Origin of the sequence: Cohnella lubricantis (assembly GCF_014212015.1) — a bacterium.
Taxonomy (GTDB): Bacteria; Bacillota; Bacilli; order Paenibacillales; family Paenibacillaceae; genus Cohnella; species Cohnella lubricantis.
This window is the reverse complement of the sequence record NZ_JACJVN010000077.1, coordinates 1-54,606: the sequence shown is the minus strand read 5'-3', so window position 1 is coordinate 54,606 and position 54,606 is coordinate 1. Positions and strand designations below refer to the sequence as shown.

General features: G+C 56.2%; 72 protein-coding genes and 1 other annotated feature (1 of these 73 only partly in view). Of the genes, 68 read left to right on the top strand and 4 right to left on the bottom strand.

Features of this window, described 5'->3' with window-relative positions; all coding sequences use genetic code 11:
* A protein-coding gene (locus H4Q31_RS18405; protein WP_185180526.1) for a nucleoside triphosphate pyrophosphohydrolase family protein crosses the window boundary here: on the bottom strand, positions 1–142 show its 5' end (the start). Its footprint begins 254 nt before the window's first position; the window shows 142 of its 396 coding nt (coding positions 1–142); its start codon is at positions 140–142; the stop codon falls past the left edge of the window.
* Between the two features lie 202 nt (positions 143–344).
* Between H4Q31_RS18405 and H4Q31_RS18400 the strand changes: the two genes are divergently transcribed.
* The 27 genes from H4Q31_RS18400 (at position 345) to tuf (ending at position 28,235) form a co-directional block, all read left to right on the top strand.
* Entirely contained in the window at positions 345–1,451 is a 1,107-nt protein-coding gene (locus H4Q31_RS18400) for a PIN/TRAM domain-containing protein (RefSeq protein ID WP_185180525.1), read from the top strand.
* Between the two features lie 91 nt (positions 1,452–1,542).
* Positions 1,543–2,268: a 2-C-methyl-D-erythritol 4-phosphate cytidylyltransferase gene (gene ispD / locus H4Q31_RS18395; protein ID WP_185180524.1), complete on the top strand. Its 726-nt coding sequence runs from the start codon at positions 1,543–1,545 to the stop codon at positions 2,266–2,268.
* Position 2,269: 1 nt separating this feature from the next.
* Positions 2,270–2,752, top strand: a complete 483-nt coding sequence (gene ispF, locus H4Q31_RS18390; protein ID WP_185180523.1) for a 2-C-methyl-D-erythritol 2,4-cyclodiphosphate synthase — start codon at positions 2,270–2,272, stop codon at positions 2,750–2,752.
* A 58-nt stretch (positions 2,753–2,810) separates the two neighbouring features.
* Positions 2,811–4,283 (top strand): glutamate--tRNA ligase, encoded by a 1,473-nt coding sequence (gene gltX / locus H4Q31_RS18385; RefSeq protein WP_185180522.1) that lies wholly within the window; start codon positions 2,811–2,813, stop codon positions 4,281–4,283.
* 558 nt (positions 4,284–4,841) lie between these two features.
* A complete protein-coding gene (gene cysE / locus H4Q31_RS18380) occupies positions 4,842–5,546 on the top strand; it encodes a serine O-acetyltransferase (protein ID WP_185180521.1) in 705 nt (234 codons plus the stop codon).
* A gap of 72 nt (positions 5,547–5,618) precedes the next feature.
* Positions 5,619–7,028 (top strand): cysteine--tRNA ligase, encoded by a 1,410-nt coding sequence (cysS, locus tag H4Q31_RS18375; RefSeq protein WP_185180520.1) that lies wholly within the window; start codon positions 5,619–5,621, stop codon positions 7,026–7,028.
* Positions 7,025–7,465 carry a Mini-ribonuclease 3 gene (locus tag H4Q31_RS18370; protein ID WP_185180519.1) on the top strand — a complete coding sequence of 147 codons (441 nt, stop codon included), beginning with the start codon at positions 7,025–7,027 and terminating at the stop codon, positions 7,463–7,465. The genes cysS and H4Q31_RS18370 overlap by 4 nt, the downstream gene beginning before the upstream one ends.
* Positions 7,466–7,759: 294 nt before the next feature.
* Positions 7,760–8,518, top strand: a complete 759-nt coding sequence (gene rlmB, locus H4Q31_RS18365) for a 23S rRNA (guanosine(2251)-2'-O)-methyltransferase RlmB (protein WP_185180543.1) — start codon at positions 7,760–7,762, stop codon at positions 8,516–8,518.
* Positions 8,505–9,047 (top strand): NYN domain-containing protein, encoded by a 543-nt coding sequence (locus H4Q31_RS18360; RefSeq protein ID WP_185180518.1) that lies wholly within the window; start codon positions 8,505–8,507, stop codon positions 9,045–9,047. Before rlmB ends, H4Q31_RS18360 begins: the two co-directional genes overlap by 14 nt.
* Positions 9,048–9,195: 148 nt before the next feature.
* Entirely contained in the window at positions 9,196–9,846 is a 651-nt protein-coding gene (gene sigH, locus H4Q31_RS18355; protein ID WP_185180517.1) for an RNA polymerase sporulation sigma factor SigH, read from the top strand.
* 341 nt (positions 9,847–10,187) lie between these two features.
* The gene (gene rpmG, locus H4Q31_RS18350; protein WP_126961523.1) at positions 10,188–10,337 is read left to right on the top strand and encodes a 50S ribosomal protein L33; all 150 of its coding nucleotides are present in this window, start codon (positions 10,188–10,190) and stop codon (positions 10,335–10,337) included.
* Between the two features lie 18 nt (positions 10,338–10,355).
* Positions 10,356–10,565: a preprotein translocase subunit SecE gene (gene secE / locus H4Q31_RS18345; RefSeq protein ID WP_185180516.1), complete on the top strand. Its 210-nt coding sequence runs from the start codon at positions 10,356–10,358 to the stop codon at positions 10,563–10,565.
* A 25-nt stretch (positions 10,566–10,590) separates the two neighbouring features.
* Positions 10,591–11,124, top strand: coding sequence for a transcription termination/antitermination protein NusG (gene nusG / locus H4Q31_RS18340; RefSeq protein ID WP_185180515.1), 534 nt, complete (start codon positions 10,591–10,593; stop codon positions 11,122–11,124).
* 74 nt (positions 11,125–11,198) lie between these two features.
* Positions 11,199–11,624 (top strand): 50S ribosomal protein L11, encoded by a 426-nt coding sequence (gene rplK, locus H4Q31_RS18335; RefSeq protein ID WP_185180514.1) that lies wholly within the window; start codon positions 11,199–11,201, stop codon positions 11,622–11,624.
* A gap of 133 nt (positions 11,625–11,757) precedes the next feature.
* The gene (gene rplA, locus H4Q31_RS18330) at positions 11,758–12,453 is read left to right on the top strand and encodes a 50S ribosomal protein L1 (protein WP_185180513.1); all 696 of its coding nucleotides are present in this window, start codon (positions 11,758–11,760) and stop codon (positions 12,451–12,453) included.
* Positions 12,454–12,505: 52 nt separating this feature from the next.
* Positions 12,506–12,663: a sequence feature (ribosomal protein L10 leader region), on the top strand.
* Between the two features lie 52 nt (positions 12,664–12,715).
* Positions 12,716–13,219: a 50S ribosomal protein L10 gene (gene rplJ / locus H4Q31_RS18325; RefSeq protein WP_185180512.1), complete on the top strand. Its 504-nt coding sequence runs from the start codon at positions 12,716–12,718 to the stop codon at positions 13,217–13,219.
* 78 nt (positions 13,220–13,297) lie between these two features.
* Positions 13,298–13,660, top strand: coding sequence for a 50S ribosomal protein L7/L12 (gene rplL / locus H4Q31_RS18320; RefSeq protein ID WP_185180511.1), 363 nt, complete (start codon positions 13,298–13,300; stop codon positions 13,658–13,660).
* A gap of 85 nt (positions 13,661–13,745) precedes the next feature.
* The gene (locus H4Q31_RS18315) at positions 13,746–14,351 is read left to right on the top strand and encodes a class I SAM-dependent methyltransferase (RefSeq protein ID WP_185180510.1); all 606 of its coding nucleotides are present in this window, start codon (positions 13,746–13,748) and stop codon (positions 14,349–14,351) included.
* A gap of 346 nt (positions 14,352–14,697) precedes the next feature.
* A complete protein-coding gene (rpoB, locus tag H4Q31_RS18310; RefSeq protein ID WP_185180509.1) occupies positions 14,698–18,243 on the top strand; it encodes a DNA-directed RNA polymerase subunit beta in 3,546 nt (1,181 codons plus the stop codon).
* Between the two features lie 125 nt (positions 18,244–18,368).
* Positions 18,369–21,986, top strand: coding sequence for a DNA-directed RNA polymerase subunit beta' (rpoC, locus tag H4Q31_RS18305; protein WP_185180508.1), 3,618 nt, complete (start codon positions 18,369–18,371; stop codon positions 21,984–21,986).
* Between the two features lie 586 nt (positions 21,987–22,572).
* The gene (locus tag H4Q31_RS18300) at positions 22,573–23,184 is read left to right on the top strand and encodes an ABC transporter ATP-binding protein (RefSeq protein ID WP_185180507.1); all 612 of its coding nucleotides are present in this window, start codon (positions 22,573–22,575) and stop codon (positions 23,182–23,184) included.
* 41 nt (positions 23,185–23,225) lie between these two features.
* Entirely contained in the window at positions 23,226–23,375 is a 150-nt protein-coding gene (locus H4Q31_RS18295; protein WP_185180506.1) for a hypothetical protein, read from the top strand.
* Positions 23,376–23,468: 93 nt separating this feature from the next.
* Positions 23,469–23,717: a L7Ae/L30e/S12e/Gadd45 family ribosomal protein gene (locus H4Q31_RS18290; protein WP_209703620.1), complete on the top strand. Its 249-nt coding sequence runs from the start codon at positions 23,469–23,471 to the stop codon at positions 23,715–23,717.
* Between the two features lie 156 nt (positions 23,718–23,873).
* Entirely contained in the window at positions 23,874–24,293 is a 420-nt protein-coding gene (gene rpsL / locus H4Q31_RS18285; protein ID WP_185180505.1) for a 30S ribosomal protein S12, read from the top strand.
* Positions 24,294–24,355: 62 nt separating this feature from the next.
* Positions 24,356–24,826, top strand: a complete 471-nt coding sequence (gene rpsG / locus H4Q31_RS18280; RefSeq protein WP_185180504.1) for a 30S ribosomal protein S7 — start codon at positions 24,356–24,358, stop codon at positions 24,824–24,826.
* A gap of 45 nt (positions 24,827–24,871) precedes the next feature.
* A complete protein-coding gene (fusA, locus tag H4Q31_RS18275) occupies positions 24,872–26,947 on the top strand; it encodes an elongation factor G (protein ID WP_185180503.1) in 2,076 nt (691 codons plus the stop codon).
* Positions 26,948–27,044: 97 nt separating this feature from the next.
* Positions 27,045–28,235, top strand: a complete 1,191-nt coding sequence (gene tuf / locus H4Q31_RS18270) for an elongation factor Tu (RefSeq protein ID WP_185180502.1) — start codon at positions 27,045–27,047, stop codon at positions 28,233–28,235.
* Positions 28,236–28,389: 154 nt separating this feature from the next.
* Here tuf and H4Q31_RS18265 read toward each other — a convergent pair whose 3' ends face one another.
* The gene (locus H4Q31_RS18265) at positions 28,390–29,112 is read right to left on the bottom strand and encodes a peptidylprolyl isomerase (RefSeq protein ID WP_185180501.1); all 723 of its coding nucleotides are present in this window, start codon (positions 29,110–29,112) and stop codon (positions 28,390–28,392) included.
* A gap of 369 nt (positions 29,113–29,481) precedes the next feature.
* On the opposite strand from H4Q31_RS18265, the gene rpsJ reads away from it, so the two are divergent.
* The 38 genes from rpsJ to salA all read left to right on the top strand — a co-directional run bounded on the left by rpsJ (position 29,482) and on the right by salA (position 50,862).
* The gene (rpsJ, locus tag H4Q31_RS18260) at positions 29,482–29,790 is read left to right on the top strand and encodes a 30S ribosomal protein S10 (RefSeq protein WP_027092000.1); all 309 of its coding nucleotides are present in this window, start codon (positions 29,482–29,484) and stop codon (positions 29,788–29,790) included.
* A gap of 57 nt (positions 29,791–29,847) precedes the next feature.
* Complete coding sequence (gene rplC / locus H4Q31_RS18255; RefSeq protein ID WP_185180500.1) at positions 29,848–30,462, top strand: 50S ribosomal protein L3; 615 nt, start codon at positions 29,848–29,850, stop codon at positions 30,460–30,462.
* Between the two features lie 29 nt (positions 30,463–30,491).
* Positions 30,492–31,115, top strand: a complete 624-nt coding sequence (gene rplD / locus H4Q31_RS18250; protein WP_185180499.1) for a 50S ribosomal protein L4 — start codon at positions 30,492–30,494, stop codon at positions 31,113–31,115.
* The gene (rplW, locus tag H4Q31_RS18245; protein WP_185180498.1) at positions 31,115–31,408 is read left to right on the top strand and encodes a 50S ribosomal protein L23; all 294 of its coding nucleotides are present in this window, start codon (positions 31,115–31,117) and stop codon (positions 31,406–31,408) included. Before rplD ends, rplW begins: the two co-directional genes overlap by 1 nt.
* Positions 31,409–31,437: 29 nt before the next feature.
* On the top strand, positions 31,438–32,265 hold the full coding sequence (gene rplB, locus H4Q31_RS18240) for a 50S ribosomal protein L2 (RefSeq protein ID WP_185180497.1): 828 nt from the start codon (positions 31,438–31,440) through the stop codon (positions 32,263–32,265).
* Between the two features lie 69 nt (positions 32,266–32,334).
* A complete protein-coding gene (rpsS, locus tag H4Q31_RS18235) occupies positions 32,335–32,616 on the top strand; it encodes a 30S ribosomal protein S19 (protein ID WP_185180496.1) in 282 nt (93 codons plus the stop codon).
* 51 nt (positions 32,617–32,667) lie between these two features.
* Positions 32,668–33,006, top strand: coding sequence for a 50S ribosomal protein L22 (gene rplV / locus H4Q31_RS18230; RefSeq protein WP_185180495.1), 339 nt, complete (start codon positions 32,668–32,670; stop codon positions 33,004–33,006).
* 13 nt (positions 33,007–33,019) lie between these two features.
* Positions 33,020–33,685 (top strand): 30S ribosomal protein S3, encoded by a 666-nt coding sequence (gene rpsC / locus H4Q31_RS18225; RefSeq protein ID WP_185180494.1) that lies wholly within the window; start codon positions 33,020–33,022, stop codon positions 33,683–33,685.
* Between the two features lie 3 nt (positions 33,686–33,688).
* Positions 33,689–34,126 (top strand): 50S ribosomal protein L16, encoded by a 438-nt coding sequence (gene rplP / locus H4Q31_RS18220; protein WP_185180493.1) that lies wholly within the window; start codon positions 33,689–33,691, stop codon positions 34,124–34,126.
* On the top strand, positions 34,113–34,310 hold the full coding sequence (rpmC, locus tag H4Q31_RS18215) for a 50S ribosomal protein L29 (protein WP_185180492.1): 198 nt from the start codon (positions 34,113–34,115) through the stop codon (positions 34,308–34,310). The genes rplP and rpmC overlap by 14 nt, the downstream gene beginning before the upstream one ends.
* Positions 34,311–34,356: 46 nt before the next feature.
* Positions 34,357–34,620: a 30S ribosomal protein S17 gene (gene rpsQ / locus H4Q31_RS18210; RefSeq protein WP_185180491.1), complete on the top strand. Its 264-nt coding sequence runs from the start codon at positions 34,357–34,359 to the stop codon at positions 34,618–34,620.
* A 36-nt stretch (positions 34,621–34,656) separates the two neighbouring features.
* Positions 34,657–35,025, top strand: coding sequence for a 50S ribosomal protein L14 (gene rplN, locus H4Q31_RS18205; protein ID WP_185180490.1), 369 nt, complete (start codon positions 34,657–34,659; stop codon positions 35,023–35,025).
* Positions 35,026–35,070: 45 nt separating this feature from the next.
* On the top strand, positions 35,071–35,424 hold the full coding sequence (gene rplX / locus H4Q31_RS18200; RefSeq protein WP_209703618.1) for a 50S ribosomal protein L24: 354 nt from the start codon (positions 35,071–35,073) through the stop codon (positions 35,422–35,424).
* Positions 35,425–35,459: 35 nt separating this feature from the next.
* Positions 35,460–36,002, top strand: coding sequence for a 50S ribosomal protein L5 (gene rplE / locus H4Q31_RS18195; protein WP_185180489.1), 543 nt, complete (start codon positions 35,460–35,462; stop codon positions 36,000–36,002).
* 54 nt (positions 36,003–36,056) lie between these two features.
* On the top strand, positions 36,057–36,242 hold the full coding sequence (locus H4Q31_RS18190) for a type Z 30S ribosomal protein S14 (protein WP_185180488.1): 186 nt from the start codon (positions 36,057–36,059) through the stop codon (positions 36,240–36,242).
* Between the two features lie 30 nt (positions 36,243–36,272).
* Positions 36,273–36,671 (top strand): 30S ribosomal protein S8, encoded by a 399-nt coding sequence (gene rpsH, locus H4Q31_RS18185; protein WP_185180487.1) that lies wholly within the window; start codon positions 36,273–36,275, stop codon positions 36,669–36,671.
* Positions 36,672–36,701: 30 nt separating this feature from the next.
* Positions 36,702–37,244, top strand: coding sequence for a 50S ribosomal protein L6 (gene rplF / locus H4Q31_RS18180; protein WP_185180486.1), 543 nt, complete (start codon positions 36,702–36,704; stop codon positions 37,242–37,244).
* A gap of 63 nt (positions 37,245–37,307) precedes the next feature.
* Entirely contained in the window at positions 37,308–37,676 is a 369-nt protein-coding gene (rplR, locus tag H4Q31_RS18175; protein WP_185180485.1) for a 50S ribosomal protein L18, read from the top strand.
* 33 nt (positions 37,677–37,709) lie between these two features.
* A complete protein-coding gene (rpsE, locus tag H4Q31_RS18170; protein ID WP_185180484.1) occupies positions 37,710–38,207 on the top strand; it encodes a 30S ribosomal protein S5 in 498 nt (165 codons plus the stop codon).
* A 13-nt stretch (positions 38,208–38,220) separates the two neighbouring features.
* Positions 38,221–38,400, top strand: a complete 180-nt coding sequence (rpmD, locus tag H4Q31_RS18165; protein ID WP_185180483.1) for a 50S ribosomal protein L30 — start codon at positions 38,221–38,223, stop codon at positions 38,398–38,400.
* 44 nt (positions 38,401–38,444) lie between these two features.
* Positions 38,445–38,888, top strand: coding sequence for a 50S ribosomal protein L15 (rplO, locus tag H4Q31_RS18160; RefSeq protein ID WP_185180482.1), 444 nt, complete (start codon positions 38,445–38,447; stop codon positions 38,886–38,888).
* Positions 38,888–40,192: a preprotein translocase subunit SecY gene (gene secY, locus H4Q31_RS18155; RefSeq protein ID WP_185180481.1), complete on the top strand. Its 1,305-nt coding sequence runs from the start codon at positions 38,888–38,890 to the stop codon at positions 40,190–40,192. Before rplO ends, secY begins: the two co-directional genes overlap by 1 nt.
* A 24-nt stretch (positions 40,193–40,216) precedes the next feature.
* On the top strand, positions 40,217–40,861 hold the full coding sequence (locus H4Q31_RS18150) for an adenylate kinase (protein WP_185180480.1): 645 nt from the start codon (positions 40,217–40,219) through the stop codon (positions 40,859–40,861).
* 6 nt (positions 40,862–40,867) lie between these two features.
* Positions 40,868–41,620: a type I methionyl aminopeptidase gene (gene map / locus H4Q31_RS18145; protein WP_185180479.1), complete on the top strand. Its 753-nt coding sequence runs from the start codon at positions 40,868–40,870 to the stop codon at positions 41,618–41,620.
* 10 nt (positions 41,621–41,630) lie between these two features.
* The gene (locus H4Q31_RS18140; RefSeq protein WP_185180478.1) at positions 41,631–41,939 is read left to right on the top strand and encodes a KOW domain-containing RNA-binding protein; all 309 of its coding nucleotides are present in this window, start codon (positions 41,631–41,633) and stop codon (positions 41,937–41,939) included.
* A gap of 2 nt (positions 41,940–41,941) precedes the next feature.
* On the top strand, positions 41,942–42,157 hold the full coding sequence (gene infA / locus H4Q31_RS18135; protein ID WP_015253312.1) for a translation initiation factor IF-1: 216 nt from the start codon (positions 41,942–41,944) through the stop codon (positions 42,155–42,157).
* A gap of 88 nt (positions 42,158–42,245) precedes the next feature.
* Positions 42,246–42,359, top strand: coding sequence for a 50S ribosomal protein L36 (gene rpmJ, locus H4Q31_RS18130; RefSeq protein ID WP_003333770.1), 114 nt, complete (start codon positions 42,246–42,248; stop codon positions 42,357–42,359).
* An 18-nt stretch (positions 42,360–42,377) separates the two neighbouring features.
* Complete coding sequence (gene rpsM / locus H4Q31_RS18125) at positions 42,378–42,746, top strand: 30S ribosomal protein S13 (protein ID WP_185180477.1); 369 nt, start codon at positions 42,378–42,380, stop codon at positions 42,744–42,746.
* 18 nt (positions 42,747–42,764) lie between these two features.
* A complete protein-coding gene (gene rpsK / locus H4Q31_RS18120; protein ID WP_185180476.1) occupies positions 42,765–43,163 on the top strand; it encodes a 30S ribosomal protein S11 in 399 nt (132 codons plus the stop codon).
* Positions 43,164–43,307: 144 nt separating this feature from the next.
* Entirely contained in the window at positions 43,308–44,252 is a 945-nt protein-coding gene (locus H4Q31_RS18115) for a DNA-directed RNA polymerase subunit alpha (protein WP_185132629.1), read from the top strand.
* A 33-nt stretch (positions 44,253–44,285) separates the two neighbouring features.
* Positions 44,286–44,651 (top strand): 50S ribosomal protein L17, encoded by a 366-nt coding sequence (gene rplQ, locus H4Q31_RS18110; RefSeq protein ID WP_185180475.1) that lies wholly within the window; start codon positions 44,286–44,288, stop codon positions 44,649–44,651.
* Positions 44,652–44,760: 109 nt separating this feature from the next.
* Positions 44,761–45,573 (top strand): tRNA pseudouridine(38-40) synthase TruA, encoded by an 813-nt coding sequence (gene truA, locus H4Q31_RS18105; protein WP_185180474.1) that lies wholly within the window; start codon positions 44,761–44,763, stop codon positions 45,571–45,573.
* Positions 45,574–45,834: 261 nt separating this feature from the next.
* On the top strand, positions 45,835–46,272 hold the full coding sequence (gene rplM, locus H4Q31_RS18100; RefSeq protein WP_185180473.1) for a 50S ribosomal protein L13: 438 nt from the start codon (positions 45,835–45,837) through the stop codon (positions 46,270–46,272).
* Between the two features lie 20 nt (positions 46,273–46,292).
* The gene (gene rpsI, locus H4Q31_RS18095; RefSeq protein WP_185180472.1) at positions 46,293–46,685 is read left to right on the top strand and encodes a 30S ribosomal protein S9; all 393 of its coding nucleotides are present in this window, start codon (positions 46,293–46,295) and stop codon (positions 46,683–46,685) included.
* A gap of 204 nt (positions 46,686–46,889) precedes the next feature.
* Positions 46,890–47,582 carry a phosphoadenylyl-sulfate reductase gene (locus H4Q31_RS18090; RefSeq protein ID WP_185180471.1) on the top strand — a complete coding sequence of 231 codons (693 nt, stop codon included), beginning with the start codon at positions 46,890–46,892 and terminating at the stop codon, positions 47,580–47,582.
* A gap of 29 nt (positions 47,583–47,611) precedes the next feature.
* Positions 47,612–48,781, top strand: a complete 1,170-nt coding sequence (gene sat, locus H4Q31_RS18085; protein ID WP_185180470.1) for a sulfate adenylyltransferase — start codon at positions 47,612–47,614, stop codon at positions 48,779–48,781.
* A gap of 153 nt (positions 48,782–48,934) precedes the next feature.
* Complete coding sequence (gene cwlD, locus H4Q31_RS18080; protein ID WP_311771760.1) at positions 48,935–49,675, top strand: N-acetylmuramoyl-L-alanine amidase CwlD; 741 nt, start codon at positions 48,935–48,937, stop codon at positions 49,673–49,675.
* A 56-nt stretch (positions 49,676–49,731) separates the two neighbouring features.
* A complete protein-coding gene (salA, locus tag H4Q31_RS18075) occupies positions 49,732–50,862 on the top strand; it encodes an iron-sulfur carrier protein/transcriptional regulator SalA (RefSeq protein WP_185180469.1) in 1,131 nt (376 codons plus the stop codon).
* 48 nt (positions 50,863–50,910) lie between these two features.
* On the opposite strand, the gene gerD is transcribed toward salA, so the two are convergent.
* Positions 50,911–51,609 (bottom strand): spore germination lipoprotein GerD, encoded by a 699-nt coding sequence (gerD, locus tag H4Q31_RS18070; RefSeq protein WP_185180468.1) that lies wholly within the window; start codon positions 51,607–51,609, stop codon positions 50,911–50,913.
* Positions 51,610–51,743: 134 nt separating this feature from the next.
* On the opposite strand from gerD, the gene H4Q31_RS18065 reads away from it, so the two are divergent.
* On the top strand, positions 51,744–52,370 hold the full coding sequence (locus tag H4Q31_RS18065; RefSeq protein ID WP_185180467.1) for a KinB-signaling pathway activation protein: 627 nt from the start codon (positions 51,744–51,746) through the stop codon (positions 52,368–52,370).
* Positions 52,371–52,381: 11 nt separating this feature from the next.
* Here the strand turns inward: H4Q31_RS18065 and pdaB are convergent, their stop codons facing one another.
* Complete coding sequence (gene pdaB / locus H4Q31_RS18060; RefSeq protein ID WP_185180466.1) at positions 52,382–53,167, bottom strand: polysaccharide deacetylase family sporulation protein PdaB; 786 nt, start codon at positions 53,165–53,167, stop codon at positions 52,382–52,384.
* Positions 53,168–53,287: 120 nt separating this feature from the next.
* Between pdaB and H4Q31_RS18055 the strand changes: the two genes are divergently transcribed.
* Together H4Q31_RS18055 and H4Q31_RS18050 are read left to right on the top strand one after the other, a co-directional pair.
* Entirely contained in the window at positions 53,288–53,899 is a 612-nt protein-coding gene (locus tag H4Q31_RS18055; RefSeq protein ID WP_185180465.1) for a stage II sporulation protein M, read from the top strand.
* A gap of 143 nt (positions 53,900–54,042) precedes the next feature.
* Positions 54,043–54,264: a hypothetical protein gene (locus tag H4Q31_RS18050; protein ID WP_185180539.1), complete on the top strand. Its 222-nt coding sequence runs from the start codon at positions 54,043–54,045 to the stop codon at positions 54,262–54,264.
* Positions 54,265–54,606 lie beyond the last annotated feature (342 nt).

The window sequence follows — 54,606 nt, the reverse complement described above, 5'->3', positions numbered from 1 at the left end:
ATTCCGTTATCGCCTTGGATACGGCCCGATTCACGGAGGCGTTCGACTGACTGTATTTGGTCATGACGTCGAGCAGGCTGCGGTGACGGAGCAACAGCTCCGATACCTGCTGCTGAAATTCCTTCAGCGATGATGCGCTCATCCGTTCCACCCCGGTTACCGTAATTTTTTGACATTTCCACCTCTCATTATAGAGCATGGACTCCTTGATTTCAAAAGGATTAACCGGATTTGGCGAGCAATTTGGGCGCATCCGGGAAGTTTGCGCATCATGATCCAATTAGAGGTTAACAAGCGGGAAATTGGAACATACTAGCAGATAGGCAAATGAAGGAGTGATTATTATGATGATGAAACGCATGATCCAAATATCGGGATTGCTGATCGGGACGCTTATCGGACAAAGCGTGTCTTCTTGGCGGTCGGCCGGAGGAGTATCGTGGACGAATCCGCTTCTGACCGCCCAAGGGAGCGGAGGTGCAAGCTCCGGCAGCTATATGGGCATGGCCATCGGAGCGATGCTCGGCTTCCTGATCGCGACGTCGTTCGCCGGCGCGCTCTCCCAAGGGCTGCAGCGCGGCATCGACCGGCTGTCCGCGCTGCCTATCTCGGCTCTGGCCTGCGGGCTGGCCGGCGGCTTGTCGGGACTTGCCGTAGCGGCCTTCGCGTATCCGTACCTGTCCGATATTCCTCGCGTAGGCGCGTTGATCGGCGCGCTGGCGGCATTGTTCCTCGGGTATGCGGGATTGCGCATCGGCATCGGCAAACAGAACGAGGCGGCGGCCGCTTGGATCCACTCGCGCCGTCCGGCGGAGCCTATCCTCGAGGAAGAACCGAAGTACGAGCACCACAAGATTCTGGATACGAGCGTCATTATCGACGGCCGAATCGCCGATATTTGCAAGACCGGATTCATCGAGGGCACGCTCGTCATCCCCGAATTCGTTCTGGAAGAGCTGCAGCACATCGCGGATTCCTCGGATCTGCTCAAGCGCAACCGCGGCCGCCGCGGGCTCGATATTCTGAACAAGATTCAGAAGGAGCTCGACGTGAAGGTGCTCATCTACGAAGATGCTGCCGAGGAAGCGGGAGAAGTGGACAGCAGGCTGGTCAAGCTGGCGAAGGCAATGCGCGGCAAGGTCGTGACGAACGACTTCAATCTGAACAAGGTGTGTGAGCTGCAGGGCGTATCGGTGCTGAACATCAACGATCTGGCCAATGCGGTCAAGCCTGTGGTGCTGCCCGGCGAAGAGATTGTCGTTCAAGTGATCAAGGATGGCAAGGAGCACGGCCAAGGCGTCGCCTATTTGGACGACGGCACGATGATCGTCGTCGAAGGCGGCCGGGACTTCATCGGCACGACGATGGAAGTGCTGGTGACGAGCGTTCTGCAGACATCTGCGGGACGAATGATCTTCGCGAAGCCGAAACTATTGGAAAAAGCGCTCTGAAGCGGTATGATTATAAGAATATGGGCGGGACGCGCTCTTAGTGTCCCGCTTTTTGTGCTGTATAGTCGCGGTTGCGAGAGGGGTCTGAAGCATGAAGTGGGGAGCTGTTGTCGTCGCAGCCGGCCGCGGGACGCGGATGGGCGCTTCCGATAATAAGCCTTACTTGACGCTCGCCGGGCGGCCGGTTCTGGCCTATGCGCTGGAGGCGTTCGGGAGCAGCCCGTCGGTGGAGAGCATCGTTCTCGTCGTCGCCCCGGGAGAGGAAGCGAAGGCTAAGGCGGTTGTGCAGGAGCTGGAGCCGGCGCTGCGCAAAGTGAAGACGATTGTTCCTGGAGGAGCCGAGCGGCAGGACAGCGTATATGCGGGACTGGCCGCGTTGGATACGGAAGGCGTGCTTGTGCATGATGCCGCCCGCCCGCTCGTGACGCCGGAGCAGATCGAGGCTTGCTGCCGCGAGGCGGAGCGCCATGGGGCGTCCGCGCTGGCCGTGCCCGTGAAGGACACGATCAAGGTGGAGGGCGAGCGAGGGTTCATGACCGCGACGCCCGACCGCAGTACGCTATGGGCCGTGCAGACGCCGCAGGCCTTCGCCCGGGAGGAGCTGCTGAACGCTCACCGCGCGGCGAAGCTAGAGGGGGCTGCCGCAACGGACGACACGATGCTGCTCGAGCGAATGGGGCGCAAGGTGGCGATCGTTCGCGGCGATTATTTAAATTTGAAGATCACGACGCCGGAGGATCTGCCGGTAGCGGAGCTGCTGCTGGAGAAGCGCAGCCGAGCAAGCCTTGACGCGCGTCGTTTGGAGGAAGCGGACTAATATGATCAGAGTGGGACAAGGATTCGATGTGCATCAACTGACGGAAGGCCGCGACTGCATCATCGGCGGCGTGAAGATACCGTACGAGAAGGGGCTGCTCGGCCATTCCGATGCCGACGTGCTGCTGCACGCGATCAGCGATGCCGTGCTGGGCGCGCTGGCGCTGGGCGACATTGGCAAGCACTTCCCCGACACCGATCCGGCGTTCAAGGGCGCGGACAGCGTCAAGCTGCTTGAGCATGTATGGGCGCTGGCGAAGGAGCGAGGGTACAAGCTGGGCAACGCCGATGCGACGATCATCGCGCAGGCGCCGAAGATGGCGCCGTACATACCGGCGATGGCTGAAGTAATTGCGCGCGCGCTCGAAGCGGACGTGTCGCAGGTGAACGTCAAGGCGACGACGTCCGAGCGGCTCGGCTTCACCGGCCGAGGAGAAGGGATCGCCGCTCAGGCGGTCGTATGCCTCGTCCAAGGCGGGAATTGATTGGCCGGGAACGATCCCCTATTATGAATCATAACAACGCAAAATGGAGGAACCATCGATGAGTGATATCGTTCGTCTCCGTTACGCGCCGAGCCCAACGGGACATCTTCATATCGGCGGCGCGCGGACGGCGCTTTTTACTTACTTGTACGCAAGACAGCGCGGAGGACAATTCATTCTGCGCATTGAGGATACCGACTTGGACCGCAACGTATCCGGCGCGGCGGAGGAGTTCTATAACGGCCTTCGCTGGCTCGGCCTCGATTGGGATGAGGGCGAGGACGTCGGTGGTCCATACGGGCCTTACCGCTGCACAGACCGGATGGACATCTACCAAGCGCACATCGATCAACTGCTGCGCGAGGATAAGGCCTATTATTGCTATTGCACGGAGGAAGACCTGACGCGCGAGCGAGAAGCGCAGGTCGCGGCAGGCGAGACGCCGAAGTACGCCGGGCACTGCCGCCATCTGACGGCCGAGCAGCGGGCGGCGTACGAAGCGGAAGGCCGCAGCCGGACCGTTCGCCTGCGCGCTTCGGAAGGCGAGAAGCTGGCGTTCCGCGATATGGTTCGCGGCGATATCTCCTTCGATTCCGACGGCAACGACTTCGTCATCGTGAAGTCCAGCGGCATGCCCACATACAATCTGGCCGTCGTCATCGACGATCATCTGATGCACATTACGCACGTCACGCGCGGCGAAGAGCACATCTCGAACACGCCTCGCCAGCTTCAAATCTACCGCGCCTTCGGCTGGGAAGAGCCGGTGTTCGCGCACTTCAATCTTATCCTGAACGAGACCGGCAAGAAGCTCTCGAAGCGGGACGAGTCGATTCTGCAATTCATCTCGCAGTATCGCGATCTGGGCTACTTGCCGGAGGCCATTCTGAACTTCCTGGCGCTGCTCGGCTGGTCGCCGGAGACGGAAGAAGAGGTCTTCACCAAAGAGGAGCTGATCGAACGCTTCTCGTTCGAGCGCGTGAACAAGTCCGGCTCGATCTTCGACCAGCAGAAGCTCGCTTGGATGAACAACACTTACTTCAAGAAGGCTGAGCTTGACGTCGTCACTGACCTCTGCACCCGGCAGCTGCAGAAGGCCGGACGCCTGCCGAAGCAGTTGGACGAATCGCAGCAGGCGTGGGCTGAGACGCTGTCCGCCTTGTATCAGGACAAGCTGAGCAGCGCTTCGGAGATCGTGGAGCAGACGGAATTGTTCTTCCGAGACAACGTTGTGCTGGAGGAAGAAGGCCGGGGCATTCTCGCGGACGAGCAGGTGCCGGCGGTGCTCGCCGCCTTCGCCCGCCATGTCGAAGAGATGGGCGAAGCGGGCTTCACGGTCGATGCGATCAAAGCCGCTGTCAAGGCGGTGCAGGGCGAGACCGGCGCCAAGGGCAAAGGCCTGTTCATGCCGATCCGCGTGGCGCTGACGGGGCAGGTGCACGGTCCGGACCTGAACGCGACGATCTGGCTGCTCGGCCGCGATAAGGTGCTGCAGCGTCTGCGGGCGGGCGCCGAAGGCAAGCTGGCCTGAACGGGATGGGCGGAGGCCCGCAGTGCTTCGGCATCGCAAGCCAAGCTTTGAGCGCGAGGCTCTTGACGCCGTCCCTCATTGGGCGGCTGGCCAGCAAACGCGAAACGCCTTGTCACTGAAGTATGGTTGGGATATACTTGCGATAATGATGTTCATAGGAGCAATAGCGACGAACAGGAGAGTAGGTTCCGTATCCGGAGCGCCAGAGAGAGCTGCCAAGGCTGGAAGCAGCTTCTTCGGACGGAATTCGAAATGCGCCTGGGAGCCGTGCCGCCGAGCGTAAGGCAACAGGCTGCGCCATTCCGTACTGCGCTCGTCCAGCATCCATGAGATGTTGGGCGACCCGGCGGGTGGCTGCAGCCGGCCTGCGGGTAGGCGGCGCCGGGTGGCGCCCGTTACGAGCCTGACGAGTCGAGTCCCCGAGCGGCGTGTCCGCGCATGCGTTACTTGAGGGCTCAAGCAGAGTGGGACCGCGTACATCGACGCCTCTGCAGCGATAAGCTGCTGAGGCTTTTTTGGCATATTAGAGACCGGCAGGAGAAGGGGGAGTTGGGGAAAATGGGATTGTGGAGCACGATCCGTTCGGACATCGAGGCCGTATTCGAGAACGATCCGGCTGCGCGCAGCCGATTCGAAGTCATCTTCACTTATTCCGGCCTGCATGCCATCTGGGCGCACCGGGTGGCGCATGCTATGTATCGCAGGCGCCTGTTCACGCTGGCGCGGGTCATCTCGCAGGTCAGCCGGTTCATGACCGGCATCGAGATTCACCCCGGCGCCAAGATCGGACGGAAGCTGTTCATCGACCACGGCATGGGCGTCGTCATCGGCGAGACGTGCGAGATCGGCGATGAAGTCGTCATCTATCAAGGCGTGACGCTCGGCGGAACCGGCAAGGAGAAGGGCAAGCGCCACCCGACGATCGGCAACCGCGTCGTTATCGCTTCTGGAGCGAAGGTGCTAGGCTCATTCACGGTCGGGGACAATTCCAACATCGGCGCCAACTCCGTCGTGCTTCGTCCGGTCCCCCCGGACAGCACCGTCGTCGGCATCCCGGGGCGCATCGTGAAGCGCAACGGCCAGCGGGTCGGCGACCGGCTCGACCATACGAATCTGCCGGACCCGCTCATTGAGACGTTCCGCGTCATGCAGAAGGAGATCGACGATCTCAAGGCCGAGGTCCAACGTCTTAAGTGCATGGCGAGCGAGGAAGCGCAAGCTCCCGTGAGAGAGAAGGTAGGCGCCGGCTGCGAAGACGGCTGAAGCAGAACAGCATTTTCGACCCTTCCCATTAAGAGGATAGGCCAATAAGGCCGTGCAAAGGAGAATAGGCAAGTGACTATATCGATCTACAACAGCCTGACCCGCGAGAAAGAAAAGTTCGTGCCGCTCACGCAGGGCAAAGTGAACATGTACGTCTGCGGTCCGACCGTATATGACTACATTCATATCGGGAACGCGAGGCCAGTCATCTTCTTCGACGTCGTGCGCCGTTACTTCGAATCCGTCGGGTATGAAGTGAATTATGTCGTCAACTTCACAGACGTCGACGACAAGATGATCCGCCGCGCGGCCGAGAACGGCGTGACGGTGCCGGAGTTGGCCGAACGCTTCATCTCCGGCTTCAACGAAGACCGCGAAGGGCTCGGCGTCCGTGCGGCGACTAGGAATCCCCGCGTGACCGAGACGATCCCGCAGATTGTGGCGTTTATCGAGACGCTCGTGGGCAAAGGCTATGCTTACGAGAGCGGCGGCGACGTGTACTTCCGCACCTCCGCGTTCCCGGAATACGGCAAGCTGTCGCATAAGAACCTTGACGAGCTCCAGTACGGCATCCGCGTCGAAGTCGACGAGCGCAAGGAGAATCCGCAGGACTTCGTCCTGTGGAAGGCGGCGAAGCCGGGCGAGATCTTCTGGCCGAGTCCCTGGGGCAATGGGCGTCCGGGCTGGCACATCGAATGCTCCGCGATGGCGCTTGAATACGCGGGCGAGACGCTGGACATTCACGGCGGCGGCCACGATCTGCAGTTCCCGCACCACGAGTGCGAGATCGCGCAGTCCGAGGCGCTTACGGGCAAGCCGCTGGCTCGCTATTGGATGCACAACGGCTTCGTGAACATTAACAATGAGAAGATGTCCAAGTCCATCGGCAACGTGGTTAATCCCCATGAATTGCTGAAGCGCACGAGCGCGCAGGCGATTCGCTACATGATGCTGACGACGCACTATCGCAGCCCGTTGAACTTCAGCGACGAGGTGCTGAAGCAGGCGGAGAATAGCGTCGCCCGGTTGACGACCAGCCGCGACAACGTCAAGCACCGCCAGGCGAGCGTCGACGCCGGATCGGCGGCTGGGGCGGATGCGGAGCTGCTGGCGAAGCTCGAGGCGCTTCGCGCGGAGTTCCGCGCGAAGATGAACGACGACTTCAATACGGCGGATGCCATTACCGTCTGGTTCCAGCTGGTCAGCGAGACGAACGCTTACCTGCAGCGGGAGACGGTGGAGGCGGCGAGCCTGCAGTCCCTGTTGGGGCTGATCGGCGAGTTCGACGCGGTGCTGGGCTTGCTGCTGCCGGAAGCGGGAGCGGAGCTGCTGGACGCGGAGATCGAAGGGCTGATCGCGGAGCGGGCGGAAGCCCGCAAGAGCCGCAGCTTCGCGCGCGCGGACGAGATTCGCGACCTGCTGGCGGCGAAGGGCATTCTGCTCGAGGATACGCCGCAAGGCATCCGGTGGCGGCGCGCATGAGCGAAGCGGGAATGGGGCTAGCGCCCGTCATCGCGCCGATGCTGCCGGACGGGGTTCCGGTCAGCCAGCTGTCGCCGATCGTGCTCGCTTATATCGGCGACGCGGTGTTTGAAGTGTATGTTCGCCAGATGCTCATCGCGAAGGTCGTGCGCAAGCCGAACGATCTGCACCGGGCGGCTGTCCGCTATGTGTCAGCCGCGGCTCAAGCGAAGCTGCTGCGGCGCTGGGAGCCGCTGCTGACCGAGGAGGAGGCGGATATCGCCCGCCGGGGCCGCAACGCCAAGTCCGGCCAGCCGCCGAAGAACGCCGATCCGGGCGAATATCGCCATGCCACTGGGCTCGAGTGCCTGGTCGGCTATTTATATTACCGCGGGGAGCGGGACAGGCTGGAGACGCTTATCGGCCTTGCCTTCGCCGACCAACCAACGAACGCGTGAGAAAGGGAGATACCCATTATGAATAATCGACACCGCCCTCGCCCGTCGTCAAGCGGAACGCGCAGGCCGAATGCAGGAGGAGGGCGCGATGACGGCCGCAGGCAGGACGCGGGAGCCAAGCCTCCGCGCGGTTCAGCCGAGCCGCGCCGCACGGATCAGCCCCGTCAATGGGGGGCTGACCGCCAGTCGGAGTCCTCTCGCCGCTCAGACGCCGCCGCTCGCCGGCTCGAGCCGACGGTTCAGCCGCCGCATCTCGAGCGGAACGAAGACGAAGCCGCTGCCGGCGAGCAGTATTTGGCCGGCAAGCATCCTGTGCTTGAAGCGCTTCGCGCCGGCCGGGCGCTGAACAAGATCTGGCTGTCCAATCAAGCGCAGCGCAGCCTTGTGCAGCCCATTCTCGAGGAAGCGAAGGATCGCGGCGTCGTCGTGCAGTTCGCCGACAAGAAGAAGCTGGATCAACTGGCGCCGGACATGCAGCATCAAGGCGTCGTCGCGCAGGCGGCGGCTGTCTCTTACGCGGAAGTGGACGATCTGCTCGCCCGCGCTCGCGAGCTAGGGGAAGCGCCGCTGCTCGTGCTGCTCGACGAGGTGGAGGATCCGCATAACCTCGGCTCAATACTGCGGACGGCGGACTGCACCGGCGTGCACGGCGTGATCGTGCCCAAGCGCCGCAGCGCGAGCCTGACTGCGGTCGTGGCCAAGACTTCGGCCGGCGCGGTCGAATACGTGCCTGTCGCGAGGGTAGCGAACTTGGCCCAGACGATCGACAAGCTGAAGGAGGAGGGCGTATGGATTGCCGGCGCGGACGTCTCTGCGGCCGACGATGTGTACAAGGCTAATCTGACGGGGCCGCTGGCGATCATTATCGGGAGCGAAGGCAAAGGAATCTCCCGCTTGGTGAAGGAGAAGTGCGACTTCCTGATCAAGCTGCCGATGGCCGGGAAGATTAACTCGCTGAACGCCTCCGTGGCGGCAGGCGTCATCCTTTACGAGAGCGTGCGGCAGCGCCGGTCGGCGCGCTCCGGCCAAGGAGAAGGACATGCTTCGCCGTGAAGATGTTCTGATCGTGGACGGCTACAACATGATCGGCGCTTGGCCCGAGCTCGAGAAGCTGAAGCTGACCAAGCTGGAAGACGCCCGGGATCGGCTGCTGGATCTGCTCGCCAATTACCAGAGCTATGCCGGCGTATCCATCTCGGTCGTCTTCGACGCGTTCCGGGTGCCCGGGCTAGGCGCCGAATACAAACAGCATCGGGTGAACGTAGTATTCACGCGCGAGAAGGAGACGGCGGACGAATGCATCGAGCGCCTCGTCGGCGAGACGACGTCGGTGAAGCGCAACGTATACGTGGCCACTTCGGATCAGACGGAGCAGAGGGTGACCTTCGGGAAGGGCGCCCTGCGCCTCTCGGCGAGAGAGCTTCGGATTGCGATAGACGAGGGTCAGAGAGAGATTGAACGCACGATCCGCAAGGAGCCGCCGCCCAAGCGGAATCCGCTCGGAAGCGCGATCAGCCCGGATATTCAGCTCCGATTGGAGCGAATGCGGAGGGGACAGATCGGCGAGAATGGGGAACCATGACATATTTTCCACAGTCCAAAAGCCTGCAATCCGCGTCAAATCAAGGCGAATCAGTTGACGCTATAGGTTTCTTAAAGTATATTGGTAGTAGTTTGGTAGTCTCGTGAGCTGGAATTCCAATATGCTTGAAGGTCGGGAGGGATGATTCGTGAGCGTTGACGTGAATGAGTTGGCAGCACACGAATATGACTTTCAGACCGATGAGGACATCGTCGAGGCTGTTCGGTCAGGAGATTCAGATGCGCTGGAATACTTGATTAACAAGTATCGGAATTTCGTCCGGGCGAAGGCCCGATCCTACTTTCTGATCGGCGCGGAGCGGGAAGACATCGTCCAGGAAGGCATGATCGGCTTGTACAAGTCGATTCGCGACTTCAAAGGGGACAAGCTGGCATCCTTTAAGGCGTTCGCCGAGCTGTGCGTCACTCGTCAGATCATTACCGCCATCAAGACCGCTACCCGTCAGAAGCACATTCCCCTCAACTCATACGTGTCGTTAGACAAGCCTATCTACGATGAAGATTCGGATCGGACGCTGCTGGACGTGATCTGCGGCTCCCGCGTATGCGATCCGGAAGAGATGATTATTAACCAAGAGGAATTCTTCGGTCTCGAGGACAAGATGTCCGAGATTCTGAGCGATTTGGAACGCAAGGTTCTGATGCATTATCTGGACGGACGATCCTATCAGGAGATCGCCGTCGACCTCGATCGCCACGTCAAGTCGATCGACAACGCTTTGCAGCGCGTCAAGCGTAAGCTGGAGCGCTATCTGGAAGGCAGGGATATCGGGTTCTGAGCGAACCGGCTAGAAGATTTGGCATAAGGAATAGAAGATGACGAGCAGCCGGCGGGCTGCTTTTTTCGATTGCGATAATAGGGTTAGATCGGGGCAAATAGAGCAACAATAATGATAGGCTCTGAGGCAGGAAGCCCCGTTCCGCAACCTTCCAAATGGAATTTCGTTGACATTGCATGGGCCCTGTGATAAATTATTTTAGTAACCTTAAGGTGGAGTTGTATGCACAGGCCCTGAATCTCGGGCGAAACGCCAGGTTTCGTTGTCGTGAACGACGAAGCGGCCGCATTCGCTTGGATTCAATATGTTTATGAAGTTGGCAAGCCCGGGAGGTGGAACACATGCGGGTTATCATTACGCTTGCTTGCACGCAATGCAAGCAACGGAATTACACGACGAGCAAGAACAAACGGACTCACTCCGATCGCATTGAGCTGAAGAAGTTCTGCAAGTTCTGCAACGCGCATCTTCCTCATCGCGAAACGCGGTAAGTCGTAGGAGGTTTGGACGTGACTTTCCTAGCCAAAATGAAACAGAGCTTTGGGTCCTTTTTTTCGTTCTTCAGCGACAGCTGGGCGGAATTAAAGAAAGTCCGTTGGCCTAAGCGTAAGGAGCTGCTCAGCTACACGATCGTTGTGGTAGTGACTGTTTTGCTGATCACGATTTACTTCTGGGTGCTGGACGTTATTATTTCGCGGCTCGTCGATCTCGTCATTTGACGTGGGAACCAAAGGTGGCATTTCCATGGAGAAAAGATGGTATGTAGTGCACACGTACTCCGGGTATGAGAACAAGGTGAAAACCAACCTGGAGAAGCGTGTGGAGTCAATGGGCATGCAGGACAAGATTTTCCGAGTGCTCGTGCCGATGGAAGAAGAGGTCGTCAACAAGGATGGCAAGAAGAAGACGGTGATGCGCAAAGTGTATCCCGGCTACGTCCTTGTCGAGATGATCCAGACGGACGACTCTTGGTACGTGGTTCGCAACACGCCCGGCGTTACCGGGTTCGTGGGCTCCACAGGATCCGGATCGAAGCCGACGCCGCTCCTCCCTGAGGAAGCGGAGCAAATTCTGCGCCATATGGGCATGGAAGAGCCGAAGCCGGTTATCGATTTCGAATTGAAGGAGAGCGTCCGCGTCAAAGTCGGGCCTTTCGCCAATTTTGTCGGGTCGGTCGAAGAGATCTTGCACGACAAGAGCAAGCTGAAAGTGCACGTCAACATGTTTGGTCGGGAAACCCCGCTTGAGTTGGAATACACCCAGGTGGAGAAGATATAATATCCGGTTTCTAGCAAGAGCGGGAGGAGCTTACGCTCCGTCAGACCGCATTATGGGGCAAGGAGGTGTGCATCATGGCCAAAAAAGTCATCAAACTCGTTAAGCTTCAAGTTCCTGCCGGCAAAGCCAACCCGGCTCCGCCTATCGGTCCTGCACTGGGTCAAGCGGGTGTCAACATCATGGCTTTCTGCAAGGAATTCAACGCGCGTACGGCTGACCAGAACGGATTGATCATTCCGGTTGTCATCACCGTATTCGAAGACCGTTCCTTCACGTTCGAGACGAAGACGCCGCCGGCTGCTGTATTGCTGCGCGTTGCTGCTGGTATCCAGAAGGGTTCCGGCGAGCCGAACAAGAAGAAGGTCGCTACCGTTAAACGTGCGAAAGTTCGCGAGATCGCCGAGCAGAAGCTTGTCGACCTGAACGCGGCTTCCGTCGAAGCGGCTATGCGCATGATCGAAGGTACCGCTCGCAGCATGGGCGTTGTCATCGAAGACTAATCCGATCGCGAATTATCGCTGAATCGGGTGTGCCGGAATGCTTGATTCCGGCGCATGTGGGAGGAGATCCGTGTCGCTCCCCGCTCGGGAGCATGGATTGAGACCGTTAAAACCACACAAGGAGGAGAACAACATGGCCAAGCATGGCAAGAAATACAATGAAGCCGCTAAGCTGATCGACCGCGACGCTTCCTACGAATCCGCGGAAGCGATTGACCTCGTGAAGAAAGCGGCCACGGCTAAGTTCGACGAGTCTGTCGAAGTTGCCGTCCGTCTCGGCGTCGATCCGAGAAAGCAAGACCAGAACGTTCGCGGTGTCGTTGTCCTGCCGCATGGCACAGGCAAAACGCAACGCGTACTCGTTTTCGCTAAGGGCGACAAGCTCAAAGAAGCGGAAGCAGCAGGCGCCGATTATGTCGGCGATACGGACCTCATCAACAAGATCCAGCAAGGATGGTTCGAGTTCGACGTCTGCGTCGCGACTCCGGACATGATGAGCGAAGTTGGTAAACTCGGTCGTATTCTCGGCGGTAAAGGCCTCATGCCTAACCCGAAAGCCGGCACGGTAACGAATGACGTTGCCAAAGCCGTGCAAGAGATCAAAGCCGGTAAGATTGAATACCGCCTGGACAAAGCCGGACAAATTCACGCTCCGATCGGCAAGGTATCGTTCGACGCTGCGAAGCTCGACGACAACCTGAAGGCTCTGATCGATGCGCTGAACCGTGCGAAGCCGGCGGCTGCCAAAGGCGTATACCTGAAGAACATCTCGATCTCTTCGACGATGGGCCCGGGCGTTCGTCTGAACGTAGCATCTTTCCGTCAATAGTCGCAGGAATAACCTGTACATTGACAGGCTTTGAACGATCGTGGTAAGCTTTCAAAGTCGAATATGGATACCGTAGACCGTAGGTGCCGAGAGGCTTAATTCCCTACCGAGGTGTGTGCATAGAATCACGAGGGTTGCTTAGACGGCCTTCGGCTGGATCGAACACGTCATGCCTCCGCGGAATCTTGCGGAGGCATTTCTAATGTCTGACCGATTCTGCGCGAACCGATACGGTTGAATCAAGATCCAGGAGGTGTACGAAATGGCAAATGCAAAAATTATCGCTGCGAAGCAAGCGGAGGTTGACGCAATCGCAACGAAGCTGCGCGAGAGCGCGAGCTCCGTCGTGGCTGACTACCGCGGTCTGAACGTAGCTCAAGTAACTGAGCTGCGCAAAGCGCTTCGCGAAGCCGGCATCGAATTCCAGGTTCTCAAGAACTCTCTGGTCAGCCGCGCTGCGGCTAGCATCGAGCTGTCCGAGCTGGACTCCGTTCTGAGCGGTCCTACCGCCGTGGCATTCAGCAAGGACGATGCGGTTGCTGCTGCGAAGATTCTGAGCGATTTCGCGAAGAAGAACGATGCGCTCAAGCTGAAAGGCGGCGTCGTAGAAGGCCGCTTCGTCGACAGCGCGCAAGTTAAGGCGCTGGCCGATCTGCCGTCCCGCGAAGGCTTGCTGTCCATGCTGCTTAGCGTCCTGCAAGCGCCGGTCCGCAACTTTGCTCTCGCCGTCAAGGCAGTCGCAGAGAAGAACGAAGCAAGCGCGTAACGAAAGTTGCGCATAACGCACGACACGATCCGGCCGTAGCCGGAAAACTAAAAACATTTTATTGGAGGGTACAATTCCATGAGCAAAGAGCAAATCTTGGAAGCCATCAAAGGCATGAGCGTTCTGGAACTGAACGATCTCGTTAAAGCAATCGAAGAAGAATTCGGCGTAACGGCTGCAGCTCCGGTTGCAGTAGTTGCAGGCGGCGGCGCTGCTGAAGTTGCTGAGCAAAGCGAATTCGACGTTATCCTCGTCGACGCCGGCGCTTCCAAAATCAACGTTATCAAAGTCGTTCGCGAAATTACGGGTCTCGGCCTGAAAGAAGCGAAGGACGTTGTTGACAACGCTCCGAAGGCACTTAAAGAGAAAGTCGCTAAGGAAGAAGCCGAAGCGGTTAAAGCTAAGCTTGAAGAAGCTGGCGCTAAAGTCGAAGTTAAGTAATTTCGACCGCATACATGGCAAACCCCTTGAAGAAACTCTTCTTCGAGGGGTTTGTTCATGCTAATGAAGGCAAGGAGGTGCGCCAATGAGCGAACACTACTATACGAAGAAACCTCAGACCGCCAGCGATCGGCGAGCAATCGAAGTTACGCTCAGAGGACATCGGCTGCGCCTTGCTTCCGACGCGGGCGTGTTCTCGCGGGACGGGGTGGACTACGGCAGCCGCACGCTGATCGACATGATGGAGTTCAGAGACGATGCCGATGTGCTCGATGTCGGATGCGGATATGGTCCGATCGGACTAGCCGCCGCCCGCCTTGCGCCGCGAGGACATGTCACCATGCTCGACATTAACGAACGGGCAGTAGCGCTTGCGAACGAGAATGCAGCTGCCAACGGAATCGTGAATGCCGCAGCGATGCAGAGCGACCTATATGAAGCTGTCGCGGAGCGGCGGTTCGACGTCATTCTATCGAACCCGCCGATTCGCGCTGGCAAAGCGGTTGTGCATCGCATTCTAACCGATGCTAGAGATCACCTCCGCGAGGGAGGGGCGCTGTGGATCGTCATTCAGAACAAACAAGGCGCTCCGTCGGCCAAGGCCAAGCTCCAAGAGGTGTTCGGAGAAGAGGCGGTCGAAGAGATTGGCAAAGACAAAGGCTATCGGATTTATCGCGCAAAAATGGTTTGACTTGGCTGCTGGCATATGGTATTATTGAAAAATGTCAGTATTAAGATGGGCTATTTGTCTTTAGCAGACAAAAAGTCAAGACCCAATTTTCGCGCAATGCGAATAAGTTTTCTCCGAATGGCGTATAATGGGTTTGTTTTGGGCAATTGACTGGATAACGGTGCCATTGTGCCGCCTATCAACCGGCGCATAAGGGCTTTTCTTTATTTACGCTGTCCGGTCCTTTGACTTGCTATTCGGCATGTTTATTAAGCGCGTACGCCCGCGGAACGGCTGCCTCTGCTACTGCTGGAGAGAGGATCTCGTTCTCGCTTGTGTTGAAGTAGACTGAAGGGGTGAGGTTAAGTTGGCAGGACATCTTGTTCAGTATGGTCGCCGTCAGCGGCGCAGCTACGCCCGCATCAACGAAGTGCTGGAAGTACCGAATTTGATCGAGATCCAACAGCAGTCGTATGAGAAGTTTTTGGAGGATGGACTGCGCGAGATTTTTCAAGATATCTCGCCGATCTCCGACTTCACGGGCAATCTGGTTCTGGAGTTTATCGACTACAGCCTGGGAGAGCCGAAGTATTCTGTCGACGAATCGAAGGAACGCGACGTCACGTATGCGGCTCCCCTTCGCGTCAAGGTGAGACTGCTCAATAAGGAAACCGGCGAAGTGAAAGAGCAGGAAGTGTTCATGGGCGATTTCCCGCTCATGACCGAGACCGGCACTTTCATTATTAACGGCGCAGAACGGGTAATCGTCAGCCAGTTGGTTCGTTCGCCGAGCGTGTATTACAGCACGAAGGTAGACAAGAACGGCAAGAAGACGTTCACCGCGACGGTTATTCCGAACCGCGGCGCATGGCTGGAGCTCGAGACGGATGCGAAGGACATCGTCTACGTACGGATTGACCGTACGCGGAAGATTCCGGTTACCGTCTTGCTTCGCGCGCTCGGATTCGGCACTGACGCCGAGATTCTAGACTTGCTCGGCCATGATGAATTCATTCGCAATACCCTGGAGAAGGACAACACCGACTCCACGGAGAAAGCGCTGATCGAAATTTATGAGCGCCTGCGTCCGGGCGAACCGCCGACGTTGGAGAATGCGCGCAGCTTGCTGATCGCGCGATTCTTCGATCCGAAGCGCTACGATCTGGCGAATGTAGGCCGCTACAAGATAAACAAGAAGCTGCATATTAAGAATCGGCTGTTCAATCAGCGTCTTGCTGAGACGCTGGTGGATCCGTCCACGGGCGAGATTATCGCCGAAGCGGGCCAGATGATCGACCGCCGTCTGCTCGATCAGATTCTTCCCGCTCTGGAGAAGAACGTCGGGTTCAAGACGTATCGCGTCACCGGCGGCGTGAACGAGTCGGAGGATATCCCTCTTCAAAGCGTGAATGTCTATTCGTCGGAAGAGGACGGCAAAGTCGTCAAGGTCATCTCCAACGGCATCATCGACAAGTCGGTGAAGCATATCACGCCGGCGGATATTATCGCCGCTATCAACTATTTCATGAACCTGCTGCATAACATCGGCAGCACGGACGACATCGACCATCTGGGCAACCGTCGTCTGCGCTCAGTCGGCGAATTGCTGCAGAACCAATTCCGCATCGGTCTGTCTCGGATGGAGCGCGTCGTTCGCGAGCGGATGTCCATCCAGGATCAGAATGCGATCACGCCGCAAGCGCTGATCAACATTCGTCCGGTCATCGCCGCGATCAAAGAATTCTTCGGCTCCTCGCAGCTGTCCCAGTTCATGGACCAGACGAACCCGCTGGCCGAGCTGACGCACAAGCGACGTCTGTCTGCGCTCGGTCCCGGCGGTCTGACGCGGGAGCGCGCGGGCATGGAAGTCCGCGACGTGCACCCTTCCCACTATGGACGGATGTGCCCGATCGAGACGCCTGAAGGACCGAACATCGGTCTGATCAACTCCTTGTCGACGTTCGCGCGCATCAACGAGTACGGCTTCATCGAGGCTCCGTACCGCAAGGTCGATCATACGACCGGCCGCGTGACGAGCGAAGTCGTCTATATGACGGCTGATGAAGAGGATAACTACATTATCGCGCAGGCGAACGCCGTTCTGACTGAGGACAATAAGTTCGCCGACGAGACAGTTATCGTCCGTTACAACAAGCAAGCCGATAACATTCTGACGATGCCTTCCGATCGCGTTGACTTCATGGACGTATCGCCGAAGCAGGTCGTATCCGTCGCTACGGCGATGATTCCGTTCCTTGAGAACGACGACTCCAACCGTGCGCTCATGGGTTCGAACATGCAGCGTCAGGCGGTGCCGCTGCTTGTGCCGGACTCCCCGTATGTGGGCACTGGCATGGAGCACAAGGCTGCCAAGGACTCCGGCGTATGTATCGTCTCGAAGTACGATGGCGTCATCGAGCGCGTCACGGCCAACGAGATTTGGCTGCGCCGTACGGAGACGATCGACGGCAAGGAAGTCAAAGGCGACCTCGTCAAGTATAAGTTGCAGAAGTTTATGCGTTCCAACCAAGGAACTTGCATCAATCAGCGTCCGCTAGCCCGCCGCGGCGATATCGTCAAGAAGGGCGATATTCTCGCAGACGGACCGTCCACGGAGAACGGCGAATTGGCTCTCGGACGCAACGTCGTCGTGGCGTTCATGACGTGGGAAGGCTACAACTACGAGGACGCGATCCTGCTGTCCGAGAAGCTCGTCCGCGAAGACGTCTATACTTCGATTCACATCGAGGAATACGAGTCCGAAGCGCGCGACACGAAGCTCGGGCCGGAAGAGATCACCCGCGATATCCCGAACGTAGGGGAAGACGCGCTCCGCAACCTTGATGAGCGCGGCATTATCCGCGTTGGCGCCGAGATCGGCGCAGGCGACATTCTCGTCGGCAAGGTCACGCCGAAGGGCGTAACCGAGCTGACGGCGGAAGAGCGCCTGCTGCACGCAATCTTCGGCGAGAAGGCTCGCGAAGTGCGCGACACGAGCTTGCGCGTGCCTCACGGCACCGACGGCATCGTCGTCGACGTCAAAGTGTTCACTCGCGAGAACGGCGACGAATTGCCGCCGGGCGTTAACCAATTGGTTCGCGTCTACATCGCGCAGAAGCGGAAGATTTCCGAAGGCGACAAGATGGCCGGACGCCACGGTAACAAGGGTGTCGTCGCCCGCATCATGCCGGAGGAAGACATGCCGTTCCTGCCGGACGGCACGCCGGTTCAAGTCGTCTTGAACCCGCTGGGCGTTCCTTCGCGGATGAACATCGGTCAGGTGCTCGAGGTTCACTTGGGCATGGCTTGTAAATATCTCGGCATTCGCGCGGCGACGCCGGTCTTCGACGGCGCGCACGAGAATGACGTTTTCGACACGATGGAAGAAGCCGGCATGCAGCGTAACGGCAAGACGATCCTGTACGATGGCCGTACGGGCGAGCCGTTCGAGCGCGAGATTACGGTCGGTGTCATGTACATGATCAAGCTGGCGCACATGGTCGACGACAAGATCCACGCGCGCTCCACCGGTCCATACTCGCTCGTTACGCAGCAGCCGCTCGGCGGTAAGGCGCAATTCGGCGGCCAGCGCTTCGGCGAGATGGAAGTATGGGCGCTCGAGGCCTACGGCGCGGCATATACGCTGCAGGAGATTCTGACCGTCAAGTCGGACGATGTCGTCGGACGCGTCAAGACGTATGAGTCGATCGTCAAAGGCGAGAACGTGCCGGAGCCAGGCGTTCCGGAATCGTTCAAAGTCTTGATCAAAGAACTCCAAAGTCTCGGCATGGACGTCAAGATTCTTGCTGGCGACGAGCGGGAGATCGAAATGAAAGAGATGGACGACGAAGAAGACGCCGCCGGCGACAAGCTGAACCTCAACCTGGAAGGCTCCGAGATCGGCGCCGAGTAATCGTTCCCGGCCGACGGCGGCAGCTCCGCCGTCAGCCTCTGATATACGTCACACCTGTAACCAATAACGTTCGAGTCCCGTTAGTCGATCGAAATCCGCAGCAACGATGAAGGAGGGTTTGCTCCTTGTTAGACGTCAACAATTTCGAGTTTATGAAAATCGGTTTAGCTTCCCCGGACAAAATCCGTTCGTGGTCGCGAGGCGAAGTCAAGAAGCCTGAAACGATCAACTATCGGACGCTGAAGCCCGAGAAGGAAGGCCTGTTCTGCGAGAAGATCTTCGGACCGACCAAAGACTGGGAGTGCCATTGCGGCAAATACAAGCGCGTACGCTATAAAGGCGTCGTGTGCGATCGCTGCGGCGTTGAAGTTACCCGCGCGAAGGTTCGCCGCGAACGGATGGGCCATATCGAATTGGCCGCTCCTGTCTCGCACATCTGGTATTTCAAAGGGATCCCGAGCCGTATGGGTCTGGCGCTCGATATGTCGCCCCGTTCGCTCGAAGAGATCATCTACTTCGCTTCTTATGTCGTAACGGATCCGGGCGATACGCCTCTCGAGAAGAAGCAGCTTCTCTCTGAGAAGGAATACCGCAGCTACCGCGAGAAGTACGGCTACGCTTTCCAAGCCAGCATGGGCGCGGAAGCTGTCAAGAAGCTGCTTCAAGATATCGACCTCGACCGCGAGTTGGAGATGCTCAAGGAAGAGCTTCGCACGGCGCAAGGCCAGCGCCGCAACCGTGCGATCAAGCGGCTGGAAGTCATCGAGTCGTTCCGCAACTCCGGCAATATGCCGGATTGGATGATCCTCGACGTGCTGCCGGTTATTCCTCCGGAGCTGCGCCCGATGGTGCAGTTGGATGGCGGCCGCTTCGCAACGAGCGACTTGAACGACCTATACCGTCGCGTCATTAACCGGAACAACCGTCTCAAGCGGCTGCTTGATCTCGGCGCACCGGACATTATCGTCCAGAACGAGAAGCGGATGCTTCAAGAAGCCGTCGACGCTCTGATCGACAACGGCCGCCGCGGCCGCCCGGTTACGGGCCCAGGCAACCGTCCGCTCAAATCGCTGAGCCATATGCTCAAAGGTAAGCAAGGACGTTTCCGTCAGAACTTGCTGGGCAAACGCGTAGACTACTCCGGCCGTTCCGTTATTGTCGTAGGACCGTACCTGAAGATGTACCAGTGCGGCCTGCCGAAGGAGATGGCGCTGGAGCTGTTCAAGCCTTTCGTCATGAAGGAGCTTGTGCAGAAGGGTCTTGCCCACAACATCAAGAGCGCGAAGCGCAAAGTTGAACGCGTCAGCGCCGAGGTGTGGGACGTTCTCGAGGATGTCATCAAGGAGCACCCTGTTCTGCTGAACCGCGCTCCTACGCTGCACAGACTCGGCATCCAAGCGTTCGAACCGATCTTGGTCGAAGGCCGCGCAATCCGTCTGCACCCGCTCGTCTGTACGGCGTACAACGCTGACTTCGACGGCGACCAGATGGCTGTTCACGTGCCGCTGTCTTCCGAGGCGCAAGCAGAAGCCCGCTTGCTGATGCTTGCATCCGGCAACATCTTGAACCCGAAGGACGGCAAACCGGTCGTTACGCCTTCGCAGGATATGGTCCTCGGCTGCTACTACCTGACGATGGACAACAAGGAAGCGAAGGGCTCCGGCATGAGATTGTCGGAAGTCAACGAAGCGGTGTCCGCTTACCAACGCGGCGTGGCCGATCTGCACGCGCGTGTCGTGATTCCGGTTAAGGCTCTGAACAAGAAGTCGTTCACGCCGCAACAGCAGGACGCGCTGCTCATCACGACGGTGGGCAAAATTATTTTCAACGAGATCTTCCCGGATACGTTCCCGTTCATTAACGAAGCGACCAAGGACAACTTGCTGAAGGGTACGCCGGAGAAATATTTCATCTACGAGAAGGGCGCGGACATCGACGCCCGCATGCAAGAGCTGCCGACGCCTGGCGCGGTAGGCAAGGAATATCTGGGCCAAATCATCGGCGAGTGCTTCAACCGCTATCAGACGATGATGACGTCCGTTATTCTGGACAATATTAAGCAGCTCGGCTTCACCTACTCGACCCGTGCGGGTATCACCGTCGCTGTCGCGGACGTCATGATTCCGAAGGAGAAAGTGGACATCCTTAAGAAGTCCGACGACTCCGTCAAGACGATTACGACGCAATACCGCCGCGGTCTCATTACCGACGAAGAGCGTTACGACCGCGTCATCGAGATCTGGTCGAAGACGAAGGACGAGATTACGGATGTCCTCATGAAGTCGATGGATCGTTACAACTCCATCATGCTCATGGTCGACTCCAAAGCGCGGGGCAACAAGTCGCAGATCACGCAGCTCGGCGGCATGCGCGGCCTGATGGCCACGCCGTCCGGACGAATCTTCGAGTTGCCGATCAAATCGAACTTCCGTGAAGGCTTGACGGTCCTCGAGTACTTCATCTCGACACACGGAGCGCGTAAAGGTCTTGCCGATACCGCGTTGCGTACGGCTGACTCGGGTTACTTGACCCGCCGTCTGGTCGACGTCGCTCAAGACGTGATCGTTCGCGAAGAAGATTGCGGTACCGATAAGGGGATTGTGGTCTCCCGTATCGAAGACGGCAAGGAGATCATCGAGGATCTGTACGACCGTATCGAAGGACGCTACGCGTTCGAGACGGTTCGCCATCCGGAGAGCGGCGAGGTTATTGTCGGCCGCAACGATCTGATCGATTCCGTCAAGGCGGAAGAGATCGTTCGCGCAGGGATCCAGAAGCTGCAGATTCGTTCCGTGCTCAGCTGCCGCGCTCGTCATGGCGTGTGCAAGATGTGCTACGGCCGCAACCTGGCAACCGGCAAGAAAGTCGAGATCGGCGAAGCCGTCGGCATCATCGCGGCGCAATCGATCGGCGAGCCGGGCACCCAGTTGACGATGCGTACGTTCCACACCGGCGGCGTTGCCGGTGACGATATCACGCAAGGTCTGCCGCGTATTCAGGAGCTGTTCGAAGCCCGGAATCCGAAAGGCCAGGCAGTCATCTCCGAGATCGACGGCGTCATCAAGGAGATCCGCGAGACGAAGGATCGCCGCGAGATCGAAGTGCAAGGCGACGCCGAGACGAAGGTCTATGCTGTCACCTACGGTTCGCGTATCCGCGTCTACGAAGGCCAGCATATTGAAGCCGGCGACGAGCTGACAGACGGCTCCATCGATCCGAAGGAGATTCTCCGGATCAAGGGTGTCCGCGGCGTGCAGAACTACATTCTGCAGGAAGTTCAGCGCGTATACCGGAATCAGGGCGTTGAGATCAACGATAAGCACGTCGAAGTGATGATCAAGCAGATGCTCCGCAAGATCCGGATCGTCGATCCGGGCGACACGAAGCTGCTGCCGGGCTCGTTCGTCGATGTGCACGAATATGAAGCGGCTAACCGCGAGGCGATCATGGCAGGCGAAGAGCCAGCCGTCGCTCGTCCGGTGCTGCTCGGTATTACGAAGGCTTCGCTCGAGACCGACTCCTTCCTGTCGGCTGCGTCCTTCCAAGAGACGACTCGCGTGCTTACCGACGCCGCCATCAAGGGCAAAGTCGACCGCCTGCTCGGCCTCAAGGAGAACGTTATTATCGGCAAGCTCATTCCGGCGGGCACGGGCATGTCCCGTTACCGCAACATCAAGGTCGTCTCTCCGCTGGACGAACCGGAAGACGAGCAAGCCGATCTGGAAGCCGTCACCGTCGAGTAATCGACGGCGGCATGGAGAAGAAGCGGTTCCGCATCATGCGGGGCCGCTTCTTTTCTTAACTTTTCAAGGCAATTGCGGGTAAAATAACGAATAGCGGAACGCTGTTCCGTAATTCAACAAAGTTCCATCTCTCAGCACGCTATAGCGGAGCGCTGCATTACAACTATTCACGCTCGCTCACTCTGCATTCTCGGACAGAATTAACATTCTCCATACTCGTTGTGCACATGTTAGCAAATTGCCTGTCATTGCATCTTGCTAGCAGCCAGTGGCTATGCACATGTGGTTAACTCGCATCTCTTAGTGTCATTAAGGTTTTATCCCCCAAACTATTCACATCATCGCCTATTCCTCCACAGATCACCTGTGAGTACCTTGTGATTACCGGCGAAGACAAATTCAATCAACAGAGATGTCCACAAATCTGCGGATCCGCCCCGTTCGTTAGACTATCAACATGTGATTAACCGGATCAGAGAACACCACGATAAAAACTTCCACAACCGGCGCTGAGGGAACGCAACCTATCTGGAAGTGTATGGTACTATCAAGGTGTAGCAAGCAATCATAAATAGGGGAAGTGTCAATGATTACGACAGCTAATGGAGTCATCATGGAGCTGCGGTGCATTACCAAACGTTACGGACGGACGGAAGTGCTGCAGGATCTATCCCTTGATATCCGGGAGGGCCAAATGATTGCCATCGTCGGAGCCAACGGTTCCGGTAAAAGCACACTGCTTCGCATTCTTGCCGGATTAACGGCTTTTACCGGCGGTACGGTGCGGCGGCTCCCAATTGACAACCGGCAGTTCCGAGTCGGATACGCCCCGGACAGGCTGCCTGCACTTCGGTTCACGGTCCGGGAATACTTGAACCATATGGCAGCCATCGCCGGACTGGATCGTTCCGCATCCGGAGAATCGATCGATTCTTGGCTGGAGAGACTCCATTTAAACGCGGAGAACACGCAAATGAGGCATTTCTCCAAAGGAATGCTTCAGAAGGTTAATTTAATCCAAGCCGTGCTGCGGCAGCCGGATCTGTTGTTGTTGGACGAGCCTCACGGAGGGCTCGATCCGGATTCGCGAGACGACTTGGCGGCATTGATCCGCGAAGAGAGGGACAGAGGGGCGACTGTTGTCGTCGCTACTCATGACCGGGAATGGATGCGACAATCGGCGCCGGTCAAGGCTTGATGAATCAACTGCCCGATTCCCTCGATTGGATCGTATGAATCGTGCCGCCAGCCTATCGGATCGCTGATCTGCTCATTCGATTCGAGGAACTGCCGGCAGCGTCGATCGCGGGGATTCTGCTCTATGTGACAGCATATGCGGCCCTCTTGGCAGCTGCGTTCGTCCGGGTGGCGCGCCGTATGCTTTTCTAAAGAACGATTCTTGACACTGCCCAACCTAGGTGATAAGATATCCTAGTGTGTGCCCGACGTGCTGATATTTATGCTGCCGGAGGTCGAATGTCCATGGAAATGAACGGACGATTGACGGGATGCATTAAGGTAGGCACCAAGCAGACGACCAAGATGGTGGAGCAAGACAAGGCCACGCTGGTCTATGTGGCGCAAGACGCAGATTCTCGCCTGGCCAGCCGTATTGTGCAGCTATGCAAGCAACACGATGTCAAAGTCGAGTTCGTCGATACGATGCGAAGCTTGGGCAAATTGTGCGGAATTGACGTCGGCACGGCAACCGCCGTAGTCGTCGAGGAATAAGAATCTTGGGTTCTAGCCGTTTTCTTCGAAGAAGAGATCGGTCAGACCCTTTCGCATTTCTCAAAATGAACCGCCTGGATCTGTGGGCTTCGCTCCAACAGGACCGATTGCCGTTATGTCTTATTTCTTTTGAACAAATGGGAAGGGGGTGGCAACATGCCAACAATCAACCAGCTCGTACGTAAAGGTCGCACGCCTAAGGTGGTCAAATCGAAATCCCCTGCTCTGCAGAAGGGCTTCAACGCCTTGAAGCGTGTCGAGACGGATCTGAGCGCCCCGCAGAAGCGCGGTGTCTGCACTCGCGTAGGCACGATGACGCCGAAGAAGCCGAACTCCGCACTTCGTAAATATGCGCGCGTACGCTTGACGAACCGCGTAGAGGTGACGGCTTACATTCCGGGTATCGGTCACAACCTGCAGGAGCACAGCGTCGTTCTGATTCGCGGTGGCCGGGTTAAAGACCTTCCGGGTGTCCGTTATCATATCGTTCGCGGCGCTTTGGATACGGCGGGCGTGAACAACCGCATGCAAGCTCGTTCCAAGTACGGAACGAAACGTCCAAAAGCGAAAAAATAAGCTGGCCGCCTAGGTATAGGCGCGGCTTCGTTCAACAAGAATGAGAAAGGAGGAAATTATCGATGCCACGTAAAGGACCAGTACCGAAGCGGGACGTTCTCCCGGATCCGGTATACAATAGCAAGCTGGTTACCCGGCTCGTTAACCGGATTATGATCGACGGGAAGAAAGGTGTTGCTCAGCAATTGCTGTACAACGCATTTGACCTGATTCGCGATCGTTCCGGCAAAGATCCTATGGAAGTTTTCGAGGCGGCTATCAAGAACATCATGCCGGTTCTCGAAGTTAAGGCTCGCCGTGTAGGCGGCGCCAACTACCAGGTGCCGATCGAAGTGAAGCCTGAGCGCCGTACGTCGCTTGGACTGCGCTGGCTCGTCAACTACTCCCGCACGCGCGGTGAGAAGACGATGGAGGAGCGCCTCGCAGCTGAGATCATGGATGCAGCCAACAACACGGGTGCAGCCGTTAAGAAACGCGAAGACACGCACAAGATGGCCGAAGCTAACAAAGCATTCGCTCACTACCGCTGGTAATTCCGGCGCAACAATTGAAGCGAGAGGCCGAAAGGAGACAATAGGATGGCTAGGGAGTTCTCCTTGCAGAATACGCGCAATATCGGTATCATGGCGCATATTGACGCGGGCAAGACGACGACTACCGAGCGGATTCTGTTCTACACCGGACGCGTTCATAAGATCGGCGAAGTGCACGAAGGCGCCGCTACGATGGACTGGATGGAGCAAGAACAAGAGCGCGGTATCACGATCACGTCGGCCGCGACGACCGCTCAGTGGAAGGGTCACCGCATCAATATCATCGATACTCCGGGACACGTTGACTTTACAGTTGAAGTTGAACGCTCCCTGCGCGTATTGGACGGAGCGGTTGGCGTATTCAGCGCCAAAGAAGGCGTAGAGCCGCAATCCGAGACGGTATGGCGCCAAGCTGACCGTTACGGGGTTCCGCGTATTGCTTACGTCAACAAGATGGACATCATCGGCGCAGACTTCCTGCAGGTCGTACAAGACATGCGTGATCGTCTGCAAGCCAATGCTGTCGCAATTCAATTGCCGATCGGCGCCGAGAATAACTTCGTCGGCATGATCGACCTGATTGAGAAGGTCGCTTATGTCTACAAGGACGATCTGGGCAAAGAACCGGTCCAAGAAGCAATTCCTGCAGATCTTGCCGATAAGGTTGAAGAGCTGCGCATGGAATTGGTAGAGAAGGTTGCAGAGCTTGACGAAGAACTGATGATGAAGTACCTCGAAGGCGAAGAGCTGACGGTGGACGAGATCAAGAAGGCTCTTCGCAAGGGCGTCGTCGAAGTGAAAATCTTCCCGGTCGTCTGCGGCTCCTCCTACCGCAACAAAGGCGTTCAGCCGATGCTGGACGCAGTCGTTGACTTCTTGCCTTCTCCTATCGATGTTCCGGACATCAAGGGACATCTGGATGACGGCACGGAGACGACGCGCAAATCCGCTGACGATCAGCCGTTCTCGGCGCTTGCGTTCAAGATCATGACCGACCCTTACGTCGGTAAGCTTACGTTCTTCCGCGTGTATTCCGGCGTCTTGAACTCCGGTTCTTACGTCCTGAACGCAACGAAGAACAAGCGCGAGCGGATCGGCCGTATCCTGCAGATGCATGCGAACAGCCGTCAAGAGATCAGCGAGGTCTACGCGGGCGATATCGCCGCTGCCGTCGGTCTCAAAGACACGACGACGGGCGACACGCTGTGCGATGAGAAGAGCCCGGTTATTCTCGAATCCATGAACTTCCCGGATCCGGTTATCCAGCTTGCGGTCGAACCGAAGACGAAGGCCGACCAAGACAAGATGGGTATCGCTCTGCAGAAGCTGGCCGAAGAAGATCCGACCTTCCGCGCGCACACCGACGAAGAGACTGGCCAGACGATCATCGCCGGTATGGGCGAGCTTCACCTGGAGATTCTCGTCGACCGTATGCTTCGCGAATTCAAAGTCGAGACGAATGTCGGCAAGCCGCAAGTTGCTTACCGCGAGACGTTCCGTCAGGCTGCGAAGGTCGAAGGCAAGTTCGTTCGCCAATCCGGCGGACGCGGTCAATACGGCCACGTCTGGATCGAATTCGAACCGCTTGAGCCAGGCTCCGGCTTCGTATTCGAGAACAAAGTCGTGGGCGGCGTCGTACCGCGCGAGTACATCGCGCCGACGCAGGCTGGTATCGAAGAAGCCATGAAGAACGGCGTCCTCGCCGGCTTCCCGCTCGTTGATATCAAAGCCACCATCTTCGACGGATCGTACCACGATGTCGACTCCAACGAGATGGCGTTCAAGATCGCCGGCTCCATGGCGCTCAAGGCCGCGAAGGATAAGTGTAACCCGGTTATCCTTGAGCCGATCATGAAAGTCGAAGTTACCGTTCCGGAAGAATACATGGGCGACGTCATGGGCATGATCAGCTCCCGTCGCGGACGCATCGAAGGAAGCGACACGCGCCACGGCGCCGTCATCGTTCGTGCGAAAGTGCCGCTGGCTGAAATGTTCGGCTACTCCACCGTTCTCCGTTCCGGTACGCAAGGCCGCGGCGTGTTCTCGATGGAACTGTCGCACTATGAAGAAGTGCCGAGATCGATCCAAGAAGAGATCATCTCCAAGAGCAAAGGCGCTTAATATGGTTTGGATTCGGACGGGCTGAGGAAGAGCATAGTCTCGATCCTCCCCCTCCACCCCATAAATTCCTTTTACTTATAAGGAGGAGAACATTTCCATGGCAAAGGCTAAGTTTGAACGTAACAAACCGCACGTTAACATTGGTACGATCGGTCACGTCGACCACGGCAAAACCACGTTGACGGCTGCCATCACGACTGTACTGTCCAAGAAATACGGCGGCGCTGCCGTAGCATTCGACCAAATCGACAAGGCTCCGGAAGAGCGCGAGCGCGGTATTACGATCTCCACCGCTCACGTTGAGTATGAGACCCCGAACCGTCACTATGCACACGTTGACTGCCCAGGACACGCCGACTATGTTAAAAACATGATCACCGGCGCTGCTCAAATGGACGGCGCGATCCTGGTTGTATCCGCAGCTGACGGCCCTATGCCGCAGACGCGCGAGCACATCCTGCTCTCCCGCCAAGTAGGCGTTCCTTACATCGTCGTATTCCTGAACAAGTGCGACATGGTTGAAGACGAAGAGCTGCTTGAGCTGGTTGAGATGGAAGTTCGCGACCTGCTGAACGAGTATGAGTTCCCGGGCGATGACACTCCGATCATCCGCGGCGCTGCTCGTCCTGCTCTGGAGAACCCAGACGGTCCTTGGGCTGACAAGATTGTAGAACTGTTCGAGCAAGTCGACACCTACATCCCTACGCCTGAGCGCGACGTATCCAAGCCGTTCCTGATGCCGGTCGAGGACGTGTTCACGATCACGGGCCGCGGTACTGTTGCTACGGGCCGTGTTGAGCGCGGTACGATCAAGATCGGCGATGAGATCGAGATCATCGGTCTGCATGAAGAGACTAAGAAATCGGTCGTTACGGGCGTTGAGATGTTCCGTAAGCTGCTTGACTCCGCTCAAGCCGGCGACAACATCGGCGCGCTGCTTCGCGGCGTTGACCGTAAAGAGATCGAGCGCGGCCAAGTTCTGGCTAAGCCGGCTTCCGTTAAGCCGCACACGAACTTCACGGCTCAAATCTACGTCCTGACCAAAGAAGAGGGCGGTCGTCATAAGCCTTTCTTCACGGGCTACCGTCCGCAGTTCTACTTCCGCACGACGGACGTTACGGGTATCATCAACCTGCCGGAAGGCACTGAGATGGTTATGCCAGGCGACAACATCACCGTTACCGTTGAACTGATTGCTCCGATCGCCGTTGAAGAAGGAACTCGCTTCTCCATCCGCGAAGGCGGCCGTACGGTTGGCGCAGGCGCTGTTGCAACGATCCAGAAATAATTTCGCCACAAGCGAACAAGACCTTCCCGGCTTATGCCGCGGAAGGTCTTTTTGCATCGCATATGTAGAGTACATTTATAATGAAGGAATAAGTGAAAGCCCGTGCTCTCAGCACGGGCTTCTAACATATCGCTTCCTATTGACCTGATCAAACTTACTGCGCTGGCACTGCATCTCCGGTCTTCATCGGCTCCGAATAATTAACGCCTAGCGTATCAACCGTAACTTTCTTGATTACGGGTTGCGTCACTAGCATCTGTTGATTGGTTGGCATATTAGCAATCTCGTCGACGGCATCCATGCCTTCCGTTACTTTGCCGAATGCAGCATAATCGCCATCCAGGGATGGGGTGTCGCCAACCATAATGAAGAATTGCGAACCGGCGGAGTCAGGATCCGGTGTTCTGGCCATCGAGAGAACGCCGCGTGTATGCTTAAGATCGTTCTTGAAGCCATTGCTGGTGAATTCGCCTGGAATTGCGTAATCAGGCCCCCCTGTCCCGTTGCCTTCGGGATCCCCGCCTTGGATCATGAAGTCCGGAACGGCGCGGTGAAAGGTTAACCCGTCATAGAAACCTTTTTGGATCAGAGAAATGAAGTTGTTAACCGTATTCGGAGCGATCTCCGGGTACAGCTCAGCTTTAATGATCTTGCCGCTGTCCATCTCAAACGTTACGACTGGATGGCTGGCATTCGGATCGACGGGACTAGGTTCTATAGAAGCTGATGCCGTTGGTGATGGAGACGCAGATGGGGTAGAGCCGGCTCCGCCAGTCGCGTTGTTGTCTGTTCTCTTGCCGCATCCGGCTAGCAGCAGGGACAGAATGGCGATAATGGTGACGATGAGCACTGCCGGTTTGCGTTGCCATGATCTCATGTTGGTATTTGCCTCCTTATGCTTGTTCCAACAGGTATCATAGCACAAGAAAACAGGCAAAAGCCAACGGCAGGTGGTTCTAGAGGAAAGCTTTAGATCGTGTTTCTTCTATATAAATGTGTTAACGTATAGGATGTCCGCAAGGAACGGAACTCATGACAAGCGAATGCGAATTCCAGAAAATATTTTGTTGCTTTTGGTTGGGCAGATCGCTATAATAGTGAATGTTGGTCTGTGACTGTGCGATGATGCGAGAGGTTGCCGACACACCCGGCCCCTTTGCCATAGAGAGGGCACGCGGTTGTTGACGGGGTATTCTCGCGGAGTATGTCCGATTCCAAAATTGGGCGAATGAAGGAGGGAATCAATATGGCAAAGCAAAAAATCCGTATCCGTTTGAAAGCCTACGATCACCGTATCCTAGATCAATCCGCGGAGAAAATCGTAGAAACGGCTAAGCGCACGGGCGCCGGCGTATCCGGTCCGATCCCGTTGCCAACCGAGAAGCAGGTAATCACGATCCTGCGCGCGGTTCACAAGTACAAGGATTCGCGTGAGCAGTTCGAGATGCGCACGCACAAACGCTTGATTGACATCGTCAATCCGACGCCGCAAACCGTAGACGCTCTGATGCGCCTCGACCTGCCGTCCGGCGTAGACATCGAGATCAAGCTTTAATTATCAAGCAGCACAAATAACTAAGTTGCCATAATGGAAAGGAAAAGAGGTGTCAACATGAAAGGAATCTTGGGACGCAAACTCGGAATGACTCAAGTGTTCGCCGCAGACGGAAGCGTCGTGCCGGTAACCGTAGTCGAAGCATCTCCGAACGTCGTACTGCAAGTTAAGACTGTGGATAACGACGGATACGAAGCGGTTCAGCTCGGCTTCGCCGACAAGCGCGAGAAGCTCGCGAACAAACCTGCGATCGGTCATGCAAAAAAAGCCAACACTGGCCCCAAGCGCTTCATTCGCGAAATCAGCGGTTCGGCCGAAATCGGGTCGGAAGTCAAAGTTGACGTATTTGCTGAGGGAGAGTTTGTTGACGTTACGGGTATTTCGAAAGGTAAAGGAACGGCTGGCGCCATCAAGCGTTGGGGCTTCCAACGCGGCAAGATGACCCACGGTTCCAAATACCACCGCGGTAACGGTTCGCTCGCTACGATTCGCGACGCTAACCGCGTGCCGAAGGGCAAGAAGATGCACGGCCGTCTCGGCAGCGAGACGATCACGGTTCAGAACCTGGAGATCGTCAAAGTCGACGCTGAGCGCAATGTATTGCTGATCAAAGGCTCCGTACCGGGCGCCCGCAACAGCTACCTCAAGATCCGCTCGTCGGTGAAGAAATAATAAACATCGTTAAGAAAGGAGGACCACACATGCCAAAAGTGAATGTATACAACGTTAGCGGCAGCCAAGTAGGCGAGATCGAGTTGGCGGACAACATCTTCGGCGTTAACCCGAATACGCATGTCCTGCACAGCGCGGTCGTTCTGCAACAGGCTTCCGTTCGTCAAGGCACGCACAAAACCAAAGGACGTTCCGAAGTTCGCGGCGGCGGCCGTAAGCCTTGGAAGCAGAAAGGTACTGGCCGTGCTCGTCAGGGCTCGATCCGTTCCCCGCAATGGAAGGGCGGCGGTATCGTCTTCGGACCGACTCCGCGCAGCTACGGCTTCAAGCTTCCGCGCAAAGTACGCCGTCTGGCCATCAAGTCGGCTCTGTCCAGCAAAGTGATCGCAAGCGAGATCCTCGTTCTGGATCAACTCAACCTGGCAGCCCCGAAGACCAAAGAATTCGCAGCGATCCTGGGCAACCTGAAGGTCGAGCGCAAGGCGCTGGTCGTTACGGCTGATTATGACAACAACGTGGCTATGTCCGCGCGCAATATTCCGGGAGTCAAATTCGTCTCCGCTACGGGAATCAACGTGCTCGACATCATGGTGCATGACAAGCTTATCATCACCAAAGATGCGGTCGCCAAAGTCGAGGAGGTGTTCGCGTAATGAAAAACCCTCGCGATATTATCAAGCGTCCGGTCATTACCGAGCGCACGAGCGAATACATCGAAGAGCTGAAATATGTTTTCGAAGTAGAGCTCAAAGCTAACAAGACGGAAATTAAGCAAGCCGTTGAGCAAATCTTTGGCGTTAAAGTCGCTAAAGTCAACACGCTTCGCATGCCGGCTAAGCCGCGCCGCTATGGACGCCACTCCGGATACACTTCGGAATGGAAGAAAGCGATCGTACAGCTTGCCGAAGGCAGCAAGCCGCTTGAATTCTTCGAAGCATCGGTATAACAAGTCTGTAAAGTAAGGAGGGAAATCCAGTGGCAGTCAAAAAGTTCAAACCGACATCGCCTAGCCGTCGTCAAATGACGGTCTCCACGTTCGAAGAAGTAACCACTTCGACGCCGGAGAAATCGCTCTTGGCTCCTCTGCCGAAGCGCGGCGGTCGTAACCATCAAGGCAAGATCACGGTTCGTCACCAAGGTGGCGGCCATAAGCGCAAGTACCGGATTATCGACTTCAAGCGCAACAAGGACGGCGTTCCCGGACGCGTTGCTTCGATCGAATACGATCCGAACCGTACTTCTTATATCGCGCTGATCAACTACCTGGACGGCGAGAAGCGTTACATCGTCGCTCCGAAGGGTCTGAAAGTCGGCGACGAGATCGTATCCGGCGCAGACGCAGACATCAAAGTGGGCAACGCGCTTCCGCTCGAGAACATCCCGGTCGGTACGCTTATCCACAACATCGAGCTGAAGCCTGGCAAGGGCGGCCAATTGGTTCGCGCAGCCGGCACGGAAGCTCAATTGCTCGGTAAGGAAGAGACTTACGTAACGATTCGTCTGGCATCCGGCGAGATCCGCAAGGTTCTGAAGCAATGCCGCGCGACGATCGGTTCCGTAGGCAACCAAGACCACGAGCTGATCAACATCGGTAAAGCAGGACGCTCCCGCAACATGGGCAAACGCCCGGTTGTCCGCGGTGTCGTCATGAACCCGGTAGATCACCCGCACGGCGGTGGCGAAGGCCGCGCTCCGATCGGTCGCAAATCGCCAATGTCTCCTTGGGGCAAGCCGACGCTCGGTTACAAGACCCGCAAGAAGAAGAAAGCATCCAGCCAATATATTGTTCGCCGCCGCAAGTAAGATTTGCGGTAACGACAGAGCCCCGTTCTGGGGACGATCTCCATCTCGGAGTGAAGGGAGGATTTTACCATGGGTCGCAGCTTGAAGAAAGGGCCTTTCATCGACGACTATCTCTTGAAGAAAGTCGACGAGCTGAACGAGTCCAACAAGAAAGTCGTCATCAAAACGTGGTCCCGCCGTTCGACGATTTTCCCGCAGTTCGTCGGTCATACGTTCGCCGTATACGACGGCCGCAAGCACGTGCCGGTCTATGTGACGGAAGACATGGTCGGTCATAAGCTCGGGGAATTCGCGCCGACGCGCACGTTCAAAGGGCATACGGACGACGATAAGAAAACGGGCAAGAGATAAACGATAAGGCCGGGCAACCGGCTTGTGTAACGTAGGGAAGGAGGTACATCGATGGCACAAGAAGCGAAGGCGCATGTGAAATACATTCGCATTCCGGCCCGCAAGGTCCGACTGGTCGTAGATCTGATCCGCGGCAAGAAGGTAGGCGAAGCGATCGCCATTCTGCGCCACACTCCGCGTTCCGCTTCCCCAGTTCTGGAGAAGCTGTTGAACTCTGCTGTGGCTAACGCTGAGCACAACTACCAGATGGACGTGAACAAGCTTGTCATTACGGAAGCTTACGTCAATGAAGGTCCTACCCTGAAGAGATTCCAACCTCGTTCGCAGGGACGTGCATTCAGCATCTTCAAGCGGACCAGCCACATTACGCTGGTCGTATCCGAAAAATAAGGAGGGACAACGTGTGGGTCAAAAGGTAAATCCGGTAGGTCTTCGCATCGGCATCATCCGTGATTGGGAATCCAAATGGTATGCCGACAAAGATTTTGGCGATCTTCTGATGGAAGACGTAAAAATCCGCGAATTCCTCAAAAATAAACTGAAAGACGCAGCGGTATCGCGCTTCGAGATCGAACGCGCCGCTAATCGCGTCAACGTCACGATTCATACAGCTAAGCCGGGCATGGTTATCGGCAAAGGCGGCGCGGAAGTGGAAGTTATCCGCGGTGAACTGACGAAGCTGACGAACGGCAAGAAGGTACACATCAACATCTCCGAGATCAAGAATCCGGAATTGGACGCCATTCTCGTGGCTGAGAGCATCGCTCAACAGCTGGAACGCCGCATCGCGTTCCGCCGCGCCATGAAGCAATCGATCCAACGTACGCTGCGCGCTGGCGCTAAGGGTGTCAAGACTTCGGTCAGCGGACGCCTCGGCGGTGCCGAGATCGCACGTACGGAAGGCTACAGCGAAGGAACGGTTCCGCTCCATACGCTGCGCGCCGACATTGACTACGGTACGGCCGAAGCTCATACGACTTACGGACGCATCGGCGTTAAAGTATGGATCTATCGCGGCGAAGTCCTTCCGGCCAAGAAGAGAAGAGCAGCTCAGGAAGGAGGCAACTAATCCATGTTGGTCCCTAAACGCGTCAAACACCGCAAGCAGCACCGCGGCAAAATGAAAGGCATGGCTAAAGGCGGCACGACGGTAGCATTCGGCGAGTACGGCCTGCAAGCTCAAGAGCCTTCATGGGTAACGAACCGCCAAATCGAGGCTGCCCGTATCGCGATGACCCGTTACATCAAGCGGGGCGGTAAGGTATGGATCAAGATTTTCCCGTCGAAGCCGATTACCCAGAAGCCTCTTGAAGTCCGGATGGGTAGCGGTAAAGGTAACGTTGAGAAGTGGGTTGCCGTCGTTAAACCAGGCAAGGTTCTGTTTGAACTCGCCGGCGTATCCGAGGAAGTTGCACGTGAAGCGATGCGTCTTGCGGCACATAAGCTGCCGATCAAGACGAAGTTTGTGAAACGTGAAGAATTGGGTGGTGAAGCAAATGAAGGGCAGTGAGTTCCGTAACCTGACGTCGGTCGAGATCGAACAGAAAGTCGCCGGCTTCAAGGAAGAACTGTTTAACCTCCGCTTCCAACTGGCCACCGGCCAACTGGACAACCCGCACCGCATTCGCGAGCTGCGTAAAGAGATTGCCCGGGCCAAAACCATTTTGCGCGAGCGTGAACTCGGCATCGGCTAATAACCGACCATAAACCCGAATACCGCTTCCGGGAAGGAGGATTTCAATGAGCGACCGCAACAACCGTAAGGTTCAGATCGGTAAAGTCGTCAGCGACAAGATGGACAAAACGATCGTGGTAGCCGTCGAAACGTACAAGAAGCACAGCTTGTACCACAAACGCATCAAGTACACGAAGAAGTTCAAAGCTCACGACGAGAACAACGATGCGAAAATCGGAGACACCGTGAAGATCATGGAGACCCGTCCGCTGTCGAAAGACAAGAACTGGCGTCTCGTCGAAGTTACCGAGAAAGCCGTTATTCTGTAACGCGACCTCACCTGCAGCTGAAAGGAGGACCCTGCGATGATTCAACCGTTTACGAGATTGGCAGTTGCCGATAACTCTGGCGCGAAGGAACTGATGTGTATTCGCGTACTGGGAGGCACGGGCCGCCGCGTCGGCCACATCGGCGATCTGATTGTTGCTTCCGTCAAAAGTGCAACACCAGGCGGCGTTGTCAAGAAAGGCGATGTCGTGAAATGCGTCATCGTTCGCACGAAGCGCGCTGTGCGCCGCAAAGACGGATCCTATATCGCGTTCGACGAGAACGCAGCCGTAATCGTTAAGGAAGACAAGAGCCCACGCGGTACCCGTATCTTTGGACCAGTCGCGCGCGAGCTTCGCGAACGTGATTACATGAAAATCATTTCTCTGGCGCCGGAAGTGCTCTAATAAACCGGAACTTGTCCATGGAGAAAGACGCAAGGAGGTGTACCCATGCCCCGTTTGAAAAAAGTGCTGGAATCGCACAACAATAAGCTGCACGTGAAGAAGGACGACAACGTCATCGTCATCACGGGCAAGGATAAAGGCAAGAAGGGTCGCGTCATCGCAGCCTATCCGCGTGAGAATCGCGTGTTGGTCGAAGGCGTGAATATGGTTAAGAAGCATACCCGTCCGAACGCGAATAACCCGCAAGGCGGCATCATCGAGCAAGAAGCTCCGATTCATGCTTCCAACGTCATGCACGTTGATCCGAAGAGCGGCAAGCCGACTCGTATCGGCTACAAGGTTCTGGACAACGGCACGAAGGTTCGGATTGCTAAGCGTTCCGGTCAAGAGATCGATTAATCGCAAGATAGACGGAAAGGAGGTCACTGTGGCAAATGGCAGCAAGAATGAAAGAACGTTTCCTGAATGAAATCACTCCTGCTCTGATGCAGAAGTTTAGCTACAAGTCGGTCATGCAAGTGCCGAAGATCGAGAAAGTCGTCATCAACATGGGCGTCGGCGATGCGGTTCAGAACTCCAAAGTGCTGGACGCGGCTGTTGAAGAACTTCAGAAGATCGCAGGCCAGAAGCCGGTCATCACTCGCGCGAAGAAGTCCATCGCTGGCTTCCGTCTTCGCGAGAACGCTCCGATCGGAGCGAAGGTCACCCTTCGCGGCGACCGCATGTACTACTTCCTCGACAAGCTGTTCAACGTATCGCTTCCGCGCGTCCGCGACTTCCGCGGCGTATCGACGAAAGCATTCGACGGCCGCGGCAACTACACGCTGGGCCTTAAAGAGCAGCTGATCTTCCCCGAGATCGAGTACGACAAGGTCGACAAGGTCCGCGGAATGGATATCGTTATCGTAACGACGGCACAATCGGACGAAGAAGCGCGCGAACTGCTGACCCAAATGGGCATGCCTTTCGCGAAGTAACGACGCCCACCTGGCCAACGAGCCAAGGTAACCCTTTGGGAGGTGTGAAAGCAAGTGGCAAAAACGTCGATGAAAGTGAAGCAACAACGCCCGCCGAAGTTTCAAGTCCGTGCTTACACGCGGTGCGAACGTTGCGGACGTCCGCACTCCGTGCTGCAGAAGTTCAAGATTTGCCGGATTTGTTTCCGTGAGTTGGCATACAAAGGCCAGATCCCTGGCGTCAAAAAAGCGAGCTGGTAATCAGTTTAGTTCGGGAAGGAGGTTTACCCCATGGTTATGTCTGATCCCATTGCAGATATGCTGACGCGCATTCGCAACGCGAACCTGGTGCGCCACGAGACGGTAGAACTGCCTGCGTCTAACGTGAAGAAGCAAATCGCAGAAATCCTCAAGCGCGAAGGCTTCATCCGTGATGCCGAGTACGTAGAGGATACCAAGCAAGGGCTAATCCGTATTTTCCTGAAATACGGTCCGAATAACGAGCGCGTCATCACCGGCCTTAAGCGCATTAGCAAACCGGGCCTGCGCGTTTATACGAAGTCGAACGAAGTACCGCGCGTACTGGGCGGCCTCGGCATCGCGATTATCTCGACGTCGAAGGGCATCGTTACGGACAAGGAAGCTCGTCAATCCAAGTCCGGCGGCGAAGTTCTCTGCTACGTTTGGTAATTTAACTAGCACAAGATTGGAGGTGTACTCATGTCCCGTATCGGACGTAAACCTATCCAGGTGCCTAACGGCGTGAACGTGAACCTGGACAACAACCTGATTACGGTCAAAGGACCGAAAGGAACTTTGTCCCGCGAACTGCATAAAGACATGAAGGTTACGGTCGACTCGAACGTTATTACGGTCGAGCGTCCTTCCGACGAGAAGCTCCATCGCTCGCTTCATGGCACGACCCGCAGCGTCGTTGCCAACATGGTAAGCGGCGTAACGGAAGGCTTCTCGAAGAGCCTCGAGCTTGTGGGCGTCGGTTACCGCGCCAGCAAGAGCGGCGAGAAGCTCGTTCTGAACGTGGGTTACTCCCACCCGGTTGAATTCGTTCCTGAGAAAGGCATCGAGTTCGAAGTACCGGCTCAGAACAAAATCATCGTTAAGGGCATCGACAAAGAAGCTGTCGGCGCTATCGCGGCTAAAGTACGCGAAGTCCGTCCGCCGGAGCCTTACAAAGGCAAAGGCATCAAATACGAAGGCGAACGCATCCTCCGCAAAGAGGGCAAAGCCGGCAAGAAGAAATAATAAAACGAAGTTGCGGGTGGCCTAAAGCTGCCCATATGCAACCGTTAAGGAGTGTATCTCTGAATGATTACCAAAGGCGACAAGAACAAAGCCCGTCTGAAGCGTCATCTTCGCGTCCGCAAGAAGATCAGCGGCACGAACGAGCGTCCTCGTTTGTCCGTGTTCCGCTCGGCGAAGCACATCTACGCTCAGCTGATCGACGATGTCAAAGGCGTAACGATCGCCTCCGCATCCACGGTTGACAAAGAGATTGCTTCCGAGATCAAGAACGGCGGCAACGTGGAGTCCGCTCGCAAGGTTGGCGAACTGATCGCCAAGCGCGCGAAGGCGAAAGGCTATGAGAGCGTCGTGTTCGATCGCGGCGGCTACTTGTACCATGGTCGTATTCAAGCACTGGCAGACGCGGCTCGCGAAGCCGGCCTGCAGTTCTAATAACCAAATTTTGACACAAGGAGGGTAAACGACTTGCGTGTAGATCCCAATACGTTGGAACTTACGGAAAAGATGGTCCAGATCAACCGCGTAGCTAAAGTCGTCAAAGGCGGACGCCGCTTCAGCTTCAGCGCGCTCGTCGTTGTCGGCGACGGCAAAGGCTGGGTCGGCGCCGGAATCGGCAAAGCAGGCGAAGTTCCGGATGCCATTCGCAAAGGCGTTGAAGACGCCAAGAAAAATCTGATTTACATTCCGCTGGTTGGCACGACGATTCCGCACGCCGTTACGGGTGTATTCGGCGCCGGCAAAGTGTTGCTGAAACCGGCAGCGGAAGGTACCGGAGTTATCGCGGGCGGCCCTGTCCGCGCGGTACTCGAGCTGGCTGGTGTCGGCGATATTTTGACGAAATCGCTCGGTTCCTCCAACTCCATGAACATGGTGAATGCGACGTTGGAAGGACTTTCCCGACTGAAGCGCGCCGAAGACGTGGCGAAACTCCGCGGCAAAACCGTGGAAGAGCTGTTAGGTTAAGGAGGGGAAGAAGATGGCTAACTTGCAAATCACCCTCAAGCGCAGCTTGATCGGCCGTCCCGCTAATCAACGCGCTACGATTCAATCCCTGGGACTGTCGAAAGTGAACTCGTCCGTTGTCAAAGCCGACAACGCTGCGGTACGCGGTATGCTGAATACCGTTAGTCACTTGGTCGAAGTCAAAGAAGTATAAGATAAATACGTAACTGCAAATCACTCAAGGAGGTGCGACGAACGATGAAATTGCATGAACTCTCTCCTGCTGAAGGATCGAAGTTCAGCCGCAAGCGCGTCGGTCGCGGCATCGGCAGCGGTATGGGCAAGACGTCCACCCGCGGTCACAAAGGTCAAAACGCCCGTTCCGGCGGCGGTGTTCGTCCCGGATTCGAAGGCGGCCAGAACCCTCTGTACCGCAGACTGCCGAAGCGCGGCTTCAACAACGATCGCTTCGCGACTGTATACGCGATCGTAAACCTGGATCAACTGAACGGATTTGCGGCTGGCACGGAAGTAACGCCGGAACTGTTGCTGAACAGCGGCATCATCAAGAATCCGAAGGATGGCATTAAGATCCTGGGTAACGGCGAGTTGAACGTACAGCTGACGGTTAAGGCACACAAGTTCTCTGAATCCGCAGCAGCAAAAATCCAGGCCGCCGGCGGTAAAACCGAGGTGATCTAATGTTCGCGACCGTCTCAAACATTTGGAAAGTCGAGGACCTTCGCAAGAGGATCCTGTTCACACTTCTCATCCTGCTTGTCTATCGCGTAGGTTCTTTCATTCCGGTTCCGAACATTGACAAGAGCGTGCTCGAGGCGACTAACGAACAAGGCAACGAGTTGTTCGGCCTTCTGAACACCTTCTCTGGCGGGGCGCTGTTCCAGTTCTCGATCTTCGCACTGGGGATCATGCCGTATATTACGGCTTCCATCATCGTGCAGTTGCTGTCGATGGACGTCATTCCGAAATTCGCGGAATGGGCGAAGGAAGGCGAGAACGGCAAACGGAAGTTGGCTCAGGTTACGCGCTATGGAACGATCGTTCTGGGGTTGATTCAGGCATTTGCTACTGCGATCGGCTTCAATCGGATGTATGGCCTTCAGATGGTTGTAGATCCGACTGCCGCCACCTACATCATGATTGCCATCGTGTTGACTGCAGGTACGGCTTTCCTTATGTGGCTGGGCGAGCAGATTAATGAGAAGGGGATTGGTAACGGTATATCGATCCTGATGTTCGCGGCGATTGTATCCCGCATTCCGCAATATGCGCAGGACATTTACCGCGATCAGTTCGTGAACGCCACTAGCGATCAAACGTTCTGGAGCATTCTTCGGATCGTGATCATTGTCCTCGTGGTTGTGCTGCTCATTGTTGGCGTAATCTTCGTCCAGCAAGGCGTGCGCAAGATTCCGGTTCAATACGCGAAGCGCGTCGTCGGACAGAAAATGTACGGCGGCCAATCGACGCACATTCCGCTTAAAGTGAATGGCGCCGGCGTTATCCCGGTTATCTTCGCCTCTTCGCTGCTGTTGTTCCCGGTTACGATCGCGAACTTCTGGTCGGATCACGAGTGGGCAAGATGGATCATCAACCATCTGTACTATGACAAGCCGCTCGGTATGGTTCTGTACATTCTGCTCATCGTCGGATTCACCTTCTTCTACACGTTCGTCCAGTTCAATCCTCAACAATTGGCTGACAACATGAAGAAGAACGGCGGATACATCCCTGGCATTCGTCCGGGCAAACCGACACAGGGCTACCTGATGCGCGTTATTACTCGTATCACTTTGGCAGGGGCGATCTTCCTTGCCATCATCTCGATCCTTCCGGTTATCTTCGGAACGCTTGGCGATCTGCCTCGCAACATTACGCTTGGCGGCACCTCGCTGCTGATCGTCGTCGGTGTTGCGCTCGAGACGATGAAGCAAGTGGAGAGCAACTTGATCAAACGCCACTACAAAGGGTTTATCAATAAGTAAGACAACGCCTTGGGAGGAACAGCAATGAACATTCTGTTTATGGGGCCCCCTGGCGCCGGCAAAGGCACGCAGGCCGAACGAATCGTCGAGACATTCGGCATTCCGCATATCTCGACGGGGGACGCGTTCCGCTTGGCGATGAAAGAGAACACTCCGCTCGGACAGAAGGCCAAAGAGTATGTCGATCAAGGCCTTCTCGTACCGGACGAAGTAACGAACGGCATCGTCCGCGATCGTCTGTCCCTGCCTGACTGCGAAGCCGGATTTCTGCTCGACGGCTACCCGCGTACGCTTGCTCAAGCCGAAGCGCTCGATCAGATGCTTGCCGACATGGGCCGCAAGATCGACCACGTCATTAACCTGAAGGTGGACCGCAGCTTCCTGCTGGCTCGCCTGACGGGGCGTCGGATCTGCAAGTCTTGCGGGTCTACCTACCACGTGATGTTCAATCCGCCGAAGCAAGACGGCGTGTGCGACAAGTGCGGCGGCGAGCTGTATCAGCGCTCCGACGATACGGAAGAGAAAGTCGGCACGAGGCTGGACGAGTATACGAGCAAGACGGCGCCGTTGCTCGAATACTACGGCAACAAAGGTTTGCTCCGTGATGTGGACGGGGAGAAGGATATCGACGCGGTTACGGCCGACATCGGTTCCCTCCTGAGAGGGTAACCAGCCATGATCGTGTGCAAATCCGAATCGGAATTGAAGTTGATGCGGGAGGCCGGCCGGATTGTCGCGGAGACGCATCGCCTGATGAAGCAGGCGGTTGTCCCCGGCATCACGACCGCGGAGCTTGATCGGATCGCCGACGAGTACATCCGCAGCCAAGGCGCCGTTCCTTCCTTCAAAGGCTATAACGGATTCCCGTCCAGCATATGCGCTTCCGTCAACGAGGAGCTCGTTCACGGATTCCCCGGTCCGCGGAAGCTCGTAGAGGGTGATATCATCAGCATCGACATCGGCGCGCAGTATAAAGGTTATCACGGAGATTCCGCCTGGACTTACGGCGTCGGGAAGATTAGCGACTCGGCTCAAAGGCTGCTTGACGTGACGGAAGCGTCGCTGTACGCTGGCCTTGAGCAAGTCCGCCCCGATGTGCGTTTGTTCACGATCTCGCACCGCATCCAGCAAGTCATCGAAGAGGCAGGCTTCTCGGTCGTTCGCGAATATGTCGGTCACGGCGTAGGCACTGAACTGCACGAGGAACCGCAAATTCCGAACTACGGTCCTCCCGATCGGGGGCCGCGGCTGAAGCCAGGCATGGTACTGGCGATCGAGCCGATGGTCAATGTGGGAGAACGATACGTGAAGACACTCTCCGATAACTGGACGGTCGTTACCGTGGACGGCTCCCTGTGCGCGCATTTCGAACATACGATTGCCGTGACTGAAGATGGGTACGAGATCCTGACCCGAACGGAAGCCTAGGTGAATCGACATGACGGATCACGCAAGGTTGTCGCCCGGCGACATCGTGAAGAACCGGCGCGGCAAGGACGAGGGAACATTGACGGTTGTCATCGCCCTCGAGGATGAGCGTTTCGTTCTCGTGGCCGACGGCGACAAACGCCGATTCGACCGGCCGAAACGCAAGAATGTGCTGCATCTCGACCCTATCGGGATGTCCAGCGCCGAAGTCGCAAGCAGTCTTCGAGAGACCGGACGCGTGACCAACGGGAAGCTCCGGTTCGCCATCGCCGACGCAATGCGTCGGCTCGAAGCTGATGCTGAAGAGAAAGGAGAATGACCGTGGCCAAAGAGGACGTCATTGAGGTAGAGGGAACGGTCATCGAACCGCTGCCAAACGCCATGTTCCGAGTTGAACTCGAGAACGGACACCAAATACTGGCGCACGTCTCCGGCAAGCTGCGGATGCACTTCATCCGTATTCTGACGGGAGACAAAGTGGTTATCCAACTGTCGCCTTACGATCTGACGCGGGGCCGGATTACCTACCGCAAATAGCTTATCCGATCTACCGCACCACTCGTGACGATCGCTTGGGTGCTTAAGCACATCTGGTTACGATCGCACATTGAAGGAGGTTATTATCATGAAGGTGAGACCTTCGGTCAAGCCGATTTGCGAGAAATGCAAAGTCATTCGCCGCAAAGGCAACGTGATGGTTATCTGCGAGAATCCGAAACACAAACAAAAACAAGGCTAAGAGGAGGTGCTGTAAAGCATGGCACGTATTGCTGGTGTTGACCTTCCCCGCGACAAGCGGGTGGAAATCGCCCTGACGTACATCTTCGGAATCGGTAAAACGACTTCCCAGAAGGTGCTCGCAACGGCCGGCATCAACCCCGACACGCGCGTTCGCGATCTGACCGAAGACGAGCTTGCTCGCATTCGCGAAGGTATCGACAAGTCGCTGAAGGTTGAAGGCGACCTGCGCCGCGAGATTGCTCTGAACATTAAGCGTCTGATCGAGATCGGCTGCTATCGCGGTGTCCGCCACCGTCGCGGCTTGCCGGTTCGCGGCCAACGTACGAAGACGAATGCCCGCACGCGCAAAGGCCCGCGTCGTACGGTAGCTAACAAGAAGAAGTAATAAGGGGGGATAATCAACATGGCACCAAAAGGCAAGAAAGTCGTTCGTACCAAGCGTCGTGACCGGAAGAACATTGACTCTGGCGTCGCGCATATCCGCTCCACGTTCAACAATACGATCGTGACGATCACGGATCCGCACGGCAACGCGATCTCCTGGGCGAGCTCCGGCAACCTTGGCTTCAAAGGCTCCCGTAAGAGCACTCCGTACGCAGCGCAGATGGCGGCTGAATCCGCAGCTCGCGCAGCAATGGAGCATGGTATGCGTACCGTTGAAGTTATGGTTAAAGGTCCTGGTGCAGGCCGAGAAGCGGCTATCCGCTCTCTCCAAGCAGCAGGTCTTGAGGTCAGCATGATCAAAGACGTTACGCCGATCCCGCATAACGGCTGCCGTCCTCCGAAACGCCGTCGCGTATAAGCCAGCCGCTGTGGTATCAAACAAGAACAACTTGTGAATAATGGTTGTAATGGTTAGGCATACTACATTGTTTACCTTTGAAGATCGAGGTGAACAAACGGCAACGTCAGCAATGCAGCGACGTTTTGAAGGAGGGTTATGGTTGTGATTGTGATCGAGAAGCCGAAAATCGAATCTGTGGAGATCCAAGAAGACAAGAGGTACGGACGTTTCGTCGTGGAGCCGCTGGAACGCGGTTACGGCATGACGTTGGGCAACTCCCTCCGCCGCATTCTGCTGTCGTCCCTTCCGGGCGCAGCCGTCATATCGGTGCAGATCGACGGAGTCCTTCACGAGTTCTCCACCGTTCCGGGCGTCATTGAGGATGTTACGGAAATTATCCTCAATCTGAAACGTCTCTCGCTCAAGATTCATTCCGACGAGGAGAAAGTGCTCGAGATTGATGCTGAAGGCGAAGGCGTTGTGACGGCGGGCGACATTCGAGCGGACAGCGACGTGGAGATCTTGAATCCGGATCTGCACATCGCGACTCTGGCTTCCGGTGCGCGCCTTCATATGCGCATTTTTGCCAGACAGGGACGCGGTTACGTCCCGGCGGATCGCAACAAGAAGGAAGATCAGCCGATCGGCGTCATTCCGGTCGATTCGATCTACACGCCTATTACCCGCGTAAACTATAAAGTCGAAAATACCCGTGTCGGCCAAGTGACTAACTATGACAAGCTCACGCTCGAAGTTTGGACCGACGGCAGTATTCGACCGGAAGAAGCGGTCAGTTTGGGCGCGAAGATCCTGACGGATCACTTGTCGTTGTTCGTCGGATTAACGGACGAAGCCAAAGATACCGAGACGATGAAGGAGAAGGAAGAGGACAAGAAGGAGAAAGTGCTCGAGATGACCATCGAAGAGCTCGATCTCTCTGTCCGCTCCTACAACTGCCTCAAGAGAGCCGGCATCAATACGGTGCAAGAGCTGATCACCAAATCCGAAGAGGATATGATGAAGGTCCGCAACCTGGGCCGCAAGTCCTTGGAAGAAGTGCAAGAGAAGCTCGAAGAGCTCGGTCTCGGTTTAAGAGTCGAAGAATAAGCAAGGCAGAATAAGCAGCAAGGAGGGAATACGATGGCTTACCAAAAACTGAGTCGCGATTCCAGCTCCCGGAAGGCCCTCTTCCGCGACCTGGTAACCGACCTGTTCCTGTACGAGCGCATCCAAACGACCGAAGCGAAAGCCAAGGAAGTGCGTTCCATCGCCGAGAAACTGATTACGCTCGCGAAGCGCGGCGATCTTCATGCCCGTCGTCAAGCGGCGGCATTCGTGCGTCGTGAAACGCTGAACGGCGATCAAGACGCCATCCAGAAGTTGTTCTCCGACTTGGCGTCTCGTTACGCTGAGCGTCCGGGCGGATACACTCGCATCTTGAAGCTTGGACCTCGTCGCGGCGACTCCGCCCCGATGGTGTTCCTCGAGCTCGTAGATCGCGCGTAAGACCGGAACAAGAAAGGATGGTCCGAACATATCTTCGGGTCATCCTTTTTTTGTGCCGAAGGAACCAAGCGAGCTTCTAAGGTGTATTTTGTTCCGGAGGGAATCGCCTATGCGGACTATTGCCTTGTTAGTCAGCTATGACGGTACAGGCTACAGCGGCTATCAGAGCCAGCCGGAAGGCAACACGGTTCAAGACCGGCTCGAACATGCGATACGCCTGTTGTTAGGGGAACCCGTGAAGGTTCACGGATCGGGTCGAACGGACGCCGGCGTTCACGCGCTTGGTCAAGTCGTGAGCTTTCGTACCGACTCCCGGATTCCAATCGAGCGATGGGCGCTGGCGCTAAACGCTAGACTTCCGGAAGATATTGTCGTCCGTGCAGCTGTAGAGGCACCTCAAGCGTTCCACGCTCGCCGTTCGGCTATACGGAAGACATATCGCTATATGATCGACAGCTCGCAATTTCCGGATGTGTTCGGCCGCCAGTATGCTTTCCATCACCCGAAGCCGCTTCGCTTCGACGCGATGAGAGAGTCGCTCCGCCATCTGATTGGCGAGCATGACTTCACCTCGTTCACCTCGCCGAATTCGACGAAGCCGAGTCACATCCGAACGCTGTATGAAGCCAAGCTGCTTCACTTGCCGGGCGGAGATGGCTTCCAAGAGGAAGGCAGGGGCAAGTCTTGCCTTTATCTGACCGGCAATGGATTCCTATATAATATGGTAAGGATTATTGCCGGAACGCTTCTGCAGATCGGTGAAGGCAAACGGCAGCCGGAAGAGATGGCACGAATATTGGCCGCCCGAGACCGTGCGGCAGCCGGTCCAACCGCTAGGCCGCATGGGCTGACGCTTATGAGCGTGGAATACGGACCGGAGTGGGGAATCGATTGGCAGGCAGCCATTCATCGGAGACGATAATTGCGAATAATACGCTTGCGAATCCGGTAGTTATGCTGTACAATAATTTTTGTGCTTTCTTCATGGCTATCCCACGGCCCCGGTGAAGAGACACCAAGTTTTGACGAAGTGAACGGTTGACCTTACGTCGTTGAACGGCGGCAAGGATCTAGTCAATCGTCCGCTGGCTGATGTGCCTTAGACAAGAATTGATGATGTATGACATGACTTGAATAACGTTGATATACAACGGATTACGGCGAATAAGAAGGAGGATCAACTATGCGTACAACTTATATGGCGAAGCCGAATGAAGTCGAACGCAAGTGGTACGTCATCGACGCTGAAGGCAAGACCCTCGGCCGTCTGGCTACCGAAGCCGCATCTCTGATCCGCGGCAAACACAAACCTGAATTCACCCCTCACGTGGATACCGGCGATTTCGTCGTGATTATCAACGCTGAGAAGATCGTTCTGACCGGCAAGAAGCTGCAGCAGAAGAAGTACTACACGCACTCCCACTATCCGGGCGGCTTGAAGACGACGACGGCTGGCGAGATGATCGCCAAGAAGCCGGCTCGCCTGATCGAATTGGCTGTCTACGGCATGCTGCCGAAGAACAAGCTCGGTCACCAGCTTCAAACAAAGTTGAAAGTATACGCTGGTTCGGAACATCCGCACCAAGCCCAACAACCTGAAGTTTACGAACTTCGCGGTTAATCGAAAGGGAGGACCTACCAATGGCTCAAGCGAATTATATTGGAACAGGCCGCCGGAAGCATTCGGTTGCGCGAGTTCGTCTCGTACCGGGTGAAGGCCAAATCTTGATCAACAAACGCGACATCAACGAATATTTCGGTCTCGAGACGCTGAAGCTGATCGTTAAGCAGCCGCTCGTTCTGACCGAGACTGCTGGCAAATACGACATCATCGTATTGGCTAACGGCGGCGGTATGAGCGGCCAAGCTGGTGCAATCCGCCATGGCATCTCTCGCGCTCTGCTGAAGGCAGATCCGGAGCTGCGCTCCACGCTGAAGAAAGCCGGCTTCCTGACCCGCGATCCGCGGATGAAGGAACGTAAGAAGTACGGCCTTAAGGCTGCTCGCCGCGCTCCTCAGTTCTCCAAGCGTTAATCCGATTCAACATCAAAGCCTTCTCGTTGTCCATCAGGGACATCGGGAAGGCTTTTTTCGTATACTATTGGGCGCCCGCACCTTGCAAGAAATACTTTCTGCCAAAATGACAAAAAGAAGTCCATTATATATTGATAATTCCGATCAGATAACATATAATTTCCTTGCAAATGGGTGTTAACTTACCATTAGGGGGTTATTCGGTTGAATTTGCTGGAGAAAGAAGCTCTTATTCGCGACAAAGCAGAGGAGTTCGAGCATGCCTCCCCGGAGACGGTCATCCGTTGGGCCGTCGAAGCGTTCCCGAACATTACGTTCGCCTGCAGCTTCGGCGCTGAGGACGTCGTGCTGGTCGATATGCTGCAGAAGATCAGCCCATCTACGGACATTTTCTATCTGGACACGGATTTCCACTTCAAGGAGACGTATGAGACGCGTGATCGGATCGCCGCGAGATACAAGCTGCAATTCGTTCAAGTTAAGCCGAAGCTGACGCCGGAAGAGCAAGCGGCTAAGCACGGGGAGAAGCTTTGGAGCGTCAATCCGACTGCTTGCTGCGACATTCGCAAGGTCGAGCCGTTGACGCGTATTCTGGGCAACTATGAAGCCTGGATTACCGGCATTCGCCGTGATCAGGCTCCGACTCGGGCGAATGCGAAGAAGGTGGAATACGACACGAAGTTCGGCCTCGTCAAGTTCAATCCGCTGGCGTCTTGGACGACCGGGGACGTGTGGGATTATATCCGCACGAACGATATTATCTACAACCCGCTGCATGACCGGAATTATCCGAGCATTGGCTGCGCGTACTGCACACGTCCGGTTGCGGCAGGCGAAGATCCGCGTGCGGGACGCTGGGCCGGCTTCGAGAAGACCGAGTGCGGCCTGCACAAATAAATTATTCGGCAGAGGAGAGAGACGCGAGGATGAGCGCAATCAAGCCGCATGGCGGCACTTTGGTGAATCGAATCGCAGTTGGCGCGGAACGCGATGCGCTGCTGAAGGAAGCTGCATCTCTTGCGGCCATCCCGGTGAACGCTTGGACGGTCTCGGATATGGATCTGATCGGCGTTGGAGCCTTCAGCCCGCTGACCGGCTTCCTTAACGAAGAGGATTATGTCTCGGTCATCGAGAGCATGCGCCTGAAGAATGGCCAAATATGGAGTATCCCGATCACGTTAGCGGTAACCGAAGAGCAAGCGTCTGCGTTGTCCGTCGGCAAGCGCGCTGCGCTGGTAGGAGAGTCCGACGGCGTCGCATACGGGATAATCGACGTTGAGAGCATCTACCAGCCCGATAAGCGACGCGAGGCTGTTCAAGTGTTCAAGACCGAGGACATGGAGCATCCCGGCGTCCGCAAGCTGCTCGAGCGGCCGAACGTCTACATCGGGGGCCTCATTCAAGTGGTGAACCGTCCGGTTCCGGAGAAGTTCAATGAGTACTACTTCACGCCGGCTGAGACAAGACAGATCTTCACCGACAAGCAGTGGCGAACGGTCGTCGGCTTCCAGACACGCAACCCGGTTCATCGAGCGCACGAGTATATTCAGAAATCAGCGATGGAGATTGTTGACGGACTGTTCTTGAATCCGCTCGTTGGCGAGACGAAGTCCGATGACGTCCCGGCTAACGTGCGCATGAAGAGCTACGTGGCGCTGCTGGAGAACTACTACCCGAAGGACCGCGTATTCCTCGGCGTCTTCCCGGCCGCCATGCGCTATGCAGGTCCTCGCGAGGCCGTCTTCCATGCGCTTGTTCGCAAGAACTACGGCTGCACGCACTTCATCGTCGGGCGCGACCATGCGGGTGTCGGCGACTATTACGGCACATATGAAGCGCAGGAGCTGCTGCGCACATTCTCAGCCGAAGAGCTGGGCATTATGCCGTTGTTCTTCGAGCACAGCTTCTTCTGCACCAAATGCGGCAACATGGCATCCAGCAAGACGTGCCCCCACGGCAAGGAGGATCATCTGACGCTGTCCGGAACGAAGGTGCGTGCGATGCTGCGCGACGGCATCTGCCCGCCGCCGGAATTCTCCCGCCCTGAAGTCGCCAAGATCCTGATCGAGGGCATGTCGGAAGCCGTTGAGGCTTAAGCACACGCCGCTTGAACGAAGATAAGCATATTTGTCCACCTCGTCCCATAAGATGTAGCGTACTTCGCTGGGACGGGGTGGTTCTTTGTGTCTAATAGCTCCAATAGAGGAAAGGTCGGCGGTTCGCATCCCAGAAGAGGACGAATCGGCTTCGTGGTATGGATCTCGCGCAAGGCTTGGCTGCGCCTTCTGTCGGCCGCCGCATTGCTGGTATTGGCGTGCACGGTTCTGTCTTCGGAAGTGCCGGTGTCCAAGACATGGAGCTTCTGGACAACTCCGCTGACGGGCAAAGTGATCGCGCTCGACGCAGGCCACGGAGGCGTTGACGGAGGGGCTTCCAGCCGAGACGGCATCATCGAGAAGGACATCAACTTAGCCATCGTCTTGTATCTGCGCGATTATCTGCAGCAAGCGGGAGCGCTGGTCTATCTGACCCGCGAAGGCGATTACGACCTGGCAGGCAGCGGCGTCCAAGGCTATTCGAAGCGTAAGACGGAGGACTTGAAGGCGAGGGTGAAGACGATCCAGGATCGCCGAGCCGATCTTGTCGTCAGCGTCCATCTGAACAGCGTCCCGTCTTCCAAGTGGTCGGGCGCGCAATCGTTCTATTATTCCGGATCGAAGGAAGGGCAGCGGCTTGCGACGGCTATCCAGCAGGAGATCAAGGAGTCGCTTGGCAACACCACTCGCACGGCGATTGCGAACGACAAAGTATATCTGCTCAATACGCTGACGATGCCGACCGCACTGGTCGAGATCGGATTCCTGTCGCATCCGGAGGAATCGCAGCTTCTCGCGGACGAGACGTACCAGAAGAAAGTGGCAGCTTCCCTGTATCGGGGCATTCTTCGGTATAGCTCCGGGGAAGGCGCATCCCGGAACGCTCGGCCATAAGTCCGGCGATATGCTATAATAAGGATATTGTGCGAGATGAAGCGAGGGTTGTAATGATGATCACGAGAGAAAATGTATTGGATGCCCTTCAATCGGTGAACGAGCCGACATTGGATCAACCGCTGGTCTCGCTAGGATTGGTGAGAGACGTCGTTGTTCGGGAGAACGGAATATCCCTGACGGCAGTGCTTCATCCAGACAGCATCACTCAAGCGGACAAGCTGGAGGAGCAATTGCACCAAGCGCTTGCCAAGCTCCATACATCCGCGCCGCACATTCGCGTGCGGCCGATGACGGAGCATGAGAAGGCCGACACTTTGTCGAAGCTGGGCCACTCCCAGGAGAAGCAAGCATCGCAGCAGCAACAGCAGCAGCAAGCGCCTCCGGTTAAAGGTCATGGCGCAGGCTTGGAGAACAGCCCCCTGCTGGCCCCGGGCAGCGAGACGCAATTCATTGCGGTCGCAAGCGGGAAGGGCGGCGTCGGCAAGTCGACGGTTACCGTGAACTTGGCAGTTGCCTTGGCGCGCTGCGGCAAGCGGGTTGGATTAATGGATTGTGACATTTACGGCTTCAGCGTTCCCGATATGATGGGAATCGAGGAGCGTCCCGTACAAGTAGGGAACAAGATCAATCCTGTGGAACGGTTCGGCGTTAAAGTCATCTCGATGGGCTTCTTCGTCGAAGACAATAGCCCGGTGGTCTGGCGAGGCCCGATGCTGGGGCGAATGCTCCGCAACTTCTTCCAGGAGATCAACTGGGGCGAACTGGATTACGTGCTGCTCGATCTTCCGCCGGGCACGGGGGACGTAGCGCTTGACGTTCACCAGATACTGCCGCAGAGCAAGGAGATTATCGTGACGACACCGCATGCGACGGCGGCCTTCGTAGCGGCTCGCGCCGGTGCGATGGCGATTAAGACGCAGCATGAGGTGCTTGGCGTCGTCGAGAATATGTCCTGGTACGAGAGCCGATCGACCGGCGAGCGTGAATACGTTTTCGGACGCGGGGGCGGAGGCAGGCTGGCCGAGACGCTGCACACGGAATTGCTCGCGCAGTTCCCGCTGGGCGCGCCGGACAATCATCCGGCAGAGCCGGATTTCTCCCCGTCGGTTTACAAGGCAGACTCGCCGACTGGACAAGAATATACGGCGCTTGCCCGCAAGATCATCGAACGCTGCAACAGTTAAATGACACGCCCAAAAAAACCGGCTATAGCCGGTTTTTTTGATTGGACCTTAACCGCCGCCTCCACCGCCTCCGCTGTTACCGCCTCCGCTTTCACCCTCGCTTCCTCCGCCTTCACCGCTGTCCGTCTGACCGCCGCTATCTTCGCCGCCGCTTTGCACAGTCTTCGTCGGACTCAGCTGTTCCTTCACGACGCTCTCAAGCATCTTCATAATTTCCAGCTTAAAGATCGGGTTTTGAACCGCTTCTTGAACGGCGCTCATCATTTGCGTACGGTATTCGGTCGACTTCATCGCTTCGAACATGACCGTCTGCATATCCTTGCTCTTAAGAACGCCGATCAATTCTTTCTGATAAGTAGGATCCTTCATGAGATCCTTCTGCAACTGCTTGTTGTCTTTGCTGACTGCCTTGGCGAATTCTCCCGCAAATTTGGGATCCGTCATAATGCCGCGCAGAATTTTATCGTATTCAGGCGAAGTCAATACATCCTTCACCGCAGTCCGAACTTGTTCTTGATCGGCTGGAGTCAATGCCTGCATATGAAGGCTGGTGGCTCCATACTTGGCGGAGGAAGCTTTGTCAAGCGCTTCTTGAGCTTCGCTTGATCCAAGGATGTCAATGACCATCGATTTGACGTCTTTGTAGCTCATTTGTTCGCCGCCGCTGCTGCTTGTCTCGGCTCCGCACGACGTTAACGTGACGGCTAGCCCCAGCATGGCGCCAAGCCATGGCCAACGATAACGCATTACCGACCTACTCCCTTCATGGGCTTCTGGTCAGTAGTATGCGACGCGTCTCCGGTGAATATAAGGGGCCATTCATGGCTTTTTGACATGAACGTGGTAAAATGGGAATTGAACTGACAGAGGAGGAATTCGACTTGAATTTGCGCAAATGGATGACTTTGTTCGGCACCACCATTCTGATTGGAGGCGCTTCATCCTTAATCGCGGGGATAATTATGCTGCTCTGCGATTCTTCGTTCCAAGTCGTGGTGAAGACCGGCAACGACTGGATGTTCAATGTGACGATGATGGCGCTGGCGGGCTTGACGTTCGGGGCGTTCGCTCACATGGGATTCTTCGCTTATCTGATGTTGAATTACATAGCTAGAAGCATAATCAAGAAGCCGTATTACTGGGTAGCGCTGCAAGGGTTCGTGGCGGTATTCGTACTGGCGGAGATTGGATATTGGACATACGACAGCGCCTTCCCGGCTGCAACCTTCTGGCTGATTCCGCTCGCATTGGCGGCAGTAAGCCTTGCGGTCGCCTGGTGGAAGGTGAAGGAGACGACCGCGGGGGCTTGGATACCGACCTTGTTCTACATGATCGCGGTTACGACGATCGAGGCAATGCCGGGATTTCAATCTGGCAAAATCACATCTCTTATTTTCACACTCATTCCGTTGCTCGTCTGCAATACATTCCAGATCATGAGGCTTCACCGAGTGCTCTCCAAGCCTCATGCTTCCGCATCGGCCGTCTCTGCCAACGCTTCAAGATAAGCTATAGGGCATTAGGCCATCTCGGTCCAAGCGCTGCGATCCTCGACGGTCTGGCCCTTCGTCTCGGTCTGGCTGAGCAGTTGGGAGACGGTGACGAACTCGTAGCCTTGCGCACGCAATTGATCAATAATGATCGGCAGCGCTTCATGCGTCTGCTTGCACGAATCGCTTGCATGAAGCAGGATAATATCGCCGGGATGAGCCTTTGTCACAACCTTCGAGACAATGGCGTCTACGCCAGGGTTCTTCCAATCGAGAGAGTCCGTGTCCCATTGGATCACTTTGTAATTCATGCTCTCAGCCACGCGCAGCACGCGTTTGTCGAAGTCTCCGTTCGGCATCCGAATCAGATTGGGAGCCCGTCCTGTCATGTCAGATAGGATATCGTGCGCCGTTTGAATCTGCCGGCGTATCTCGTCCTCGCTGTATTGGCTGTAGTTGTCATGCTTATGTCCGTGGCTGCCGATCTCATATCCGCCGTCTACGATCTTCTTCACGATCTCCGGATGAGTCTTGCTCCAAGGCGAGGACAAGAAGAACGTCACGTTATTGACGCCCTTGTTCTTTAGGATGTCCAGGATGGGCTCCGCGCGTTTGTCGCCCCAGCTGATATCGAATGTCAGCGCCACTACTTTGCGATCAGTCGGCACGTTATAGATCGCTGAGGGCGGATGGGGGGCGAATACGCTGACATTGTCTCTCTCCGCCCAAATTACGCCGATCGAGAGCACAGCGGCAATCGTCAAGAAGAGAAACCGTTTGAGATTTCGCGCGTTATAAACAAAGAAGTGATTCATGGGGGCATTCCGCTCCTTTCCATAATTAGGGGAAATGGACTGGCTTAGGCTTGGTCAATACCAATGTATGCTTGGCCGAGTACAAGTTATTCGCGCCTTGCGCAAACGGAGGATATCGTTTTGTTTAGCAAACAAGCATTGCACCAGAACTGGAGAGACATCAAGCCGTATTTGATCTTCGCCTTTATTCTTTTCTTCGCCAGCCTCGTGGTTGGGGCTTCCTCTACGGGACCTGTCAATTGGCTTGACGAAGCCATCGAGAGCGTGAGAAGAATCTCCGAGTCGGCCGAGTCGTCCAACAATCCGGAGCAGACACTGTTCACGGCCATCTGGTTGAACAACGTGAGAAGCTCGCTGATGTCGCTCTATTTAGGCCTATTCGCCGGCGTGATGCCGATCGTGACGCTCGTGGTCAACGGCATGCTCATGGGCTATCTGTTCGGCAACTTTGCTGCGGCCGGCTATCAGATCGGACCGATGATCGTCAAAGGTATTCTTCCCCATGGCATATTGGAGATACCTGCGCTTATGCTGGCCTGCGCCTTCGGCGTACGTCTGGGTTTGTCGCTGCTTCGCGGGATCTGGGGATCGCTGATCGGGAGGAACGAGCCTTGGGCTCGATTTAAGCTGGCCATCAAAGGTTCCGTGCCCGCGGCTATCCTTGTCGTTCTGCTGCTGTTGATTGCGGCCGTGATCGAGAGTACGGTGACTTACCGTCTGATGGAAGGCTAAAATTTCTTTTCACGAAGAACATCCCCTGTCGGTCATAAAGCCGGCCGAAATGGCGCATAACAGTAAAACCCAATTCCGGAACGTTCAGCAAGACGACGATCCGATTATGCTGCTAATTTCGACTGGAGGCTAAGGGCATGCCGATGCTCGGAATGATGTTCACCGACAAAGAGTGCAAGGAATTCGACTACATGCTGCGCAAAGAGATGGATGAGATGCTGCTCGATATGAGTGATCGCAGACTTGATGGTCCTGTTAAGGAAGCCATCTCGAAGCGTTACAGAATCATCTTTCGCATGTATGCGCGAATTGCCCAGCCGCGGGAGCTGTCGCGCTACGCGCTAGGGTTGAAGACAAGCAAATAACGTTCTTCGGAGACGCCTGCTCATGCTGTATTGATGCGTGAAGGCGTCCTTGTCGTTAAGTCGGGATTTTTTCTTCGGAAAAGGGTTGACTCTGCATCAGCACATGTGTTAAATTAACTCTCGCCCCTCTTGGAGAGGCAAGCAGAAAGCGGGTTTCGGACAAGCAATCAGGTACAGCAAGAAATTACCTGTTGCAAAGAAACTGCCGAATGTGATATATTATGAAGGTCGCTGTTACGACAACGACGAGATAGAGAAGCAACGAACTTGTTCCTTGAAAACTGAACATCGAGCGTAATCGATCCGATCGTCGATCGGATTTAACGGACCCTGTCGAACTTG

Coding starts and splice junctions, on each gene's coding strand:
- H4Q31_RS18400 (WP_185180525.1), top strand. CDS start 345: ATGATGATGAAACGCATGATCCAAATATCGGGATTGCTGATCGGGACG.
- ispD (WP_185180524.1), top strand. CDS start 1,543: ATGAAGTGGGGAGCTGTTGTCGTCGCAGCCGGCCGCGGGACGCGGATG.
- ispF (WP_185180523.1), top strand. CDS start 2,270: ATGATCAGAGTGGGACAAGGATTCGATGTGCATCAACTGACGGAAGGC.
- gltX (WP_185180522.1), top strand. CDS start 2,811: ATGAGTGATATCGTTCGTCTCCGTTACGCGCCGAGCCCAACGGGACAT.
- cysE (WP_185180521.1), top strand. CDS start 4,842: ATGGGATTGTGGAGCACGATCCGTTCGGACATCGAGGCCGTATTCGAG.
- H4Q31_RS18370 (WP_185180519.1), top strand. CDS start 7,025: ATGAGCGAAGCGGGAATGGGGCTAGCGCCCGTCATCGCGCCGATGCTG.
- H4Q31_RS18360 (WP_185180518.1), top strand. CDS start 8,505: ATGCTTCGCCGTGAAGATGTTCTGATCGTGGACGGCTACAACATGATC.
- rpmG (WP_126961523.1), top strand. CDS start 10,188: ATGCGGGTTATCATTACGCTTGCTTGCACGCAATGCAAGCAACGGAAT.
- nusG (WP_185180515.1), top strand. CDS start 10,591: ATGGAGAAAAGATGGTATGTAGTGCACACGTACTCCGGGTATGAGAAC.
- rplK (WP_185180514.1), top strand. CDS start 11,199: ATGGCCAAAAAAGTCATCAAACTCGTTAAGCTTCAAGTTCCTGCCGGC.
- rplA (WP_185180513.1), top strand. CDS start 11,758: ATGGCCAAGCATGGCAAGAAATACAATGAAGCCGCTAAGCTGATCGAC.
- rplJ (WP_185180512.1), top strand. CDS start 12,716: ATGGCAAATGCAAAAATTATCGCTGCGAAGCAAGCGGAGGTTGACGCA.
- rplL (WP_185180511.1), top strand. CDS start 13,298: ATGAGCAAAGAGCAAATCTTGGAAGCCATCAAAGGCATGAGCGTTCTG.
- H4Q31_RS18315 (WP_185180510.1), top strand. CDS start 13,746: ATGAGCGAACACTACTATACGAAGAAACCTCAGACCGCCAGCGATCGG.
- H4Q31_RS18300 (WP_185180507.1), top strand. CDS start 22,573: ATGATTACGACAGCTAATGGAGTCATCATGGAGCTGCGGTGCATTACC.
- H4Q31_RS18290 (WP_209703620.1), top strand. CDS start 23,469: ATGGAAATGAACGGACGATTGACGGGATGCATTAAGGTAGGCACCAAG.
- rpsL (WP_185180505.1), top strand. CDS start 23,874: ATGCCAACAATCAACCAGCTCGTACGTAAAGGTCGCACGCCTAAGGTG.
- rpsG (WP_185180504.1), top strand. CDS start 24,356: ATGCCACGTAAAGGACCAGTACCGAAGCGGGACGTTCTCCCGGATCCG.
- fusA (WP_185180503.1), top strand. CDS start 24,872: ATGGCTAGGGAGTTCTCCTTGCAGAATACGCGCAATATCGGTATCATG.
- tuf (WP_185180502.1), top strand. CDS start 27,045: ATGGCAAAGGCTAAGTTTGAACGTAACAAACCGCACGTTAACATTGGT.
- H4Q31_RS18265 (WP_185180501.1), bottom strand. CDS start 29,112: ATGAGATCATGGCAACGCAAACCGGCAGTGCTCATCGTCACCATTATC.
- rpsJ (WP_027092000.1), top strand. CDS start 29,482: ATGGCAAAGCAAAAAATCCGTATCCGTTTGAAAGCCTACGATCACCGT.
- rplC (WP_185180500.1), top strand. CDS start 29,848: ATGAAAGGAATCTTGGGACGCAAACTCGGAATGACTCAAGTGTTCGCC.
- rplD (WP_185180499.1), top strand. CDS start 30,492: ATGCCAAAAGTGAATGTATACAACGTTAGCGGCAGCCAAGTAGGCGAG.
- rplW (WP_185180498.1), top strand. CDS start 31,115: ATGAAAAACCCTCGCGATATTATCAAGCGTCCGGTCATTACCGAGCGC.
- rpsS (WP_185180496.1), top strand. CDS start 32,335: ATGGGTCGCAGCTTGAAGAAAGGGCCTTTCATCGACGACTATCTCTTG.
- rplV (WP_185180495.1), top strand. CDS start 32,668: ATGGCACAAGAAGCGAAGGCGCATGTGAAATACATTCGCATTCCGGCC.
- rplP (WP_185180493.1), top strand. CDS start 33,689: ATGTTGGTCCCTAAACGCGTCAAACACCGCAAGCAGCACCGCGGCAAA.
- rpmC (WP_185180492.1), top strand. CDS start 34,113: ATGAAGGGCAGTGAGTTCCGTAACCTGACGTCGGTCGAGATCGAACAG.
- rpsQ (WP_185180491.1), top strand. CDS start 34,357: ATGAGCGACCGCAACAACCGTAAGGTTCAGATCGGTAAAGTCGTCAGC.
- rplN (WP_185180490.1), top strand. CDS start 34,657: ATGATTCAACCGTTTACGAGATTGGCAGTTGCCGATAACTCTGGCGCG.
- rplX (WP_209703618.1), top strand. CDS start 35,071: ATGCCCCGTTTGAAAAAAGTGCTGGAATCGCACAACAATAAGCTGCAC.
- rplE (WP_185180489.1), top strand. CDS start 35,460: ATGGCAGCAAGAATGAAAGAACGTTTCCTGAATGAAATCACTCCTGCT.
- rpsH (WP_185180487.1), top strand. CDS start 36,273: ATGGTTATGTCTGATCCCATTGCAGATATGCTGACGCGCATTCGCAAC.
- rplF (WP_185180486.1), top strand. CDS start 36,702: ATGTCCCGTATCGGACGTAAACCTATCCAGGTGCCTAACGGCGTGAAC.
- rplR (WP_185180485.1), top strand. CDS start 37,308: ATGATTACCAAAGGCGACAAGAACAAAGCCCGTCTGAAGCGTCATCTT.
- rpmD (WP_185180483.1), top strand. CDS start 38,221: ATGGCTAACTTGCAAATCACCCTCAAGCGCAGCTTGATCGGCCGTCCC.
- rplO (WP_185180482.1), top strand. CDS start 38,445: ATGAAATTGCATGAACTCTCTCCTGCTGAAGGATCGAAGTTCAGCCGC.
- secY (WP_185180481.1), top strand. CDS start 38,888: ATGTTCGCGACCGTCTCAAACATTTGGAAAGTCGAGGACCTTCGCAAG.
- H4Q31_RS18150 (WP_185180480.1), top strand. CDS start 40,217: ATGAACATTCTGTTTATGGGGCCCCCTGGCGCCGGCAAAGGCACGCAG.
- map (WP_185180479.1), top strand. CDS start 40,868: ATGATCGTGTGCAAATCCGAATCGGAATTGAAGTTGATGCGGGAGGCC.
- H4Q31_RS18140 (WP_185180478.1), top strand. CDS start 41,631: ATGACGGATCACGCAAGGTTGTCGCCCGGCGACATCGTGAAGAACCGG.
- rpmJ (WP_003333770.1), top strand. CDS start 42,246: ATGAAGGTGAGACCTTCGGTCAAGCCGATTTGCGAGAAATGCAAAGTC.
- rpsM (WP_185180477.1), top strand. CDS start 42,378: ATGGCACGTATTGCTGGTGTTGACCTTCCCCGCGACAAGCGGGTGGAA.
- rpsK (WP_185180476.1), top strand. CDS start 42,765: ATGGCACCAAAAGGCAAGAAAGTCGTTCGTACCAAGCGTCGTGACCGG.
- rplQ (WP_185180475.1), top strand. CDS start 44,286: ATGGCTTACCAAAAACTGAGTCGCGATTCCAGCTCCCGGAAGGCCCTC.
- truA (WP_185180474.1), top strand. CDS start 44,761: ATGCGGACTATTGCCTTGTTAGTCAGCTATGACGGTACAGGCTACAGC.
- rplM (WP_185180473.1), top strand. CDS start 45,835: ATGCGTACAACTTATATGGCGAAGCCGAATGAAGTCGAACGCAAGTGG.
- rpsI (WP_185180472.1), top strand. CDS start 46,293: ATGGCTCAAGCGAATTATATTGGAACAGGCCGCCGGAAGCATTCGGTT.
- sat (WP_185180470.1), top strand. CDS start 47,612: ATGAGCGCAATCAAGCCGCATGGCGGCACTTTGGTGAATCGAATCGCA.
- salA (WP_185180469.1), top strand. CDS start 49,732: ATGATCACGAGAGAAAATGTATTGGATGCCCTTCAATCGGTGAACGAG.
- gerD (WP_185180468.1), bottom strand. CDS start 51,609: ATGCGTTATCGTTGGCCATGGCTTGGCGCCATGCTGGGGCTAGCCGTC.
- pdaB (WP_185180466.1), bottom strand. CDS start 53,167: ATGAATCACTTCTTTGTTTATAACGCGCGAAATCTCAAACGGTTTCTC.
- H4Q31_RS18050 (WP_185180539.1), top strand. CDS start 54,043: ATGCTCGGAATGATGTTCACCGACAAAGAGTGCAAGGAATTCGACTAC.